Below are 57671 nucleotides of genomic sequence, written 5' to 3'. Positions count from 1 at the left end.
GGAATAAAACGCATTGCGGCTGAATTCATGCAATAGCGTTTGCCCGTTGGCGCTGGACCATCATCAAATACGTGACCCACGTGCGAATCAGCGTAGCGGCTGCGGATTTCGGTACGGGTTGAAAAAATACCACGATCTTCTTTTTCGACGACCACGTCGGCACTCAACGGACGGATGAAGCTAGGCCAGCCTGTACCAGACTTGAATTGGTCACGAGAAGAATATAGCGGCTCGCCCGATATCACATCGACGTAAAGCCCCGGCGCTTTATTGTCCCAATAAGCATTATCAAAGGCGCGCTCGGTACCTTCTTTTTGAGTAACTTTATATTGAATGTCACTCAGCGACTTTTTCAGTGTTTCCTGTGTTGGCTTCACGAATGTTTTTGGGTTGAAGCCTGCGCTTGCTTTGGTAGTTGCTGCTTCATTTAAAGCTGCCTGTTTAGAGCTGGCCGCAGTCGGTTTAAACTGGTTAAAATCTAGCTCATAGTCTTTGCCATAGACGCTTTCGATAAATTGATAGCGACCAGAGTTGAAGGTATAAGCCTTATAGCGTAGCGGGTTTTTTTTATAATAATCCTGATGATACTCTTCTGCTGGATAAAAAGTGCTCGCAGGTACAATTTCGATCACCACTGGTTTGTCATATACCCCAGAGTCCTGCAATGATTGCTTGGCAGTTTCTGCTATCTGTTTTTCTTGCGCATTATTATAAAAAATAGCGGGGCGATACTGCGTACCTCGATCCACATACTGACCTTTATTATCAGTGGGATCAGCAATGCGCCATAACGCCTGTACGATACCGTTATAGGTAATCTGTGTAGGGTCATAATATACTTGCGCCGCTTCCGTATGACCCGTACCACCTGCTGATACTTGTTTATAAGTTGGGTTTTCGACATTACCACCTGTATAGCCAGACACCACTTCTATGACCCCAGGGATTTTCTCATAGCCTGCTTCCACGCACCAAAAACACCCACCAGCGACCGTTGCTACTGCCAGTCCTGGAGTCGTCGGCGCATAAGGATTGGCAGCATTTACATCCTTCACAGCGGTGTTGGTTTCGGTAGAAGCACAACCTGCGTACAACGCACTGCTTGCCACGATCACTAATCCGATAATTCTAGACGGCAATATACGATTCATAACTATTTCCTAAAAGAATTTTCGTGTAACTATAGTGACCCCTTGGTGTCACCACAATATTCCTATATTGTTATATATATAAAACGAGTTCAATTGTTTCTAATAAAAAAAGCTTATTATCCTATGATAATAAGCTTTTTTAGTTTATCAGCGACATGATTAAATAGATAAAATAATCTATGCTGCTATGCTGCATTGTCACTATTTTTATCTTTACCAGCAAGAGCTTCACTTTCTTGCATAATCTTGGTCAAGATTTCCTTGATACCAGACGCTGGCATATAAGTCGGCACTGCATAGGTATCACTGACTTCTTTAGCAGCGGCTTTAGCGATACTGTCAAAGTCACTGCTTTTCATACCTTTGACGGTTGGATCAATATTTAAGCTTTTGATCAGCTCTCGTACTTGGGCGATTAAGTCATCTGCTATCTGACCATTGCTACTACTCGCTTGATCGTGCTTGACCATGCCCGTTTTTCTTGCCAATGTTGCCAGTCGTTTTTCACTTGCTTTACGATTTAAGTCCAATACATAAGGCAAGACGATGGCATTCGCACGACCATGAGGAATACTATAATACGCGCCTAATTGATGAGCGATAGCATGAACATAACCTAGACCAGCTTTATTAAAGGCAATACCACCGTAGTGAGCCGCAATACCCATCGCTTCACGGGCTTTTAAATCGCCACCATCTTTATAAACCATCGGTAGATATTTCATGACAGACTTAACAGCCGAAGCTGCATAGTAGTCAGTCTCTACGCTTGCGTTCACGCTCATCCACGCCTCTAGTGCATGGGTCAATACATCAATACCGGTATCGGCTGTGATATGCGCAGGCATACCTTTCATAATGACCGGATCGATGGCCGCTGCTAATGGCACCATTCTTGGATCAATAGATAAGGCCTTTTGATGGGTTTCATCGTCTGACACTACCGCACCAAGCGTTGCCTCTGAGCCCGTACCAGCAGTAGTAGGAATACAATATAGCGGCGTAGAAGGTTTTCTGGCTTTTAGAATTCCAATAAGTTGTCTAGGTTTACAATTATTGCCCTGCGACATTGCAATCATCTTAGCCGCGTCGATGACTGAACCGCCGCCGATAGCCAGTATAGAGTCGCACTTAGCATCGATAGATTTGCGCAGGCCTTCTTCTATGATCTTAAAAGTAGGATCTGGTGTCACACCATCATAGAGCTGATAGCGGATGTTTTTACTATCTAGATAGTCGGTCACTTTGGCAGGTATACCAAGCTTATTCAATACGGCATCAGTGACGATAAATACATTGCTACTGCCTTCATTGATGAGCATATCACATAACTCATCACAGGCAGTCTCACCAACGAATAGCATCGGTCTTCTGATAGGCACTACGTAAGAAAAGGCTTTTAGCACTTTGGCACGCGTTTTGGCAACTGCCAAATAACCAGCATGCTGCAATGGATTGTTATTTACTAACTTAGAAAGACTGCTTTGTTTTTTACTGGGCATAAAAAATCCTTTTTTAATAATGCTTTTAATAGCAACAATAACTGTGTTAATTCCGCTAACTAGGGCGTGTCTCAATTCAAGCAATAGTCATCTAAATGGACTAAAAGTGGTTAAATTTCGCTAAACAGCGTTAAATAACCCGTTAATATATCGATATTATCTGCTCTATTTTCCTTGTTTAACTACGATTTATCTCATTTTTAGCACCATTTTTAAAATGAGGACATGCCTTGGGAGCGAAGCCAAAACAGGTAAATACATAAGTAAAATATATATCGATAGAGTAGACTCATGTCCAAATTTATTGTACCACTGCATTTTTTAGGATGTCGTGATTATTATGAACTGCTATGTTCTGATTTTTTAGAAGGTTTTATCGAATCGTCCAATAGCAGCAGTATTCATAAATAAGGCAACCTTAATTCTCTTCTTTGACCAGCCACTGGTTATTGTCTTGCCCAAAATACCAAATCATCACCACAGGTGCCAAGATACTCAGCCAAATGCCATAGGTGATTGGCAATCCCTGCGTGACCGCTATATAGCTCAGTCCAATGATGGTCAGTGCAAGGAGCATCGCAATAACATTATGGCTCGATCTACGGCACATCAATTCTCGTAAGATGGTCAGCGTCAATAAAAATACCACCAACATACTCATTAGCATGCCCATTGCATAAGGTTCTGAGATGATTTTTTGGGCGCTATCACCCGTTTCACCGGCGACGGATTCGGTAACCAGATTCAGCATACTACCCAAACCTGCTAAGGCAGCAAAGATAAAAAAGTGCCCATAACCAAATAAAAACAAGTCATGACGTCGGCGCTCTTTATTTAAAATGGTATCAAATGGCACGATAAAATACAGCCACCATAAAGAAAACACGAGAGCGACTAAGCTTGAGCCGAGTAACAGGATGCTACTCGCAGCCGAGGTAGAGTTAACCAAAAAATATTGAATACTGTTACTAACCCCTACCACACCCTCGCCCAATACGATAATGGTCAAGAGTCCATAACGCTCAGCAATGTGTCCAGGGTGCCAGTTATCAAACTGCTCTGAACGCGCCCATACTGGCATGAGTAGTTCTGCTGCTATGAACAGAAACAAGGCGGGCGTTTGTAACGCGGATGGTAAAAATAACCAGATAATCCACAACGCCTGTAAAGTTAACAGACCGACCATACTGCGCCCAGCGACTTTTTTATGACCTGGAACTTGTCGATAGACACGCCACCATTGACTACAGCTTGCTAGCCGCATAATGGCATAACCCGTCACCCCAATCCAAGTCAGCCCTTGCTCATAAAACTGATGAATGTTGGCGGCTATCATGAGAGAGCCAAACATCTGAAACATGACTGAGATGCGATAAAACCAGTCGTCAGGGTCATAGCCTGACGCAAACCACGTAAAGCTGGTCCACGCATTCCACAAGATAAAAAATGCCACAGTAAAGGTCAAAAAACCTGAAAAATCGTGCTCACTCAAGCGATTATAAAAACCATTGGCAGCGGCGGCGACAGCAATGACATAAACCAAGTCAAATAGCAGCTCAAGCGTGGTTGACGGTCGATTTGGCTCGTTAGGGTTTCGGGCTTGGATAGGTTTTATTTTGAGCCTGCCGATCATGTAGAGTGTTCCACTTATTTCAAAATTAGTGCAGCCACATGATTATGTAATTACGTAGCTATTCATTTCTGACGGTTGATCTTTTAATAGGGTCTGTTGAACATTCAAATATTAGGACTGCTGATCGCTAAAATCGTCCCAAACCTTTTATCAAATCAGGCGTAAACCGATGATAATGTCGAGACCTTAGCTAGGTTTACAACAACGTTTGGGGTGGTTTTAGCATCAGCCTTTTAGGGCAGTAGCTATTTTTTGCCAATACATGGCGAAATTGTCTAACCTAGAATGACTAGGCATCAAAAATTTCACTGCGCATTGTCTAAAAAATAGCTACTGCCAGTGCCACATTTGAATGTTCAACAGACCCTAGGCTATAGCACACTTGCCTGCAATAACTGCTGAGCATATGAATGCTCTGGGTTATTGAAAACCTCTTCAGTACGACCATACTCAATACACCTACCTTCTTTTAGCACCATAATATGCTGACATAAGGCGCGGACTACTTTTAAATCATGACTGATAAATACATAACTGATTTGCAGTTTTTCCTGAATTTCACGTAGCAAGCTGACCACAGTGACTTGTGTAGTGCTATCAAGTGCAGAAGTTGGCTCATCCAGTATCAATAAACTTGGCTGCATAATGAGTGCGCGCGCCAGCGCCACGCGTTGACGCTGACCACCTGATAGCTCATGTGGATAACGCTGCGCAAACGCTAACGGTAAGTGCACAGTAGCAAGACTATCCATTACTGCTTGCTGGCGGGATGTTTTATCAACGCCTTGTACTAATAGCCCTTCTTCTACTATCTGCATGACCGTCATACGCGGGTTAATACTGGCAAAGGGGTCTTGAAATACCATTTGAATCTGCGAGCGAAAGGTACGCAGATCGCGTTTTGATAATGCCGAGATATCTTGTCCATTGACCATTATCTGGCCACCAACACGCGCTTGATTGCTGAGTAATTGACTTAGCGCAAGGGCAATCGTGGTTTTCCCAGAGCCTGACTCACCAATGATACCCAGTGCCTGCCCTTTGTGTAGGATCATATCGACATTTTTTACCGCATCAAACCAGCGTTTGGTACCGCCAAATAGACTTTTCTCTACAGGAAACTGCACTTGTAGGTTACTGACTTGCAATACGGTTGGTTGCTCACTGCTATCAGCGAATAAACTTAGCGCCTGCCCAAAGTCTTGCTTAATAAGTGTGCGAGTATAGTCGGCTTTAGGCTGACTAAACACATCTGCAGTTTTCCCCTGCTCAATAGTGTGCCCTTGACGCATAACGATGACTTCATCACTGTAGCGTCTAACCAAATTGAGATCATGGCTGATTAATACCATCGCCATATTGTGCTGACGCTTAAGGTCATCTAACAGGGCGAGAATTTCATGTTGCAAGGTCACATCAAGCGCGGTGGTTGGCTCATCAGCGATTAAAATATCAGGCTGCTGCGCCAATGCCATGGCAATCATTACCCGCTGACGTTGACCACCCGATAGCTCATGCGGATAGCGATTCAGTTTATCAGCAGGGTCAGTAATATTGACATCGTCTAGCAAAGCGATGCTTCTTTCGCGCCATTGCTTTTTGGGTACACCGCTGAGACGCAGAGACTCTGCGATTTGCTTAGCAACCGTATGTAATGGATTGAGCGCCGTCATCGGCTCTTGAAACACCATACCGATGCGTTGACCACGGATAGAGCGTAGCGCAGCATCACCTGTTTTGTGATTGCTTATCGGCAATGTAGCCATTCCTGTCGCATCTGCTAACTGCACTTCACCAGTAACGGTCAAACTATCGGGTAACAAGCCCAACAGCGCGAGACTGGCAATCGATTTGCCAGAGCCCGACTCACCAACGATGGCTAGCGTTTGCCCTTGCCTAAGCTCATACGTTAGTTTATCGACTAAAGCATTACCTGCATTGGTGGCGATGCTAAGCTTATCCACTGTCAGCATGAGCTTATTCTGTGCTTTGCTATGACTGTTATTTAAACGATTATTTTGCTCAGTAGCAGTTATCATATTAGCGTTTATCATCTTATCAGTTGTCATATCAGGAACGCCTCGGATCAAAGGCATCACGCAGCGCTTCGCCAACGAAAATGAGCAATGATAAAATAAAGGTTAAGCTGAAAAATCCAGATAAGGCCAGCCAAGGGGCATCGAGGTTGTTTTTCCCTTGCACCATCAACTCACCAAGCGATGGTGACCCAGGCGGTAAACCATACCCTAAGAAGTCTAGCGCTGTTAAAGCAATGATATTAGCGGTTAGGATAAACGGCAGTTGTGACAAGCTTGAGGCCAACGCATTAGGCAAGATATGTCTGAGCATGATTTGACTGTCCGATACCCCAAGGTTGCGAGCGGCACGGACATAATCAAAATTACGCGCTCGTAAAAACTCTGCCCGTACCAAACCGACCAGCCCCATCCAACCAAATAACAGCATCATCGCAAACAGCATAAAGATACTAGGGCTAAACAAGCTGACCAAAATAATAATCATAAATAGCTGCGGCATACCGCCCCATACCTCCATGAAGCGCTGCCCTGCCAAATCTACCCAGCCACCGTAATACCCTTGTATCGCACCAACGATAATACCAATAAGCGCGCCTGCTAGCGTCAGTGCCAGACCGAACAGCAACGATACCCGCATGCCGTAAAGTATCCGCGCCAGCACATCACGACCCAAATCATCTGTCCCAAGCCAGTTTTGGCTATTGGGTGCGGCTGGATATGGAATCCCTAGCTCAACGTTCGGTGTCTGGTCTGCAAAGGGAATGAGCGGCATCACATAGTAACCCTGCTCATCAATCAACGCTTGCACTGCAGGGTCCTTATAGTTGGTTTCGGTCTCAAACACCCCACCAAAAGTCGTTTCGGGATAGGCTTTTAGGACGGGGAAATGATAATCACCTTGATACTGCACCAGTAGCGGCTTGTCATTGGCAATGACATTGGCTGCCATACAAATGACAAATATCAGGGCAAAAATAAATAGCGATATTACTCCAAGGCGATTGTGGCGAAAACGGTTTAGGCGTGCCTGCCAAATAGGATTTAGGCGGCGTTTTTTTTCTGGGACAATGGAAGATGTGTTTGAGGGTACAGAAGATAATGGATGACTTGACATTAGCGCCCCTCAAAATCAATACGCGGATCAATTAAGTGATAACTTAAATCACTGATTAACTGTAATAACAGCCCGAGCAAAGTAAAGATAAACAGCGTACCAAATATCACCGGATAATCACGCTGCTGAATGGCTTCGAAACCCAACAACCCCAAACCATCAAGTTTAAAGATAATCTCAATCAAAAAATTACCGGCAAAGAAAATCCCAACGATAGCCGCTGGAATACCGGCGATAATAATCAACATCGCATTACGAAACACATGGCCGTATAACACTTGCCGTTCGCCCAAGCCTTTGGCTCGCGCGGTAAGCACATATTGCTTACCGAGCTCTTCTAAAAAGCTAAACTTGGTCAAGTAAGTCAAGCCAGCAAAGCCGCCAACGGTACTTGCTAGGAGCGGCAATGCCAGATGCCAAAAGTAATCTTTCACTTTACCAAGCGTGCTTAATTGGTCAAAATTTTCGGAAGTTAATCCTTGCAGTGGAAAAATGTTCCAGTAGCTGCCACCAGCAAAAAATACTAGTAATATGACGGCAAATACAAAAACGGGTATTGCATGGCCGATAGCAAGCAGCATGGCTGTTGCTTTATCAATCCCTGAACCATGATGCATCGCTTTATAAACCCCGAGTGGAATGGCGATCATATAAATCAGCAGCGTACTCCAAAGCCCTAGCGAGATCGATACGGGTAGTTTCTCTATAATCAGGTCGGTCACCGTCTGACCTTTAAAAAACGACTCACCAAAATCCAACTGGGCATAATTTTTTAGCATCAGCCAAAAACGCTCTGGTGCCGATTTATCAAAGCCATATTGAGCATTAATCGCCGCCACCATCTCCTCTGATAAACCGCGTGTCCCTTGATAAGTGCTGTTGTTGCCTGCACTGCCCGCGCCAATATTACCACCAAGCACATTGTCTTTTGCGCCTTGTTCGATAAGCGCCAGCTGCTGCTCGACAGGACCACCAGGCGCTGCTTGTACAATCACAAAGTTTGCGAGTAATATCAAAAAAAGCGTCGGTAATATCAGCAGTAACCTTTTCAAGATATAACGACCCATAACGACGGCTTCCTAAAATAAAGAGAGATGACAACTTAGTATTTAGAAGTTATTTTTAAGCTCACGTAACTCAGCAAATACGGTCAAAGACTTATCGTCATCGATATTTACCTTAGACTTAACACCAGCGATCACACTCGATTCTTGCGTACGCAAAAACACATTGATTGCGCGTTCATGCTCTAAAGTGACTGGCAGCGTCGGGATACCTTGAGCGGTTTTTTCTTCTGCTTGAGCCAGCGCTTGCTGCATCGCCGCATTGTCAGGCTCGATAGACAAACCAAAGCGTAAGTTGCTGGCAGTATATTCGTGGGCTGGATACAGCAGCGTATCAGCAGGCAGCTCATTTAAGCGCTTAAAGCTCTCATACAACTGCTCAATCGTGCCAGTGAATACACGCCCACAACCGCCACTAAACAAGGTGTCACCGCAAAAGCAATGCTTCTGTCCATCGATATCCAAGATATATGCTACATGACTGGCAGTATGACCTGAGATATCCCATACTTGGGCAGAGCAGCCCCAAGCACTGACCGTACTGCCGTCTTTAATAGTTTGATCTTCATCGACATTGTGCTCGGTATGCGCAACCAAATGAGTCATTGGATAAGATTCTTGTAGCTCGGCGACGCCTCCGATATGATCATGGTGATGATGTGTGGTCCAGATGGACGTCAGCTCTAAGCCGTTTTCTTCTAAATAGGCGATAACTGGCTCGGCTTGACCCGGATCAATGACAATCGCCTGCTTATTATTTTCATTAATGAGTGTCCAAATATAGTTGTCATTGAACGCTTTAATGGGGTGAATACGAATACTCATATAAAATCCTTAGCAGTGATTGTCTTTATTACTGATGTTTTTTATTAAATTTTAAAAACCAAATGAAACACGATTTTATTTACTGGTTTAAATGATAATTTTTAAATAACTGTTTTAAGCCATTATTTTAAACTATTGCTTTAAGTATAGATTAACGCGAGCTTCTGCTTCTTTATCTGTCCACCAATAATCGATACCGATAGCATTGGTCGGGAGTTTTGCAGTATGACGATATTGATTCCAGTAGGCAACATTGGTGCTAGGTTTGCCGTATAAAGGGACTAAATAATGTCCTGCCCGTAGCAGGCGATCAAGTACGTGCGTATATAAGACGATCTCATCGCGATTTTTAGCGTCGCCCAGTTTTTTAATAACACTGTCAATCGCAGGATTTTTAATACCGATAGTATTATGATTACCTGCTTCATCAGCAGCGGCACTGCCCCAAAAACCCACTTGCTCAGCACCAGGTGATAGACTTTGGGCGAAGACATCGACGACCATATCATAGTCAAAACGGCGTATGCGCTCGTAATATTGCGGCCCATCGACTTGACGTAAGCTCGCATCAAAGCCCAAACGCTTTAGATTACGGATATAAGGCAATAATACACGCCCCATGGTTTCGCCTGTCATCAAAATCTCAATCTGAGCAAGCTTGCCGTTTGGTTGATACAACTTCATATCATCATAATAAAAACCCGCATCTAGTAACAGCTGCCGCGCCTTTAACAATCCTTCACGATTAAATCCGCTACCATCGCTGGTTGGCAATTGCCATTCGTCTAGTACTGCTTGCCGCTGACTCGGTTCAAGTTTGGCGAGCAATGGGCTTAATACCTGCATCTCAGCCGCAGATGGCGTACCAGTTGCAGCAAGCTCTGAGCCATGAAAAAAACTTTGCAAGCGCTCATACTGCCCATGGAATAAAGTTCTGTTCATCCATTCAAAGTCATAAGCCTTGCTCAATGCTTGACGGACGCGAATATCTTGAAAAAGTGGCCGGCGCATATTCATCACCAGACCCTGCATCGGCACTGGGTTTTGACTGCTTATGGCTTCTTTATTAATCAGACCTGCTTTGACGGCTGGGAAATTGTAACCGGTGGCCCAATTCGACGCTTTATTCTCCGGACGGAAACGATATTGCCCAGATTTAAAACCCTCAAAAGCAATCTCATCACTTTGATAATAGACGAATTTAATCATATCAAAGTTATAACGACCGCGATTGACCATCAAATCACGGCCCCAATAATTGGGATCACGCACGTAGCTGACCGCACGTCCGGCATCGACACGGCCGAGTTTATAAGGCCCACTACCCATCAATGGCGTCAGGGTAATTTTCTCAAAATCAGTATCAATAGAGGACTTGGCAAAGACAGGAAACTGGCCGACCGTCAATAAAATCTCTTTATTTTCATCAGACTTAAAAACAAACTTTACCCGCTGCTTATCGATAATCTCAACGTCTTTAATATCGCCTAAATAACTGCGGATATACATCGGGCCTTTATTCAATATCGCATCATAAGTGGCTTTGACGTCACTGCTGGTCACCGGCGAGCCATCCCAAAAGCGTGCGGCAGGATTAATATGGTAAATAATCCAACTGGTATCATCAGGATCATACGTGACTTTATCAGCCAGCTGCGGATACATGGTAAAGGCTTCATTGAGTGAGCCTGTCATCAAGGTATCATACAGATAGTCCGTACCAACCATCGCCACACCTGTGGTCATCCATTTATTGGCCGCATTAAAGGTGCCGCGTGCATCCAATGACAGCGTACCACCTTTGGGCGCCTTTGGATTGGCATAGGGCATGTATGGTACGTCAATATACTCAGTGGTACTATTGTGCCCAAGCGCAGTCGTGGTGATTGGCGCTGCGATACTGACAGGTATCCAGCTGCTAGTCATGACAAGCAAGACGGCTTTTAGCATGGTGTTTTTTAGCATCATGACTATGTAATACCCCTCATAACGACCTTCTACTCTAAACCGACTTGGATAAAAAATGCGCGACTGACGGCAAAATAGGCAATTGAAGAAATTTTATCATAACAAACTTAGGTTTTTTAACCTAATGCTTTGCGGTGTTAAGGGTGCTACATAACGCATTATGCTACTTAAAAAAACGCTAATAGACATAAAAAAAGACGCAGCTCTTAAAGTTGCGCCTTTTGTTTCAAAGCCTGTACTAACTTAAGCGTGCTTTTTTTCAAAGTCAATCATAAAGTCAACCAACTGCTGTACCCACTCTAATGACACTGCATTGTAAATACTGGCGCGCATACCGCCGACATCGCGGTGACCTTTTAGATTCATGAGGCCCGCCGCCTCTGACTCTTCTAAAAACACTTTATCAAGGCTGCTGTCGGCTAACGTAAACGGCACGTTCATGATAGAGCGATATTTGGGGTCAACGGGATTACTATAGAAGCTGCTGTCATCAATCGTTTTATAGAGTAAATCGGCTTTTTGCTGGTTGATTTTACCAATAGCAGCAACGCCGCCCTGCTCTTCTAACCAATCAAATACTAGTCCTGCTAAATACCAAGAATAGGTCGCTGGCGTGTTTGACATCGACTCTTTTTCAGCTTGGTGTTCATAGTTCATCAGTAGTGGGCACCACTCACTCGCTTTGCCCAATAAATCTTCACGAATAATGACGATAATTAGTCCTGCTGGCCCGATATTTTTTTGCGCACCCGCATAAATCATGCCAAATTTAGAGACATCGATTGGCTGTGACAAAATGCAAGAAGACATATCGGCGATAATTGGTGCATCGACTTGTGGCGGCTCAAAAATCTGCAAACCATGAATGGTCTCATTAGCGCAGTAATGGAAATACGCCGCATCTTCGCTTAGGTTCCAATCGCTTTGGGCTGGCACGTCAGTAAAATTACTGTCTTTACCCGTTGCCACCACATTAACCTCGCCCAAACCCAGTTTGGCATAGCGCTGTGCTTCTTTAACCGCTTTACCAGACCAAGTACCTGTCGTTAAATAATCTGCGCGGCTACCATTTAATAAGTTTAATGGAATCGCTGAAAACTGTAAGCTGGCACCGCCTTGTAAAAACAGCACTTTATAGTTATCTGGAATGTCCATGAGCGAGCGCAATTTGGCTTCCGCTTTTTCAGTAATCGCGATGTACTCTTTACTACGGTGACTCACTTCCATGACCGACATACCGCGTCCCTGCCAATCAAGCAACTCTTCTTGAGCGCGTGATAAGACGGCGGTAGGTATGGTGGCAGGTCCCGCTGAAAAGTTGGGTACACGGTTAGAAGCGGCTTTAGTGGTCATAATCATTATCCTAAATATGATGAAATCATCGTGGTTATTAAAGATTAAATGTTAAAGGTGAATGTTATCGTTATTTTTTAATCTCTGCCGTAGTAGTCGTAATAATAGTAAGTGGTAAGCCTTTAATACTACTTTGATAACTGCTCCCACAGCTGACGTTTAAGGCTACTATCAGCCAGCATCTCATCGAGTGTCGGCACAGTGGTAAAGTTCGGATGCTCAAGACCGTCAGGTAACACTGTCAATGCGGCAACTTTTATCTCTTCGCGACGACCAATTTTAAAGACATATCCTGCAAGGCTGGCATTGGCAAGCTCAGCGGTATCCATACCTTCACAAATAGGAAATGAGGTTGTCTCACAACTGATGGATAGCGCCTGGGTGATATTTTGCCACAGCTTTTGGCTGTCATTATTAAGGGCTTGGATATCAACCAAAATTACCCAATCGCCATAGCGACCACCTTGTAAATCAAATGGTGCTACCTTTTTAAAGCTTTCCTCTTTAAAGCCCTCTTCCTTAAAACCAACGTCTTCAAAGCTCGGAGCGTCGTTTATATTATCAATCGTAGTGTGCTGAACGACCGTATTTACAAGTGAGGTAACGGCCGGCTTGGAGATATCAGGGGCAGTCGAGTCAAAACTATAGATGACGGGGCTTTGTTGGTCAGAAGGACTTAAGCCTGTTTCATTAGCGTCATCATAAGAATGATTAGACTCATCATCTACCATATCTGCTATGGCGACGTTTATAGTATCGATATTTGGGGGTTCAATATTAGAAGATTCAATGCTTGGCTGTTCGGTGCTCGTTGTAGAAGTAGTAGCATTAGAATGAGATGCAATGCTAGCGTTAGCTGTAACCGCATCAGGCAAGGCAGGCGCAGAAATATCGGCGATATTCATGGTTTCAGAGCTCGGCTGCACCCACTGATTGATACCCATCATCGCTAAAATCTGGCGCTGCTGCATACGATGTTGCATGACAACTAGCGGGTCTTGGATATCACTCATGCTTATTTACTATCCTACTTATCTAAAATGGATTTACAGGCTTTTAATGTCAAAAATAATATTAAAGAACGATGTTGAAAAAAAGGATTAAAAATATAGTCGATTCGATTTAAAAAAGAATACTCAAATGCCGTCAATGACATTGCTCAAAAAAGCTGCCGAACGCCTAGCCAATGATTGGCAAGCTCGGTCAAGCAATCATACTCATCTTGACTGACTATCGTATCGTGTAACATCACTGTATGCAACGTGCTTAGCCATTGCCGGTAATCATTATAACCATAAGGTTTATTAGTAGTCGCATTATAATCTATTTGAGCGCCGCCCTGTTGCCTCTGTCGATAATTATCATCACCTTTGGCTTTAGAACCAAACGATTGACTGGCAGGCGCTATAAAAATAGGTGCGGCTGCTATTAATGCTAATAATTGAACGCTATTTAGATTTTGCGCAGTCAATAATAGCCATTGCAAATTTGCCTCACTAGCGGCAGCTAAATCAATATCAATCAAACGTGCATGACGGCGTAAATCTACAAGATAATGAGCAACGCTAGCACTATTATAGCTGAGCACTGAAATAGGTGTTGAGATAGGTACTGAGCTATCTAGTGCGGATATTATTTGCCCTTTAGCATCCTTTGCTAAGCGATACGCCAATAAAGTAAGCATGGTTTTTGCGGCAACATCAAGACCATCAAACACCTGCCCTGATGGGTCAAGCTGAGCATAGATATCATCCGTGCCGGCGTGCAATACTTGCTGCCATTGATAGTATGGATATTGAGGGGGAAGATGCGACTGAACCTGTGTATCGTTTAATACGGCAGACAATACGGGCAACAATTGCTGTAGCTGTAGCGCCTGCCATAACGCTAAAATCGAAGGCGAGCGAGACAATCGAGAGCGCGTATTCTCTAAAGGATTTAATACGGATGTAGATTTATCAATAGAAGCATCATTATTTATATTATCAGCGATATTTTGGCTTAGATCAGCCGTAAGGGAGTTTTCAAACAGCTCAATGATACCTTGCTGATAGCGCACTAGCATCGTCCGACACTTTTTTTTCTGCACATAATATTGATGATCTTGATTACTATGACTGGCTTCATATTTTAAGCGCCATTCATCAATAGCACTTTCTGATAAATCATGCTGGCGTAGTTGCTTTAACGCCAACGCAATCAAAGCGCTGTCTAGACGCCGATCAAGATTTGCTACTGCCGCTAATAATTTATGATCGAGTGTATGCGGTAAAATTTGTGTGTTATTTATATCGACCTTAGTTTTAGTAGCAAAAGCTCTATCGCTATCGAGCCCGAGCCAGATATCAGTTAAGTCATAAGTTGCTGTTGTTGACAGCACATAACCCTGATGACAAAGCAGCACAGCTTCAATCAAAGCTTGCGCCCCTAGCGGGTGATAACTGTGATTGAGCATATACTGCGGTAGCGATACTTTTTGTATATCTTCGATACCAATCAAGGTATCTGATGGCAAATCACTATCAGGTTTGGCTTGCCATGGCTTAAGCAACTGATGCGTACCGACATCTTCTGCTTGCACCTGCAAACGCTCGTCAATAACGACATCTTGCTCTACAAAAAATTCAAGCCCGTTATCGTCCTGCAATTCATTATTTATCTCACTAGTCGAAAAAGTTGCAATTTCTTTTTCGATAGCAGCTTTTTGAATAATATCTTTTTGAATAGCAACTTTTTGAATAGCAACTTTTTGAATAGTACCTTCGTCAATAACATCATTGAAGTTACTATTAAGTCTTTTATCAGCCGAATAGCGGTTTTTATCGGTCGCGCTTTTATAAATATCTGACGCTGATTGAACTGCAGATACTCGCGATTGATGTGCATTTTTCTCTTGCTTATTATTGCTTAGGCTATTTACTACTATTACACCCCAATCACCCAAGCGGCGCTGCTCATAAATTTCTTTTATCTTTTGCTGATTGAGACGTTTTTCTTTAGCCACTTGCACGGCGAAATCATGATAAGCATTGGCATTGATGGCACTCATGCGCTCAGCCAAACTTGGATGCGTGGCAAACCACGATACGTCACCCAAATCGGCACCACTACTAGCAAAAAAGAAATGACTTAATCCATTAATATCGGTGATGCCAGTTAAGCGCGAACCAAGCGAGTCTTGATGAATGGCTTTTAGCGTTGCCATAATCGCCGGTGAGCGGGTCAACTGTACGCTGGTCGCATCGGCGAGCAACTCGCGCTCACGGTTAAAGCTGTGTTTAATCAGTTGCGCACTGGCCATACTGGAAAAGCTCAATCCATGGATTAATAATGTCCAAATATTGCGCGGTGCTTGGCTATCGAACTTATTATTATTTTGCAGCCACATCGACTGAGTTTGTGTTGATGATTGCTGGCTTTGTGACTGTTTATTCGACTGAGCTTGCCAATAGCTTACCCATTCACTATGAGTGTTAAAGTTTGCTGTTAACGCTTCAGTGCGACGCGCATGGCTATCAATTGCTCTTTGCGGCAAGGGGTTGTTTTGCTTAACCGCACTATTAATAAAAGAGCCATCAAAATAGTTTTGCTGACTGTTTTTATGACTGCTTTTATAACCAGCACCAAAATTATTAATAGAATCACTCCAATCATAGAGTAATTGCAAACCTGCCAGTATCACCATTAACTGCAAATTAAACGTCGCATCACCATGTAAGATATGACCATACTCATGCCCTATTAGCCCGTATAGCGCTTCATCAGATAGCTTATCAAGCGCGCCTTGGGTGACGACGAGCACCATATCTTGGCTATGGCGACCCGCTACAAAACCATTAATGCCTTGTTCTTCAGGCAGCACATATAGAATAGGCATTCGCAAACCTGAAGCAATAGCTAGCTGCTGGGCAATCTCATAATAACGCCGATAGACAGGCGGGAAATCGCGCTCATCACGCACCGCAATATGGCGGGCACTAAAGCGAACTTTAGATACAGGCTGATGCTGATGGGCAACTCCTTGGCTATGCTCCCAAGCATCTTGGCTGTGGTCGATAAACAATCGCACCGCGCCCACGCGCTTAGCAATCGCTCGACCACCTGCTTTTAGGCGACCATATTCCAAAAAACTACCAATGACAAAGCTACCTAGCGTCCAAACAGCAACCAGTATTAATACCCACTTATAAACGCCACCAGTAAATATCGTCAGCAGTAGCGCCATGATAGCCAGCGCTACTGCCAAATGGGCAAAGACAATGAGAAAAAACAGCCCATAGAGCAATAAGCTGCGCTGAGTACGGCTACGCTGTGCACCAAAAAAATCCATCTATTACTCTTACCTAACCATAACTAAGTGCATTTGACAGTATGTAAATATCAGCCCATATCGACGACAGGTGCTTGAGCAATGAGTTTTCTATCTTCAAATACCAATGGACTAAGTGGACGAAAGCCAAAAGTTGTGCTGACAAGATTATTAGGAAACACTTCGCGATCATTGTTATAAAACATCACGCTATCGTTATAATGCTGACGGGCAAAGCCAATCCGGTTTTCGGTATTGGTCAGCTCATCCATCAACTCCTTAATCAAGCTATCTGCTTTTAGCTCAGGATAAGCCTCCACAACCGCAGAAAATTGCCCCAAGGCTTTCGACAACATACCCTCTGCTTTGGCAAATAGCGCCATATGCTCAAGCGAGTCTGGCTGATGTTTATTAGAGTCTTGCAAGCTTTGGGCGTGATTACGTGCACTAATCACACGAGTCAGCGTCTCTTCTTCATGCGTCAGATAACGTTTGGCGGTTTCGACCAAATTTGGAATCAGATCGTGACGGCGCTTGAGCTGCACATCTATCTGTGCAAAGCCATTCTTTGCTTGGTTGCGGGCGCGTACCAATTTGTTAAATATCGAGACGCCAAATACCACCACTAGCACCACGAATGCAATGAACAGCCAAACGAACCATTTCATAAAAGAATCCCAAAGTATCTAGAATGTTAATAAAAGTTATTACATTGTATTTTAACCTATCTTAATCAATGAGAAGTTAAAATTTAACGAAATGCGAGCCAAAAAAAAGCCCTTTACAATGAAGGGCTTAATATAGCAAATGAGCGTTGTTTATATTTTATTAAGATCGCACTCAAATTTTGGGCAAAAAAAAGCGACTCCAAAAGCACATCCTCGGCACACATCATAACTATTACCGTTGCTACCTTCCGGTCCTGGCGGGATTCATAGAACAATGTTGCGAGGCTACCAATGGAGCCACCAGTTGCAGATTATACAAGAATTTTTTGTGATTACAACCCCAATCGTAAAACTCTTCGTTTAAGAGGCTAAATAATGGCAAAAATTAAGGTAATAAAGGAGATAACCACGTCATTCTTATAACTTAGCCTGTAACTTAAGTGACAAAATTCTCACAGCAACCTCTTTAATTTTTGCTATTTTAGTTGAGGTATGTTGAATAAGAAACGATACAAACAACATACCGTATAAGAATAAGCGTAATCAATACACGACTCATATAAATGTCACTACTATCAATTACTAGGAGATAATGATGAAAACCACTCTACTGAATAAAGTGGCTCTAGCCACCAGTACCGCGGCTTTAATGACAGTAATGATGGGAAGCGCCCATGCTGAACCAACAGGCTATGATCAGCTTAGCTTTCAGGCAGAAGTTAAAGAAGAGATTCAAAACGATGAAGTACGAGCCAGCTTGTATAAAAAAGCACAAGCCACCGATGCTAAGACGTTGGCCACCACGCTCAATACCTCTATTAATAATGCGATGAAAATCGCTAAGCGCTATCCTAACGTGACAGTGACTACGGGACAGCAGCGTACCTACCCACGCTATGACAAAAACGATAAAATTATCGGCTGGACTGGACAAGCAAACATCGATCTAAAAAGCACAGATTTCGCCGCGACTAGCCAGCTTATTGCTGACCTGCAAGAAACCTTGGTCATGGACAATCTCAACTTTGGTGTCTCAGACGTCAAAAAAGATGCATTAGAACAGAAGTTAATGACTGAAGCCTCTCGCGCGTTTCAACAACAAGCTAAAAATCTCACCCGCGCTTGGGATGCTCGCGGTTATCGTGTCGTCACTGTCAACCTAAACACTGGTAGCAACTACCCTCGTCCCATGTATAGCGCAATGAGTATGAAAGCGGCCTCTGCTGATGAATCGGTACCAAGCCAAAGCTTTGAGTCTGGTGAAAGCACCATCTCAGTCACTGCCAATGGCACGATTGAGCTGACCAAATAAGTTAAAAAGATAGATGTAATTAATAGTTTTTAAAAAAAGGGCAGTCACTAAATGTAGCGACTGCCCTTTTTTAACGTCTAAAAACTAAATAGCCTAAAATCAATCCTGCAACTAGCGGCTTTAATAAATCAACTACTTCCACACTTAGTTAGTAAAAGCATTGCTAGTAATAGGTTTACTGCTCTGAGAGTTGGCCTGCTTCCCGTTTTTTTGACGTAATTTTAGCATCACTTTTTGATGAAATGGTAAATTCTGATACGCCAAAAGCTGCTGGGCAATTTTTTTATTGTTTTGCAAGGTGGTATTATTTTGAATCACATAGACAGTCCTTGTGACTTGCTGCAGCGTTTGACCTTTTTCACTTTGAATGACGGCCGTTATCGTATGCGCGCCTGGCAAAGTGTCTATTGTCGCAATCGTTGCATTTAGACCTTGAGCAACTTCGTTACCATCAAAGTAAATACGGACACTAGCGCCTGCTTGCAGCGCGGGCTGAACTTGTAGCGCTACGTTGATACTCTGCGCTGGACGCCGATAAGCGCGTTCTTCGCTCGGTTCAGTGATGGTGAGCTGATAGTTGACCGCTGCCTTAGCTGTTGAGTCATTGGCGGGCGCGGCATTGCTAGCAGTTTGACTACTTTCAGTGCTATTGCTGTTTGAACTATTCGTTTCATTACCGGTTGTCAACGTCGTCTGGCTAATCTCTTTGCCCGCTTGCTGCTCGTAATTTTGTGGACGATCGGTAAAGGTGACTTGACCGGTCTTCTCATCAACAACTTTATAAATAGCGGCGGCATTTGCCATCGGTGCGTAAAAACTGGCTGCACCCATTAATAAACCAGCCAATACCATTTTATTTTTAATTTGTGCATGGCTGCGTATGGTCATTGCGGTCTGAATAAGTTGTAAACGGTTCAAGAGTGAGTGCATAGTCAGTTAACCTAATAAGTGCGCGTGTTTAATAAATATAATGATACCATTATGGGGTATTTTTGAAGTAATAACAGTAGCGTCTGTTATATTAGATAAATGGAAAGCAAACTCTAATCTAGAATAGTAAATCTACGACAGCAGCACTTTTATGTAGGCATTTATGAGGATATGACTTCTTGAGTTAATCCATGTTTACTCTATTGGCGATATATTCCAAGTGTCTAATAGTCGCCAAATGGCATCATCAATCGCTTGGGCTTGAGCAAGGTTCTTGCGGTCAGCATACCAGTTAACTTTTACGCCGTTATAAATGGACTCTCTATATTCAACAAACATTGGAACTTGCTTAGTTATTGGAATATAAATTTCATAGCCTGAAATGAGTGAGTTTTCAGATTGACCAAAACATTTTTTATGATTATATTCGCCTTTTTCTCCCTTAAACCGATAACAAGTCACTCCATTGTTAGTTTCTGTAGAATCAGCGTCTAACTCTAACATTGAGTAATTATCGAAGGACTGCTTGGTATTTCCCCCTAGAGAATAATTATTTACGATAACTTTCACCTGATCGGGGTGATCTAACGTTTCATCAGACACAACACTCCTATCCGATGCCTGTACCCATGAGCCATTAAGCATCAGATTAAACTCTAGTGCTTGCCCTGGCATAATTGGTGTTACTGGCATGGCAAGTGTTTCTTCCTTGCTAATAGTGTCGAATGCTTTAGGCTGATAATCAATCGGGAACTGACCGAGATAATGCTCTGCATGTGGACGATAGAACTCTGATTCTCCTCGTTTAGAATGATTTTCAAGCGAATGAGTTCGCCTCTCCCCTATTTCTGCTTTGATAATCATCTCACCCCATAGTAACCAAGTGACGATGTCGCCCTCTTTATAAGGATCTTGCTTTTTTTCTTGTTGCATACAGCCTATTTGAAATAGTGACAAGGTGATTACTAAGAAAAGGCTTAAGGTTGAGCGTTTCATGGCATTGCCTGCTGTTATCATTATTATGGCTGGCTATGAAAAACTGAGCATTGCAACTCACTGTCCGCACCGTCCTGTAGAAACTGAAACCGTGGGCTTAAATCCTAAAAAAATTCATCAGTAAGAAACGGTATCGCGAGTAAAAATGTAACGAGCACTTATTATCAAGCATTCATCATCAGCCTCTCATTCTAGAACAATTGTTGGTTTGAATGCCATAAAAAAAACCAGCCAAGATTTACTTGACTGATTTTTTAATTAGAAACTCAAACTTTTAACGATGGATTAGCAGCTATAGTACAAGTCAAACTCTACTGGATGTACCGTCACATTGACACGCTGCACTTCTTCTTCTTTCAGGGCAATAAATGCTTCTAGCATGTCTTGGGTGAACACATCGCCTTTTAACAAGAATTCATGGTCATCACGTAATGCTTGCAGCGCTACTTCTAAGCTCTCAGCAACCGTTGGAATTTGTGCTTCTTCTTCTGGTGGTAAGTCATATAAGTTTTTGTCAGCGGCTTCGCCTGGATGCATCTTGTTCTGAATACCATCAAGGCCTGCCATCAATAGCGCAGCAAACGCTAAGTATGGGTTGGCGGCTGGATCAGGGAAGCGCGCTTCGACACGGACGGCTTTCGGGCTACTAACATGCGGAATACGAATAGACGCTGAGCGGTTAGACGCTGAGTACGCAAGCTTGATAGGTGCTTCGTAATGCGGTACTAGACGCTTATAGCTGTTGGTCGATGGGTTGGTAATCGCATTCAAAGCGCGGGCATGTTTGATGACGCCGCCGATGAAATATAGTGCCGTTTCAGACAGACCAGCATACTCATCGCCTGAGAAGGTATTGACACCATCCTTTGAGATTGACATATGCACGTGCATGCCCGAACCATTGTCGCCAACGATTGGTTTTGGCATAAAGGTCGCGGTTTTGCCAAACTGATGCGCAACGTTATGAACCACGTATTTTAACTGTTGTACTTCATCTGCTTTTTTGACGAGCGTATTGAAAGCGACACCAATCTCTGACTGACAAGGGGCTACTTCATGATGATGTACTTCGATACAGCCTTCGCCGATGATTTCTTCGATACGTTCACACATCACCGCACGCATATCGTGCGAGCTATCGATTGGTGGTACTGGGAAATACGCCCCTTTAACACGTGGACGATGGCCCATGTTGCCCCACTCATAGTCATTATTGGTTGACCATGCAGCTTCTTCTGCAACGATTTTATGGCTAACCCCTGACATCTCAATTGACCATTTTACTTCATCGAATACAAAGAATTCTGGCTCAGGACCAAAATAAGCCGTATCACCGATACCAGTAGACTTTAAGTACTCTTCTGCACGGCGGGCGATAGAGCGTGGGTCACGGTCATAGCCTTGTAGCGTAGAGGGTTCGATGATGTCACAAGTCACCACAACGGTCACGGCATCAAAAAACGGATCCAAAAAAGCGGTCTCAGGATCAGGACGCAAGATCATATCTGACGCTTCAATGCCTTTCCAGCCAGCGATAGATGAACCATCGAACATTTTACCGTCTTCCATGACTTCTTCGTCTACGCTATGCGCTGGAAAACTGATGTGCTGCTCTTTACCACGGGTATCAGTAAAGCGAAAATCGACCCATTTGGCATTGGAGGATTTGATAAGATCTAGTAGTTTGTTCGACATGAATAATCTCCGTTATGGTTATGACGTTATTACGATTTAAAGTAATAAATTAAAAAATTACGATTTAAAGTAATGAATGAAAACTTTTTAAAATATGGGACTGGCTTTTGGATCTATATAGCGGCTTTGTAGCGCCTGCAAGGTCATGTTTATCAACACTCGTGACACTATCCGTCAGTGTGCGCAGCTATCATTGGGCTAAAATTACTGGTCTAAAATCATTGGCCCAAAATAGTCATCAGCCAAATGCAGACTGACCCCATTTTAGCAACATCTGACTCATAATGCTGAACTCTTCAATTGCTTATTAACAATTATTTTTAGAGTAACCAATATCCAATATCTAATAATATTGATAACACTAATGGTGCAACTGCTGTGCCAAGTTACCTTGCTAAATATAATATTTAGTACTAACAACCCAATTATTGGCAATAATTTCAGTAATTTATAATAGTAATTTAACTATATTAAGAGGTAACTGAGCCATTATTTTTATGGACAACATTTAAGAGTAGTAGATATAAGCGCATATTCGCACTGTATTAGTGCAGTAGCAAGTGCACCAATGATTAACATTGCGTTTTTATGGTGCATTTTAATTTTTTAGCTCTTTGAAACGCTAGGCCATGTCCTACATTTTATAGACCACAAAATAGTGGTAAGATGATGACCTTTGAAACAACTAGCCAGTAAAGCAAGCCCCTCTTATGTTGAGTTCAATGCATAATAATAAGAGCAAATTTACCTTTTGAAAAATAAAATCAATGAGTTGACTACACAATGATTCTAATGATCGATAATTACGACAGCTTTACGTACAATATCGTACAGTATTTCGGTGAGTTGCAGCAGGACATCACGGTATGGCGTAACGATCAGGTGAGCATTAAGCAGATTGAAACCTTGGCTCCCAAGGCCATTGTGATTGGCCCAGGACCTTGCGATCCAGACCGTGCCGGCATTTCTTTAGACGTTATCGAAACTTTTAAGGGTATTATCCCTATATTGGGCATCTGTCTCGGGCATCAGGCGATTGGACAAGCATTCGGTGGACAGGTAGTCAAAGCTGGCGAAGTGATGCACGGGCGCTTATCTGCCGTTTACCATAGTGGTAAAGGCGTGTTTGCCAACTTACCTAGCCCCTCAAAATTCACGCGTTACCATTCGCTGGTCGTTGACAAAACCAGTCTACCCGACTGTCTAGAGTTGACCGCATGGACGCAGCACGCCGATGGTAGTATTGAGGAAATCATGGGCATACGTCATCGCACATTGGCCATTGAAGGCGTACAGTTCCATCCTGAGTCCATCTTGAGCGAAGCCGGTTATCAGCTACTCAATAACTTTTTGCAAACTCATAATCTGGCAGTATCAGCCTCAAAGGCATTGCCGCAAGTCGGTTAATGTTACTAAAAATGCATGATTGATAATAAAAATTCTGACCACCCTATACACCAATATAAATAATATAAAGCGAGAACCTAATGAATAATGTAAAGATAGAGGACACCCACACCGCAGCTAATATTGCACAACTGTCTGACGAAGGCATCCATAAGCTACTAACGACGGCTTTGGGTCGAATTTTTCAGCATATTGATTTGACCTTTGATGAGATGTATCAAGTCATGCTGGTTATCATGCAAGGCAGATGTAGCGACGCTATGATGGGTGCTATCTTGACGGGTCTACGTATGAAGGGTGAATCCATCGACGAGATTACGGCATCAGCCAGTGCCATGCGCGCTTTGGCTGCGAATATCGAACCTAAGAACTGTGCTCATTTAGTCGATATCGTCGGTACGGGCGGTGATGGTGCGAATTTATTCAACGTCTCTACAGCGTCGGCGTTTGTGGTGGCAGCGGCAGGCGCTCAAGTTGCTAAGCATGGTAATCGCGGCGTCTCTACCAGATCCGGTAGCTCAGATTTGTTGGAGCAAGCGGGTATTAGTCTGTCGCTCACACCTGAGCAAGCAAAAGACTGCATCGAAAATCAAGGCGTTGGCTTTTTGTTTGCGCCCAATCATCACAGCGCGATGCGTTATGCCAATCCAGTCCGTCGTGAGCTCAAATCGCGCACTATCTTTAATATCTTAGGGCCATTAACCAACCCTGCTGGCACACCCAATTTGGTCATTGGCGTCTTTACTGCTCAGCTGTGTGAGCCAATCGCCAAAGTTATGAAAAATCTAGGCGCACGTCATGTCATGGTCGTCGGTGCAAAGGATGGCTTAGATGAAATCAGCCTCGCCACTTCGACCACAGTAGCTGAATTAAAAGAGGGTGAAATCTCTGTCTATGAGATGATGCCAGAGGATGCGGGTATCGAATCACAAACGCTGATTGGGCTTGATGTAGATTCTCCAGAACAAAGCCTTGAGCTAATACGCGCCGCTTTATCAGGTGAAGAGACTCATGATCGCGCGGTCCTAAAAGCTCGTGATATGATTGCCCTAAATGCAGGTGCGGCGATATATACCGCAGGACTTGCCAGCAATTATCCTAATGGTGTCAGCCGTGCTCAACAAGTCATCCAAAATGGCGATGCGTTAATCAAGCTTGAGTCTTTAGCCAAATATACTCAGCAGCTAGCGGCTAGCTCTTAACGGATACATCCGTGTTAACGAGATGCAAAAATAGCCATTGTTGCTTATTTATTTACCTTTAACAATATTCGGATACCAGTATGAACACAACCAATACAGATATTCCTTCGGTATTACAGCGCATCGTCGCCACCAAAGTAGAAGAAGTAAAAGCCGCTCGCGATGTGCTATCTCTTGAAGCGTTAAAAGCGCAAGTAGCGACTGATAAAAAATCACGTCGAGGTTTTGCCGCTGCTCTAAGAGCTGTGGGAGCTGTAGGAGTTACCGCTGCTAAAGACAATGGTATCGGTATCATCGCTGAGATTAAAAAAGCCTCTCCCTCTAAAGGCGTTATCAATCATAACTTCGCGCCTGCGTTGTTTGCCAAACAATACGAGCAAGCTGGCGCGAGCTGTTTGTCTGTATTGACGGATCGCGATTATTTCCAAGGCGATGACAGCTACCTGATTCAAGCTGCCAATGCCGCAAGCCTACCGATACTGCGCAAAGACTTTATGATTGATGAGTATCAAATTTACCAATCCTATCTAATGGGTGCCGACTGTATATTATTAATCATGGCTTGTCTGGATGATACTCAAGTACAAAAACTACATGCGCTCAGTATCGAGCTGGGCATGGATGTATTGATTGAGGTCCATACCAAAGCTGAGCTTGAACGCGCATTAAAACTGCCACGCTCCGAGCATAATATCTATGGTATCAATAACCGTGATTTGAATACTTTTGATGTCGATCTACAAACCACGCTTGATCTAAAAAATATTTTAATCGAAGCATTGGCGGATGACGCTAATAGCGCAGCCACAGCACAGAAACCGCTTATCGTCACCGAAAGCGGTATCCATAGCAGCGATGATATTCGTTTGATGCTCAATAACGATATTCAGCACTTTTTGATCGGTGAGCAATTTATGAAAACGGATCACCCCGGACAAGCGTTACAATCCTTACTTGCGGGCGTCGCAGCAGACGGGTAAAGTGGCTTCAGTCTTCTGAACAGTTTAAATCAATCAATCATTCCTTCATTAACCAACGATACGTTAACTTTTATGTCAAACTCTCTATTTTCAAAAGAAATGCAAGACCAGCTCAAAGAGCTCAAAGGACAACTGAGCAAAGGTCGCGATACCAATTCGCCTGATGGTGACAATGGCAAGCCCACAGAACCTGTCTCGCTACTTACCCAAAAGCAGGTCAAAAAAACGGTCAAACAATTAGACAGTGAGCATATCGATGATGATAAAGTTCTCTTTATGCAAGCGATGCATGGTGTAGATCAGCTAGAGGACAAAAATGTCCGCTCCCCTGCCAATGCCGCAAAAGTGCGCAAACCTGACGCCGCGACTCTGTCAAAACGTGCCGCTGCGCAAGGCAGTGAAGCGAGTGATCTGGGTGCAGGCTTATCAGATATGCAAGCGCTACTCAATCCTGTCGCTGGCGAAGCGTATTTGTCTTATAAGCAGCCAACGCTGCAAAATAAGGTTTTTACCCAGCTAAAACAGGGCAAGCTGCGTTGGTATGACGCAGTAGACATCCATGGCTGTACCATTGACGAAGCGCGCGCGGCTATGACTCAACTATTGAGCCAAGCGAAACAGAACAACGAAACCATGGTAAAAATCGTTCATGGTAAAGGTTCTGAGGCTATTTTAAAAACCTGCGTCAACGGTTGGCTACGTCAATTGCCAGAAGTATTGGCATTTTGCTCTGCGCCGCCGAAAGATGGTGGCAATGGCGCTGTATTGGTACTGCTTAAAAAGCCTAAAACTGATAGCGAATAAGCTGCTCGGTTAAAGAAAAAAAAGGACTGCATCTATGCAGTCCTTTTTGTTATGCTCATCATCGAAGCAACTGTTTGCATCTATAGTCCAAACATCCTAAAAACGCGATGCTGTTGCTGATATCAATTTTTTGTCGCCTCTATCAGCAGTGCGTCATCTATCGATATTACTTTTCACTCACTATAGCTTTAGCGGTATCTAAATCAATGAGGATAAGATATTTATGAGTCTACAAACTATTGAAAATGCTAAAGCATTAGAAGAGCATATCATCGCCTTGATTGCCATCGAACCGAGATTTGCACCTGTTTATGAGCAAGTTGGCGTGCCCAGTCTCAGGCACAATGCCGGTGGCTTTGAACAATTAATGAGAGCGATGGTTGGGCAACAGCTATCGGTAGCCGCGGCGGCCAGCATTTGGCAACGGATTGTTGCGGCAGGTTTGACCACTCCTAAAGCCATTAGCGAAGCGACGGATGAAACATTGCGCGCTCAAGGACTATCTAAGCAAAAGATACGTTATGTCCGCTCACTAGTAGACCATAACATAGACTTTGCGGCGCTAGTAAGGATGGCAAATGCAGAGGTTATAAACACACTGACAGCAGTCACTGGTATTGGGCGCTGGACGGCTGAGATGTACCTACTATTTTCTTTAAAACGCGCAGATGTATTGGCAGTCGACGATTTGGCGATTAAAGTCGCAGCAATGGAGTTACTAGGTTTAGCAGAGCGTCCGACTCCAAAACAGCTAAACCACTTGACCGAAAGTTGGTCGCCACATCGTAGCGCCGCCAGTCTGCTGCTATGGTCGTACTATGGCTTGTTACGGGATAAAACTGCCGTACCATTATAACTGGATAACTGGCAGCCCCTTTATCGCTATAAACCAAAAAAATAAAGGGATGGCCAACGACCGTCGCCCTCATTTCACCCGCTACCGCCTGCTTAAAAGTCAGTTCTGCAAAGCCATTTCTACAAAGTCGATTCACCATAAATACTATGGCTGGTTCCAAATAGAGAAACCAAATTTTCTTTTGGAATGCTTAAACTTACGTTTTGCAAACGCATAAGTATGAATTTTACGGGCTTTTTTTGACTGAGCTTTTTTAGCCTTTTCTTTCTGTTTGTCAGCGACTTTGTCGTTGTTCGCACTGCTGGCATCTTTGCTGCTATTTTTACTGACGTTGATAGATTTATGCTCGCTATCACTAGCAGTACTATTATCCGCATTGTTATCAATATTAGCGTCGTCATCATCACTAAGATTATCATTGCTATTGTGATAAGCATTGTCATCATTCGGCGTATTTGCAACAGAGTCGAGCGCAGTATTATTATCACGACCATTATCCATATGATGCTCAAGCTCCGCTTGATTGACAATCAACTGTTGGGTTGGTAGCGCATGCTCGACCTTATATTTTGCCACTTGATTGAGCACATCAACGAATACCACATTTTGCTTGTCATAAAACTCCATGACGTCGTTAGCATTAATATAAGCTTGTAACTGAATCACATAACAGTCTTGACGCAGCTCTAAAATATTGACTTGATTCCATTCATTATTGGTCAAATAATGCTCATTTAAAAACTCGTCTAAGTCTTTGACCATTTTGAAGACCACGTCAATATCGGCAGTACGCTTGAGATATAACTGATGAAAGAAGCGAAACATATCACGCGAGGTAAAGTTCTCGATTTGCATGGACGAGAAGTCACCATTGGGGACAGTGACAATCGTGCGAGTCAAGGTGCGTACACGTGATGAGCGAATACCGATATCGATGACCGTACCTTCATAAGTGCCAAACTTACAGTAGTCGCCGATACGTACGGGCGAATCCGCCACGACGACCACGCTTCCCACGAGGTTCTCGATGGTTTTTTGCGCACCAAGTGCTAAAGCCAAACCACCGACACCTAAGGCTGCGATACCTGTTGTCAAATCAAAGCCTAAATTACCAAAAATGACGATCACAGCAAATATCAGTAGTAAGGCCTTAACAACTTTTCGCATCAACCCTAATATCGAAACCCGTTCAGTATGGTTTTTCTTATAGCTTAAGTTAACAGCACGCGTGAAAATCGCATCGATGACACGCAATAATAACCACGTTATAGCGAGCCACGATGCAATCTCGGTAAAGCGATTGACCGGCTCACGCAGCGTCACTGACACCCCAGAATAGACCATCACCTCAGACAATATCAGCGCCATAATCACTACCGCAAGGGGCAAGATAACCTTGTCCGGCACTGGTAATGCCACACCGCGCACGCGTGGATAAACGAGCTTTAACAAATGATACAGCAGCCATACCATGACGTAGGTCAATAAAAAACTGCTCACAGTCATGGCCAAGGCGGCGAACAGATCCACCAATTGATAGCCGAAAAGCTTTTTACCTTCTAGCGAGTCGATCGTATAACGAGATACCAAGGTAGGATCGGTGTTTTCTAGAACTTCTGGTATTGAGCTGAGCGTTTCGGTAGAAAACTGCCAGTATTGCTCACCTTGCTTTGAGACGACGCGCTCAAGCAATAACGGCACGCTTTTATCACCGATACTGATGTTACCCACATTTTCTTGGCTGGGCGGTAGTTGGTCGGCTAAATTGCCTTCGAGCGTATTATTAATCTGCAAATCAGCTGAAAAGCGTCCACCCGCGTCAAGCGCTTGCTTAAATTGACGCACAGCAGTCGTTGGATTGTCTGATTTTGACAAATTAAGATAATTGCTCGCCAGCAAATAATCATTTTCGCCAAGCGCACTAATGAATCCTTGCACCGTATGCCGCGGGGTATCTCGTCCGAACGAATCAGGTAGCGGCTCGCTGGTACTAGCAGCCTCACTAGTTCCGCCAATTCCCAATACACTGGCCTCAGCAGCAAGGGCAGCATTTGGCAGTATCAGGCTAAATAATAAAGTCAGCAATAAGCTCAGCACAATCAGTGTTCTTGATAATGATGCCGTTAAAGACAAAGGTAAGCTAGCAGGACTCATACGACGCTTAGTAGACAAAACAAACCTCTTAATTTATAGATAAAATATTTATAAATATCAACAGTGATACATAAAAAATAGCTGAAACAGCCAATAATGAATATGACCTGCTGCCATGATAGCAATTATAACTAACGGTCGTGTTTTTGATTACATATTTTTATGCCGACTGATGTGTCTAATGATAGGTCAGTACTGAGTATGAACACAGTAATCAGAGAACAAATGCCTTGTATAGTGCACGAGGATGACTTAATAATCTACTATCATGAAACTGGCTCAGCTTAGCGTGAATAAATATTGGCTAAAAGTGGTTTATAAAGCAGGCATATTTATAGATAATGAGCGTTGTTTAACTTGTCTACTGTTTTTTGTAAACTTTACCTTCTTAACCTTTGCTCATGTAACCTTGGAAATCATTATGTTGTTAACACGTTCTTCTTCGTCTACTTATTTACGCTGCTGTATTTTAAGTGCGCTTGGTGTATTTGCCGTAAATACAGCCATGGCTGTCACACCAGCTGACACTGACTTAGAAACAGTCAATGATAGTGAATTACCACAAGTTGAGCTTGATAAAATTGTGGTGACCGCCACACGTACGCCTACTAAAACGAGTAACGTCATTGCTCAAACTCGGATCATTGATAGTGAAGAGCTACAACGTTATCAAGGTCAGACAGTTACTGATGTATTAAAGAATCAGCCTGGTATTAATATTACGCAAAGTGGCGGTATGGGCACAGCCAGTAATTTTTATATGCGCGGGTTTGATAGCAAGCAAGTCTTGGTGATTATCGATGGGATACGCTATGGTTCTATCTCTTTAGGTAGCCCTTCTCTAAATTTATTATCAGCAGATCAAATTGATCGCATTGAAATTTTATACGGCGCCTCAGGTTCTAGTATTTATGGTTCTGACGCCATGGGCGGTGTCATTCAGATCTTTACCAAGGGCAACAATGTAGAACAGTCTAATATTTCGACTAGCGTGGGTTACGGCAGTAATAATCACTACCAAGTAGGCGTCACAGGTCAGCTTAAAAACGATACTTCGTCGTTAAGCTTAGGCGTCAGTCGCAATGAAACAGACGGATTTAGCGCGATTGCTAATAGTGATTCTTTTGATTATAACGCCGATGATGATGGCTTTGAGTCTACCAATGCCAGTTTGGCGTTACAGCATAAGCTCTCGGACTCTCTAAGCGCAGGACTCAGTGCTTTATATTCTGACTCTACCACTGATATTGACTCAGCAGGAAACGCGTTTCCGAATGCTTATTCAGATCAAAAAAACGGCAGTGCCAATGCTTATCTTCAATATCAAACGCCTTTGACAGTCAGTAAACTTAGTTACGGTCAAAGTATCGATAAATCTACTTCTCATGATGCCAACTCTATTAATTATCAAGAAGGCAGTCAATTTGATACTACCCAAGAGCAGGCGCGCTTAGAGACCAGTATCAACGCGCAACCTGGTACCGTTATCATCGGGGCAGAATGGTTGTCACAAAAATTAGACGCATCAGATGTTTTAGATTTTTCAGGTTATCCTAATCCTGCTGTGCAAACTCCTTATGACCCTGACGACAGAACGGTCAAAAGTGCCTTTGTTGGTTATCAGCTTGCAGACACTTATTACGACCTGCAAGCCAACTACCGTGTAGATGATAACTCCCAGTATGGTAACGAGAGCACTTACAATTTAGGAGCGGCTATACGTCCGTTGGCTGGCATGCGAATTGGTGCAAACTATGCGACTGGATTTCGCGCACCGACCTTCAATGATTTGTATTTCCCAGGCTATGAAAACCCTGACTTAAAGCCTGAAAGAACTGAAAATACTGAGGTATTCGTTGAATATGCTAATGATGCTCAGACGTCGCGCTTGACCGGTTATTACACCGATGCAGAAGACCTGATTGCAAATGGTAACAACATCAATGAAGCAAAAATCAAAGGAGTAAGTTTAACCTCGGATTGGAATATGAACGCCTTTATATTTGGCTTAGGTTATGACTACTTAGATGCGAAGAACAAAACCGCAAACAGTACTAACTATGATCAACAACTTGCCTACCGTCCTAAAAATAGCGGTTTGATTTATATCGGTTATCAACAGCCTATGTTTGATGTTCGCCTCGAAGCCAAACATACGGATGATAGAATCACGGCCGAAAACAATAAACTTGATAGTTACACGCTGCTTAATTTGAGTGGCGCTGTTTATATTAATCCTAATCTTCGCGCCAACTTGCGGGTAGATAATATCACTGATGAAGACTATACGCTTTCAAGCCAATTTGGTAACGTCTATGCCACTGAAGGTACCAGTTATTTCGGCTCACTTACCTATAACTGGTTTTAAGCTTACTTAGTCCAAAATAAAAACTATATTAATAATAAAAAAGGTCATCCATTAGATGGCCTTTTTTATGGCTGTTATTTGCGAAACATACTTCTATATATCATGGACACTTACTATTTATATCAGCCAATGGGTGACAAATTAACCGCCATCTATTACAATAATCACCCTCCGAGAGGTGTTGCACCATATGAATTGATGCTTGCGTTTGCGCTCTATAAACAAACTAAGCTGATGAATTCGTTATGTTAGGCTCGGTAAACTGTCTGATACTGGTTATTCCAGTCTTTGACAGCATAACAACGGCACCTGCGCTATTATTCTTTTTATCATACCTTAACCACTGATAGGAGCATATTATGGACGCAGTGTCTAACACCCCATCTGCCCATACGATCGACCCCTCTTTCACTGACTATAAAGTCGCCGACATTAGCCTTGCTGATTACGGTCGCCGTGAAATCACCCTAGCTGAAGCCGAAATGCCTGCCCTGATGGGTTTGCGTCGTCGCTACGAAGCCGACCAACCGCTTAAAGGCGCAAAAATCGCTGGCTGTATCCACATGACCATTCAGACGGCTGTCCTTATTGAGACGCTTGTCGCGCTAGGTGCGGAAGTACGCTGGACCTCATGTAACATCTTCTCAACTCAAGACCATGCTGCTGCGGCGATTGCTGCTGCTGGTATCTCTGTTTATGCTTGGAAAGGCGAAACCGAAGAAGAGTACGAGTGGTGCTTACGTCAACAAATCCATGTTGGCGGCGAAGCCTCAGGTCAACTTTGGGATGCTAACTTAATCTTGGACGACGGCGGTGATTTGACTGCTTTGATTCATAACGATTATGCCCAAATGCTTGATAACATCCATGGTATCTCTGAAGAAACTACTACAGGTGTCCATCGTTTGGTTGAAATGCTAAATAAGGGTACGCTAAAAGTACCGGCTATCAACGTTAACGACGCGGTTACCAAGTCTAAAAATGACAACAAATACGGCTGCCGTCATAGCTTAAATGATGCCATCAAACGTGCTACCGATATGTTCCTTGCCGGTCGCCGTGCGCTAGTCATCGGTTATGGTGATGTGGGTAAAGGCTCAACGCAAAGCTTACGTCAAGAAGGCATGATCGTACGTGTCTCAGAAGTTGATCCTATCTGTGCTATGCAGGCCTGTATGGACGGCTATGAAGTATTGTCACCTTACATCAACGGCGATAACACCGGCGGCGCAGAGAATATCAACAAGCGCTTGCTTGAAGACACTGACATGATTGTCACTACTACTGGCAACTATCATGTTTGTGATAGACACATGCTTGCGGCACTTAAGCCTGGTGCGGTCGTTTGTAACATCGGTCATTTTGACACTGAAATCGATACCCAATTTATGCGTGACAACTGGCGCTGGGTTGAGATTAAGCCACAAGTGCATCAAATCTTCCGCTCAGACGATGAAAACGATTATTTGATTTTGCTTGCTGAAGGTCGTTTAGTAAACCTAGGTAATGCCACTGGTCACCCATCACGCGTGATGGACGGCTCATTTGCCAACCAAGTATTGGCACAAATGTATTTGTTTGAAGAAAAGTTTGCTGACTTGCCAGTTGATGAGCGCACTGACAACTTATACGTCAGAGTATTGCCTAAAAAGCTAGACGAAGAAGTCGCTGCTGCCATGGTTGCTGGTTTTAACGGTACATTAACTAAGCTGACGGAAAAACAAGCAGAGTATTTGGGTGTGCCTGTCGAAGGTCCGTTCAAGCCTGACGCTTATAAATACTAAAAGGAGCTAGCCTGTGAGTAAGCCTGCTTTCTCCTTCGAGTTTTTTCCGGCCAAAACCGAGCAAGGACATGAAAAGCTCCTCAGCACTTATGATGAGTTAAATAAGCTATCACCTGCTTACTTTTCAGTGACCTACGGTGCGGGCGGTTCAACCCGTAGCCGCACTTTGGATATTGTCCAAGCTTTGTGCGCGCGCGGTGAGACGGATATTGCGCCGCATATGTCTTGTATCGGTGATGATAAAAGTCAAATCGCCGAACTGCTCGATCTTTATAAAGGCTTAGGCATCCAGCGTTTGGTCGCCCTGCGTGGTGACTTACCCTCAGGTCAGGTTGGTATGGGTGAGCTACCGTTTGCGTTAGACTTGGTGAAGTTTATCCGTGAATATTCAGGTGATCACTTTCGTATCGAGGTCGCAGCCTACCCTGAGATGCATCCACAAGCGCGTAGCTTTGAGTTTGATGTTGACAACTTAGTCAATAAATATCAGGCTGGTGCCGATGCATCAATTACCCAGTTTTTCTATAACGCGGATAGTTATTTATATCTGCGTGATACGTTAGAGAAGCGCGGTATCGATACAGTAGCGCAGCCGTTAGTCGCAGGCATTATGCCGATTACCAACTCTAGCAATCTCGTACGCTTTGCCGATAGCTGTGGTGCTGATATTCCTCGCTATGTGCGTAAGCGCTTGGCAGATTTTGGCGATGACCGCACCGCTATTCGCGAGTTCGGCTTTGATGTGGTCTATCGTTTATGTGAGCGCTTGATTGCCGAGGGCGTACCTGCCATGCATTTTTATAGCATGAATAAGGTTGAGCCAAACAAGCGTTTGGTTGAAGCGTTAGGTTTGATTGCTTAAATATTGACCGAATGTATTGCTTAATGACTGGCGTTCTTAGGAGCGCCAGTTTTTTTGTTTTGCTGATGACTCATCTTATGCTAAGGACAGCCTTATTTGAGCTGTTTTTATTCCCCAAACACCTGTAACAATACCCCTCTCTTCTCAGCTCATATTCTGCTAATATATTGGGATGGATTATTGTTCAATTAAAGGATTAAGCGACTGTGCGACGTTTTTTTTATGCCTCCAGTAACGATACGAACACCCCCTTCCCCAAACTTAGCACCTTGCCTATGGGTGCTAGTGTCGAATTAACAGACAGTATTGTCCATCATTGGTGCCGGGTACTACGCGCAAATATCGGTGACCAAGGCATTTTGTTCGATGGCTTTGGCGGCGAATATCAGGTACAGCTACAAGCAATTAGTAAAAAAAATGCCACAGCGACTTTACTGACCCAGATCGAGAATGACCGCAGCGCTTCTATATTAACTAAAATCGGGCTGGTGATGAGTCGTGGCGAACGCATGGACTATGCGATTCAAAAATCTACCGAGCTTGGCGTTACTGCGATCCAACTCCTCAGCAGTCATCATGGCGAGGTCAACCTCAAACCCGCACAAGTTGAAAAAAAGTTGGCGCATTGGCAACAAGTCGCTATCGCCGCCTGTGAGCAATGCGGCCTCAATCGCCCACCACTTATTCTTGCGCCATTATCGATTGATGACTGGCTATTAAATATAGCCGCTAGCGAAAAATTAAACGAAAAAGAAATGGTGGTCAGCCCTATAGTAGCTGAGCTGAGCCAAGATTCTTATTATCAAGTATTACAGCAACCGGCAGATTTACGTTTGCAACTGAGCGTGCCAGCAGCAGGACAACCTTTGCGGCCAGAGACGCTATCAATTGCACTAAAAAGAGATAAACCCTACGTAGAGTTGCTCATCGGCCCCGAGGGTGGTCTGAGTAATGATGAGCGCGCACAAGCACAAGCAAGGGGCTTTGCGCCTTGGCAAATTGGCCATCGCGTATTGCGCACTGAGACTGCGCCGGTCGTTGCCTTGGCGACATTGCACGCGCTTCGTTGTTAACGACAAAATGTTATTGCCAATATCATGCTGATAGCTAGGGTAAACGAAGCGTGCTGATACGACCCTTTTCATTGCCTTGCACGCTGGGGGTATAACTTGTACCGCTAAGCTTACGATATTATTTACCAAGGTTATGTCTAGCAAAGACTGGCTAACTTTTTTGGCTTGATGTTGATTTAATGAGTCCAACTATGACTACTTTTACCACGCTTCCACTCTCGGACAAGCAGCAACTGTTGACCCAGTTATGCGAGCAATCTGAAGACGCCATCTTTATCCTAGATGCAGACTTTCGTTATCTATCAGTCAATGCCATTTATGAGATTATGATTGGTTACAGCGAATCTTTTTTGCTGGGCCGACCGCTTGGTATATATGCGGCTGAATTCTTATCAAAAGAAGAGCAAGCAATTTTACATGATCTCACCAAAGCCTTAGACAGCGAAGGATTTCATGAAATCGATTTTTCGATGGCGAATCGCTATGGACAAGTCCTAAACTGTCACATTACTTATCGCAGAATCTATGTGGGGCAAACGGCTTATTATGTCGGGGTGGTTCGTGATATGTCGTCTGTTGTCGAGGACAGAAAACAAGTGGCTCATCTGCTTAATTACGATCAACTGACCGGCTTGCCCAATCGCAAGGTGTTTTTGAGTCAGACCAGTGAGCTGTTGTTAGAGAGTTATCAAGAGGTGGTGATTGTACGTCTTAATATTGATCGTTATCGCAATCTTGCCAGCCTACTCGGCCCTGACGGTATCAATACACTCATAGAGAACTTTGTACTGCGGGTCAAAACCTTAAAGCTTGACAACTTACGCTGTTTTTCTCATTTTGGTGGTGATGATTTTGCTTTATTGTTCGAATGTAATGACGCCAATACCGTACGTAATCAGCTAGATAGCTTGATGCAAATGTGTGAGCATCCGTTCTCTATCAATGATGAGCCAGCCGAAGATGCGGACATTTATTGTCATATCTCCGTTGGCGTCAGTTACTTCCCTGAAAATGATCACGAAATGGCGGGGCTATTGACCAAAGCCGAGAAGGCCTTACATTATGTGAAGCAACAAGGTGGCGACGACATCTGTTGGTACAATAAAGCAATCAGCGAAGCGACTGCCAATAGTTTACAGCTAGAGGCCGAGCTTAGAGCAGCCAGCAATGAAGTTCAGTTTATACCCTACTATCAACCCAAGTTTGCCTTAGATACCGGAGCCATCACTGGCTTTGAGGCGCTGGTACGTTGGCAGCACCCCACTCGCGGACTGCTAAAACCTGTCCACTTTATGAACGCCATCATTACTCACAAACTGTCGTTTGAGCTATTCTCACAAATGGCAGTCCAAATTGCACAACAGCTATCAATTTGGCAAAAACTTGGCTTCGATCAGCATATCTGTATCAATGCGGATGCTGCTGAATTTAGCCATCCTGATTTTTATAAAATGGTCAGCAACTTGTTTTTGCAGTACGACATCAGCGCTCAACAATTGCATATTGAAGTAACAGAATCCTCATTGATACAACGCCATGCCAATGTCAAGAAACAGCTCGATTTACTAAAAGAGTTGGGGATTTGTTTGGCGCTAGATGACTTCGGCACAGGTTATGCATCTTTAAGCTATTTACAAGAATACCCTTTTGACTTTATCAAAATCGATAAAAGTTTTATATCAAAGATTGAAACCAACCGTACTCAATACGCCATCGTCAAGGCAATTTTAGATTTGGCAGTGGCACTTGACATGCAAGTTATCGCTGAAGGTATCGAAACCGAGCAGCAGCGTGATTTACTATTAGACATGGGTTGCCAGTACGGGCAAGGCTATTGGTTCGGCAAACCAGTGACTGCTGATATCGCAACCGAACTGCTAAGGCAGCAGTACTCATCCAAATAAGACATCTTAAGATATATATTGACTTTGGTAATGATAGTAAAGGGCAAGAGAAATATCAGCAAACTAAAGTCAGTAAGGCAGTTAACATAATGATATTAACAACTTATTTAATACCATTTTTCGTCGATTTTGCCCTTTTTAGCTTATTAACCCCTTTTTTGTCCAGATTGAAGACAAATTCAAATCTTTTTGTAAAAATGACTCGCTAGTTTTTTAGTCGATTATTATCATTCATTTTTTTCGCCTAACGTTGATTGCATAACGGATGCAAGGTAGGTTCATGACTTATCAGTGCTGTCACCAAACTTGTATAATCGCCTATGAAAGCCTATCTTTTATGGTGCATTTGTTAGAGCCAATTAAACATTAAACTGACTTTAACAATCACCATTCGTTTCAATACTATTTTATACAATCGACACCTTAGATGAGCCGTATCCGTCTCTACCATTCCAGTAGACACTTCGGATACAGTCAGTTCTGTCTCATGCGCGAAACTTTAGCGCATGAGACAGGATAACCAGCTATTGTTCTCGATTGCATTCCAAAAAGGACAGGAAGTTATGCAATACAAAGCGCCCTTACGTGACATTCAATTCGTGATGCATGAGTTACTCGACAGCGAAAGTCACTACAAAACTTTGCCTGCGTTCCAAGAAGCAGATCGCGAGTTGATGGACAGCCTGTTTGAGATGGCAGCGAGCTTTGCTGAAAATGAGCTATCACCACTGAATCAAAGCGGTGATGCTGAAGGTTGTCAGTTTAACAATGGCGCTGTTACCACGCCAAAAGGTTTTAAAGAAGCATACAAAGCGTATTGTGAGCTTGGCTTCCCAGCGTTGTCTGCTGAAGAAGCATTCGGTGGTCAAAACATGCCGTTTTCATTATCGACGGTCATTAATGAGATGGTTGGTACAGCTAACTGGTCATTCTCTATGTACCCTGGCCTATCACATGGTGCCATCCAGACCATTGAACATCATGGTACTGATGCCCAAAAACAAACTTACTTAGAAAAAATGGTCACTGGCGAATGGTCAGGTACTATGTGCTTGACTGAAGCGCATGCAGGTTCTGACTTGGGTATCATTCGTACCAAAGCTGAGCCAAAAGAAGATGGTAGCTATAGCATCACTGGTCAAAAAATCTTTATCTCAGCTGGTGAGCATGACTTAACCGATAACATTATTCACATCGTTTTGGCTCGTCTACCAGGCGCTCCTGCTGGCACCAAAGGCATCTCGTTGTTTATCGTTCCTAAAGTCATGGTCAACGAAGACAGCAGCTTGGGTGAAAACAATAAAGTCGTTTGTGGTTCTATCGAGCACAAAATGGGTATCAAAGCCTCAGCGACTTGTGTCATGAACTTTGATGGCGCAACTGGTTACTTGATTGGCCCTGAGAACCGTGGTTTACAGTGCATGTTTACCTTTATGAACGTCGCTCGTATCGGTACGGCAGTTCAAGGTTTAACGGCAGCAGAGTATGCGTTCCAAGGCTCACTGACTTATGCCAAAGACCGCTTAGCGATGCGTTCACTATCAGGTGCTAAAGCGCCAGAAAAAGTGGCCGACCCTATCATCGTCCATCCAGCGGTTCGTAACATGTTGTTGACCGAAAAAGCCTTTGCAGAAGGCGGTCGTGCCCTAGTTTATTACCTCTCGCATTTTGCGGATACCGTTGCCAAAGGCGAAGGCGACAACCTGAAATTTGCTGACCAAATGCTGTCATTATTGACACCAATTGCTAAAGCATTCTTGACTGAGACTGGTCTAGAAGCGGCTAACCATGGCGTACAAGTCTATGGCGGTCATGGTTTTATCAGCGAATGGGGCATGGAACAAAACGTCCGTGATACACGTATTGCTTGTCTTTATGAAGGTACTACTGAAATACAAGCACTCGACCTCTTAGGTCGTAAAGTGTTGGGTTCACAAGGTAAATTGCTTGCCAACTTCGTACAAATCATCCAAACGTTCTGTGAAGAAAACAGTGACAATGACGAGATGGGTCAGTTTATCCGTCCACTTGCCAAGCATCTAAAAGAATGGGGCGATTTGACGTCACGTATCGGTATGCAAGCGACTGAAAACGCAGATGCAGTCGGCGGCGCGGCAGTTGATTACTTATACTTCAGTGGTTACGTCACTCTAGCCTACTTATGGGCTCGTATGGCATTGGTCGCGCAAACTGAAATCGCTAACGGTAGCAGCGAGCAAGCATTCTATGATGCCAAGATTAAAACCGCACAATTCTACTTTGCAAAACTATTACCACGTACCACTACTCACGTACAGCGTATCGCTACTGGCGTTGAACCGTACATGACGATGGATGTTGATCAATTTGCTTTTTAATAAGCCCTAAGTAGATCCAATATTTGCTTAATGAACATCACTATTGTAATTAAAATCGGCAACATACCAAGGTGTGTTGCCGATTTGCTTATTGCGATATAGTTGCGCTTATAAAAACGATTATTTGCCAAAAAAACATTTTTGGTGTACGCGCAATTCACGAAGAAATACACAAGCTAAGCCTCTAATTTGCTAAACTTTAGCTATTGACCATTAAGGTTAACTCAAAAAGAACAACCGATAACCTTAACGTATTTAATTTTTATTCAATTGAACCAAAGGAATGTTTATGGCTGTTTATAATGCCCCTCTTAATGACATGCGCTTCATCTTAAATGATGTTTTTAAAGCGAATGAATTTTGGCAAAACAACGACAATCTGGCTCATGTTGACATGGACACTGTCGATATGATTTTAGAAGAAATGGCAAAACTGACCAAAAACGTTCTGCTACCTATTAACCGTAGTGGCGATGAAGAAGGTGCTACTTTTCAGGGTGATGGCGTTGTCACTACGCCAACAGGTTTCAAAGACGCTTATAAACAATATGCCGAATCTGGCTGGGTTGGTTTAAGCGGTAACGCTGAATACGGTGGTCAAGGCTTCCCAAAAATGGTCACTATGCTGACCGAAGAGATGGTTTTCACTGCCAACCAATCGTTTGCCCTCTACCCTAACTTGACTGTTGGCGCCACATTGTGTCTTAATGCTGCCGGTTCAGAAGAACAGAAACAAACCTATCTAGAAAAAATGTATAACGGCGAATGGGCTGGTACCATGTGCCTAACAGAGCCACATGCTGGTACTGACTTAGGTATTATCAAGACCAAAGCGGTGCCAAATGATGATGGTAGCTATCAGATTTCTGGTACTAAGATTTTCATCACAGGTGGTGAACACGACCTAACTGATAATATTATTCACTTAGTATTGGCAAAAACGCCTAACGCCCCAGAAGGCTCAAAAGGCATTTCTTTATTCGTCGTACCAAAATTCTTGGTCAACGAAGATGGCAGCTTGGGCGAGCGTAATACCTTGGCTGTTGGTTCTATCGAACATAAGATGGGTATCAAAGCGTCGGCCACTTGCGTCATGAACTTTGACAATGCAAAAGGCTGGATGGTTGGTGCTGAAAACACGGGTCTGTCTTCTATGTTCATCATGATGAACTATGAGCGTGTCACCATGGGTCTGCAAGGACTTGGTGGTTCTGAGCTTGCTTACCAAAACGCGGCACTGTATGCCAATGACCGTGGTCAAGGCCGTAGCGACACCCAACTACAAAGCCCAGAAAAACCAGCTGACGCGATTATTCATCACGCCGATGTCCGCCGCATGCTGTTAAATGCTAAGACCAATACTGAAGCATCACGCTGTTTTGCAATGTATGTCGCCAAAAACCTTGATGAAGAAAAATTTAGTACCGATCCAGAAGCAGCTGCTGCTGCTGCCGCTCGCGTTGCCCTACTGACGCCAGTTGCCAAGGCATTTTTGACCGACAAAGCCTTAGAAGCCACGGTTGATTGTCAGCAAGTCTTCGGCGGTCATGGCTATATTCGCGAATGGGGTATGGAGCAGATCGTTCGTGATACGCGTATTGCCCAGATTTATGAAGGCACCAACGGTATTCAAGCACTTGACCTACTAGGTCGTAAAGTGGCGAAAAATAATGGCAAATACGTCACCCACTTCTTAGGTGAGATTCGTGATTTCGTCAATAATATGCAAGCGGATCATGCGATCAAACAAGCAACCCTAGAGGCTGCGGATACGATAGAAACTCTTACCCAAACGGTACTGGCTAATATTAGCGAGCGTAAAAACGAAATCAATGGCTGTGCTGTTGACTATATGCATGCCTTTGGCTATCTGTGCTACTCGTACATGTTTGCATTGATGGTGGAAGCCGCTAACGGTCAAGAGGGCGAGTTCTACACCAACAAGGCCAAACTGGCTGATTACTTTGTCGGTCGTGTCTTGCCACGTATCGATGCGCATGCGCAAATGGTAAAAGCAGGTAGCGATCCGATGATGAACTTTGATCTTGACTACTTTGATGTACCTGCTAGCTAAATAGCAGTCATCACCATTCTATAAGATTTTAAATAAGGGGACAGTTACGCTACTGTCCCTTTTTTTGCCAAAAATATTTTCAGCATAACTGCTAACAAAATAACTCACTATCAATGCATGGTTCCGATTAGAATAACGCAAGACAAACTATAGTCAAAGCATTTTTAAACCGCTACGATGTTACCCGCCCTAGATGTACTCAGTGTACTATCTGCGGTCGGTCGCCTTGCAGCGATTCTAAAATTCCTTGACTATAGCGTTCGAGTGACTTCATAAGATGACCAAGTTTTTAGCATAGCCTATACGGTACACCAAATAACACTGTTTGGAACCTAACAATAAAAATATTCGAAACCTAACAATAAAAACGGCTAAAACCACCATAATAGAGGATGCGACGTGCCAGAATTAAAACGCATTTTACAGCAGATTACGGCGCTAAGTGATGTACCCGATCCTGCGGTACTAAAACGCTTAATAGATGAGCTACGGGTGAGCGATAAAGAGCCTGCGCTCGCCAATGAAAACATTCAGGATTTGATTGATATCTTACGCCAGCATCCAGAATATGGAGACGGGCTGGCAAGCTTTGTACTAAAACTCATTATCCAATACCGGCAAATTGCGCTCTATACCGACACGGGCATCATGTCGGATCAAGGATTTTTTAACAGTTTGCGGCGTTTAGTCGGTCATCGCTTTTTGCCATTACTGCCGCAAGAGGACTCCGTTGTTGAGCTGGTTGGTTATTTATTTGATAAGCGCTCTGACGAGCGCTGGTTGGCCAATATCGACAAAGAAAAGTGGGATGAGCTGGTTGAATTAATCAGAGTCGAAGAAGCGCATTTAGATCTGGTCGCTACGGCGAAAAATAGTATTTTAAACGCGATTATCATTTTGTCTTATCGCATCAGTGGTATCGGTCTGCACCCTGATTTGATGGAATCTTACCCCCAAATATTAAACTACTCAGCGTCTTTTGTAGCACAAAATCAAGAAGCAGTACTGTTCGTCAATCAATATAGACAGGCGCATGAGCTTGATACCTTGACTGATATTACCCCCGAAAAAGCGGTCGATCCAGCGCCGTTGCTCGTCATGATTGAGCAGTGCGAAGACATCGTTGCCACGGTGCGTAAACGTATTTATAAGACGGGTATTTCTATTCGTCTGACCAATATGATGCTACGTCTAGACCAAAGCTTGCAGCGTATGCGTATCTTGACTGAGCTGGTGACTGACGATTATAACAAGCGTGATCTTGCCGTCATTGAACTCATCCAAACGCTGATTACCACCGCCAATCGTCGCTATAGTATCGGTTATTTGATCGATAATAATACCAAGTTACTCTCGCGAAAAGTGACAGAAAATGCAAGCCGCGTCGGTGAGCATTACATTAGTACTGATAAGGCCGGTTATCAGGAAATGTTCAAAAAAGCCTCAATTGGGGGCTTTATCATTGCTTTTATGGCGACCACCAAGATACTGGCTTATCATTTGGCCCTCGCACCGATGGGTCGGGCATTTATTAATAGTATGATTTATGGTTTGGGCTTTGTTTTTATTCATGTCATTCGCGGTACGGTCGCCACCAAGCAGCCTGCCATGACAGCGGCGGCTATTGCCTCCACCATATCAGATGGCTCTGGTAAAAAATCTCGACAGCTGACCAAGCTGTCAGAATTGGTCGTTGATATTTTGCGTACCCAATTTATCGCTATTATGGGTAATGTGATGGTGGCGATACCCGTTGCCCTTATCATCTCTTTTGCTTGGCTGCAATATACGGGCACACCGATGATTGATACCGAGAAGGCGGGCCATCTCCTCCATGATCTCGACCCTTTTCGCTCGCTCGCCCTGCCCCATGCTGCTATCGCTGGTGTGTATTTATTTTTATCGGGTTTGATCGCTGGCTATTACGATAATTTAGCGGTTTATAATCATGTTGGCGCCCGTATACAGCGCCATAAGTTGCTAAAGTTCCTGCTTCCCAAATCATGGTTACAGCGTTTAGGCGGCTTTGTAGAAGCCAATTTAGGTGCCATCATGGGCAACTTCTTATTCGGCGTATTTTTAGGTAGCACCGCCACTATTGGTTTTATCTTTGGCTTACCCATTGATATTCGCCATATTGCCTTTGCCTCAGCCAACTTGGCACATGGGTTATTCAACATGCCTGCCGATCAAATCAGCTGGAACGTCATCTTACTGTCCATTCTTGGTGTCGCCCTTATCGGTATCGTCAACTTAATGGTCAGCTTCTCCCTCGCCTTGTTCGTGGCGCTACGCTCAAAAGAAGTGCGCTTCTTTGAATGGGGTCGCCTGACCAAACTGGTGTTTGGTCACATTATCAGTCATCCATCTGACTTCTTTTGGCCACGTGATAAACCCATGAAATATGCGCGTATCGATAGCCAAGGTCGCATGATTTTTGACGATACCTCAGCGCAAAAAGGCGGCAAGCCCTTACCCAGTAATTATGTGGTACGACGTTTATCGGACGTAAAAATACTGCCCAAATCAATGCAAGGCAATATGCAAAATGATCCAGCAGTGACCGACATACAATACGACAATCAGACAGCTGACAATAACTTTGATCCTACGACGGGTAATCGTGAAGCGCACAACACCGCGAATCAAACCATGGCCAAAAAAAAAGTAGATCTCGATGATGGTCTGCTGGATGACGATCTCAATAGTGTGCCATACACCGATGATATTCAATATGATAAAACTACGAAAACCCTTGATAGCCTGGCGGCTAACAGCGATGAAGTGAGTAGTGATGAGACAGGGAATGCTGACTCTGATAGCAAAAACGCAGGCGATGCCAAAACCCCACTGCCAAAACCGAAAAAGCCACCTAAGTTGCCCAGTTAAATCGGCAGTTTTGGTGGCTTATATAATCGCTTCTTTTATTGTCTAGCAGATGATTTTTTTATAGAAACAGTTACAGCCAACTGTTTCTACAGCTATGGCTAGCAAATCCAGCCGTTATGGCGGATGACAATGGGCACTTGAGGTAATGACATCTTCATCGCCCAATCGATAAGCCAATAAGTAATTACCCCAGACGCAGCCACCGTCCAAGGCGCGGGCATGTGGTAAATCGACCTCACCTTTTAATGCCGCCCAATGACCAAATAATATCTTACGCGTGCGCGGTACTTGCCACTCAAACCATGGCAAAAAGTCTTTTGGCATCGAGTCATCTAAACTTGCTGTAAAGCTAAACTCGAGCAAACCATCCTGCTTGCACAAACGCATACGCGTAAAGTAATTTGCAATCGCCCGCATCTTGGTAAAGCCATCAATGTCTGAATGCCACTCATCAGCGGTCTTGCTATATAAGTTCGGCAACAATCGATCAAGCTGTTTTAAGCTGCCTCGCAGTTGCGCCTCTAACTGCTGGGCATAGTCTGCGGCTGCTTCAATAGTCCAATGCGGCGGGATACCAGCATGTACCAATACCGTCTGCTCATCAGGATAAGCCAATACTGGCTGATGGCGTAGCCAGTTTAACAACTCATCACAATCATCGGCGGCAAAAATAGGAGCTGTTTTGTCTTTTTTCTTGAGCTTTGCAGCGCCGCGCCAAACAGCGATCAAATTAATATCGTGATTACCTAGTACTGTCGCTGCTGCGCCTTGCTCACAAAGCGCCTTTACATGACGCAAGGTATTCAACGAGTCTTCGCCGCGTGCCACCAAGTCACCTGCAAACCACAACTTATCCTGCGCAGAGTCAAAATCTAATGTGTCGAGTAGATTAAGGTACGCCCCATAACAACCTTGCAGATCACCGATGACGTACTGGTGGCGAAAACTCATAAACCCTCATATCTCTATCTAATGACTTTTTTTATTTCTAAATAAATATTTTTGAATGATGAATTAAACCTCTATTTTGCGCGCCTGATTGCTCAAATTGACAAAGTCTTTTACGCTCAAGGTCTCGGGACGCGCTTGTGGATCAATAGCGCAAGTAGCAAAGTCTTCTTCGCTCAATGTCGGCAACAAGGTAGACTTCTTAAAAATAGCACGTAGTGTCTTACGACGATGATTAAAGGTTTCGCGCACGACAACGGCGAAATACTCTTCGTCTTCTGCCACGATTGGCTTATTGATATGCGGGGTCAGGCGAAAGACTGCGCTGGTGACCTTTGGTGGTGGATTAAATGCGCCACGTGGCACAGTCAATAGATAGTCGGTATCACAGTGATATTGCATGATGACCGACAAGCGACCATAGGTTTTGCTGCCGACATCAGCGGTGATACGTTCGACCACTTCTTTTTGCAACATAAAGTGCATGTCTTGAATCACATCAGCATAACTGAGCAGATGAAAAAGTATCGGTGTAGAGATGTTATACGGTAAATTACCCACCACACGTAGTTTGCCACGCTCAGGGCTATAGAGCTCACGATAATCAACGTGCATGGCATTGTCTTTGATGATCGTAAAATTTGGATGGCTATTAGCCCCAATACGAATGCGCAAACTATCGGCCAAATCACGATCCAGCTCTACCACGGTCATCGCATCGACTTCTGCCAATAGCGGCTCTGTTAGCGCGCCCATGCCCGGTCCAATCTCGATTAAATTATCATTACGCTCTAAACGAATGCTCTCAACAATCTCACGGATAACACTACGGTCATGTAAGAAGTTTTGACCAAAGCGTTTACGCGGTTGGTGTTTGGCAGCCCGTAGGCTGTTAGAAATAGTTTGAGCATCAAACGTAGTCTTGGACATAAAAAAGTCTTAATAGGTAAAAAAAAGGGTCGATAAGTCGATGCCAGTGATATATTGGCTTTATAATGACAAATTATAGCACAGCTCATAAATTTGCTGTATTTTTGAGAAATTTTATCGGTAAACTGCTCATACCTTAGCGCAATCGACACATTGTTTTTTTGCCCTCAAGCCATTTACCATAACGTCCGTTATGGGAATAATGGGGCATTATCGTTAAGCCACCTGATCAAAATAACCCAAGTTTGTTTGTACGGATTTGACGGCAGGGGCCAGACTGTGTTTGATGATTCATAAATGACCATTATTCACACTAAGGTATATCCAATACTGCGCGATAAATCTCGCTAAGGCACCGACTTATGCCAGAGGTCTATTAATAAGCGATTTGTCTGCCATTTCATTAGCCATATTCAACGCTTGATATAAGCTGGTCGCACTCGCACCGCCGCAGCCTGCTAAATCAAGCGCCGTACCATGATCGACAGAAGTACGGATATAAGGCAAACCCAAGGTTAGATTGACCGTATCGCCAAAGCCGTGCGATTTGAGCACCGGCAAACCTTGGTCATGATACATCGCAATCACCGCATCGCAATTTGCCAAATGTCTTGGTGTAAACAAGGTATCCGCTGGCATTGCCTCTGATATATCGACGCCCGCATCGATAAACTCATGCAATACGGGATTGATAATCTCAATCTCCTCGACGCCCAAATGCCCGCCCTCGCCTGCATGCGGATTGAGACCGCAGACCAAAATACGCGGCTGCGTTAAGCCGAATTTCTCGCGCATATCATCAATGACAATTTGTACCGTTTGCCGCACATTCTCAGCGGTAATGGCGGCAGGAATATCCTTTAATGCTAAATGTGTGGTGACGAGCGCCACTTTCATCGCTTGATTAGCGAGCATCATCACGACTTTCTCACAGCCACTTTGCTGCATAAAAAATTCAGTATGACCACTAAACATCGTGCCATCGAGCAACTTTATACCAGCATCTATCAACGCTGATTTTTGCAATGGCCCTGTGACGATAGCAGCGACTGTTTGGTTGGTTGCCATCTGATGGGCAATTGCTAATTGCTTGGCAACCATCGCTGAATTGTTAATGTCGATTTTTCCACGAACGACTGGCGCAGCACAAGGCGTATTCAGCAGGATAAAAGCACTATCGCTATCCATAGTTTGCTGTGATAGTTGACTTAAAAAATCATCAGCTTCTATATTTACATCCAGTATTTGCCAAGCAGGACAGCTTTCGAGCACACCAGCCACCACAAGCTCGTTTGCCCGCGTTTGTATAGCGGTGCTATCTGCCGTGACCCATATTGGACGTTCAAAATCTTGCAACTTGCCCGCAGCCGCTAATAGCAGTACCACATCCATACCAATGCCTGCCGGTTCACCGGTTGTGATTAATAATGGCAGTTTTTTTTGTGTATCTTGCATAATAGCAACCCCTTTATATTCAAAATAAGTATTTGATTTAATTATTATTTTTATTGTTAGAAAAAATATTTATATTCACATTGTATAAACGATTTCTTTACGTATTACAACCCTGATTTAGGTTAGATAGTTGTTTATAGCGTCTGAAAAAAGTGCATTATGTGTTAAACTTTCGTTTCTCATTTTAACATTTTTAAGCAAACGCTGAGACCACCTTTTGGTACTACTGTCGTAGAAGTGCAGCGCGCTTGCTTTGCTGTATCATTGCTAAAATAAGCATTTATATTAAACACTTTTCACACCCTTTTTTATACGACTTTTGACATATTAGGCACTCATGGCAGATAAAGAAAAAACCGACGACTTACTCAATCAGACACCGCCGCACAATATTGATATTGAAAAGGCCTTGCTCGCGTCTTTGATGAGTATCGAAGAGGCGTATGACAAGATTGCAGATATCGTCACCAAAGACGATTTTTATGCGGGGCGGCACCAGTATATTTTTGATGCCATTGCTCATCTAGCGGCGGTCAACGAGCCTTACGATACGGTCATGGTTCATGATTGGCTAGAAGCACAGAAACTGCTAAAAAGTGCGGGCGGTGACAGTTATTTGGCCGACATCTTGAGCCAAAGCCCTGCCACCTTATTCAACCTGACCGCCTACGCCCAGCGCGTACGTGAGCTGTCTACCCTACGCCAATTGATCACGACTGGCAACGAGATGCTAACGCTGGCCTATAATCCCAAAGACCAAACCGTCAGTGATATTTTGGACAGCGTCGAGGGCAAGATATTCAGTATCAATGAGCAGCATAACAAACGCGCTGAGCAGCGTGGACCCGTCGGCATTACCGCGGTTTTGACCAACGTTATTGATAAAATTCAAGAGCTAAAGTCCAATCCAGACGGCATGATTGGTCTACAAACGCCATTTGCGGAGTTGAATAACAAAACGCAAGGCTTGCAAGCAGGTGACTTAATCATCGTAGCGGCGCGTCCTTCTATGGGTAAAACCACCTTTGCCATGAACTTGGCAGAAGGGATTTTATTTAATGAAGATTTGCCCGTGGTGGTATTTTCGATGGAAATGCCCGCAGAGTCTATCGTCATGCGTTTGCTGTCCTCATGGGGCGCGATTAATCAGACGCATCTCCGTTCTGGGCAAATGAATGAAGATGAATGGGCAAAAATGATGAATGCCATTCAACACTTGCAATCTAAGCACCTTTATATTGATGATAGTACTGCTTTGCCACCATCTGAGATGCGTTCACGCTGCCGCCGTATTGCAAAAAACCATGATGGCAAACTTGGCGCTATCGTCGTCGATTACTTACAGTTGATGAAAGTCCCTAATCTTGATGGCAACCGTGTTGGGGAAATCTCTGAGATTTCACGGAGTCTCAAGGCGCTAGCACGTGAGCTTGAATGCCCCGTCATCGCCTTATCACAGCTTAACCGCAGTCTAGAAAACCGCCCCAATAAGCGCCCTATCATGTCGGATTTGCGCGAATCGGGCGCGATTGAGCAGGATGCCGATTTGATTATGTTTATCTATCGCGATGAGGTTTATAATGAAAACTCAGATCACAAAGGCGTGGCTGAAATCATCATTGGTAAACAGCGTAACGGCCCTATCGGTACCCTACGTTTGGGCTTTGAAGGGCAATTTACCCGCTTTATTAACCTGACGCCAGAATACTATCAAAACGCGAGTTTCGAAAATGATGAATAAGTATCCATCAATAAATAACGATTAATAAAAAGGCCAGTGATTCATCAGTTGATCGATGTTTCACTGGCTTTATAACTTTGCTGATAAAGAAGCCGATTATGCGCACCATTACTATTAAACCAAAAGCCATCACTCATAATCTTAACCAAGTTAAAAAACTGGCACCCCAGTCTAAAGTCCTCGCTATGGTCAAGTCCAATGCTTATGGGCACGGAATCGCAGCGGTACTGCCCGCATTATCACAAGCTGATGGTATCGGCGTTGCAACCTTAACTGAGGCGCTGGAAGCCAGACAATTGGGCTGGGATAAAACCATTGGTTTAATCGAAGGTGCCTTTACCGCTGATGAGTGGCAACAAGCGATTGAGCATGATATTAGCTGCGTGATTCATCATAACCAGCAGTTGCAGTGGGCGTTGGACAATATGCCAGCCGCTGATAGCGCAACCAGAGTAGTTTGGATTAAATACAACACTGGTATGAACCGCTTGGGCTTCAATGCAGAAGGTGTGATTGCAGCGGCTATACAGTTACATAAAGCAGGTTATCAGCTTATTTTAACGACTCACTTTGCCAATGCCGATGACCGCACTCATCCATTAAACGTGCTACAGATTCAGCGGTTTTCGGAGGTGTTAAGTACGTTGCAAGCAACCATTAGCGCCGATATTAAAGGTTCCTTATGCAATTCAGCCGGTATCGTCAATTTCTCAGAGCACCATTACGACTGGGTACGTCCCGGCATCATCTTATATGGTAGTGCCCCCGTCATTGATAAAAATGCGCAAGAATTGGGTTTGCAGCCAGCGATGGAGTTTAGCGCCCAGATTATGGCACTGCAGACGGTCGATCTAGGAGATGCCATTGGTTATGGTAGCCGCTGGACCGCACAACAGGACACCAAAACGGCACTGGTCAGTATCGGCTACGGTGATGGCTATCCGCGTGTGGTCAGCGACGACGCTTACGTCTCTGTCATAGATAGCATAAATCATCAAAGCTACCGATGTGCGGTACTTGGAAGAGTAGCCATGGATATGATCGTCATTGATGTCAGTAGCGTACCAGAAGATACCGCGTTGAATAGTAAGGTCATACTCTGGGGCGATGCGCCACACGTTGACGAAGTCGCTGCCCACGCTGGCACCATTAGCTACGAGCTATTATGCCGTCTCAGCTTAAGGCCAAACCGTATACAAGCTTAATATCGCAAGGTAACCATAAACTTAACACTCGAATGATGGGTATATTAGGCGCAGAAAAATTGGACATTTACATTAAGACTAATTGCGCTATACTAAAAGTTTGTTGTCACCCCAGCATACGCACTGACGCAATGCTATTACAGACTGATGACGTTTCATTGACCGCGATCGACTGCTAGGATTACTATGAGTTTGCGCCATTTTTTGACCTTATCTGATTTAACCCAACAAGAACTAGAAAACCTAATCAAACGCGCCAGCGAGTTGCGCAAGATGCAACACGCCGGTGAGATATATCAACCGTTTGTGGGTCGTACGCTCGGCATGATCTTTGAGAAGTCGTCCACTCGTACGCGCATCTCATTTGAGACTGGTATGGGGCAATTTGGCGGTAGTGCTATCTTTTTGTCACCCAACGATACCCAGCTAGGACGCGGTGAGCCATTAGAAGATTCAGCTCGCGTTATCTCTAGTATGGTTGATATCATCATGATTCGTACCTTTGGTCATGAGAAAGTTGAAACCTTTGCTGAATACTCAAGCGTGCCTATTATCAATGCCCTTACCGATGACTTTCATCCTTGCCAGCTCTTGGCTGATATGCAGACCTATTATGAGCATCGCGGCAGTATCGAAAATAAAATCGTCACGTGGGTTGGTGACGGCAACAATATGTGTGCTTCTTACATGCAAGCGGCCAATCAATTTGGCTTTGAGTTACGTGTAGCGGCGCCTTATGGCTTCGAGCCTGACCCTGAACTGATGAAACGCTTCTCGCATTGCGTTAGTATTGTGGAAGACGTTCAAGAGGCAGCGAAAGACTCTCATTTGATTGTCACCGATGTCTGGGCCAGTATGGGGCAAGAGTCTGAACAAAACACTCGTGCACGCCGTTTTGCCTCTTATCAAGTGACACCTTCACTACTCGATAAAGCCGATCCTGACGTGGTATTTATGCACTGCTTGCCAGCGCACCGCGGTGAAGAGATTTCTCACGATATGCTTGATGACCCGCGTTCAGTAGTGTGGGACGAAGCAGAAAACCGCTTGCATGCCCAAAAAGCACTGATGGAATTTTTATTAAAAGATAAGATTAAACTATAGTCAAAATATCCTAAAATCGCTACGGTATTGCTGATATCAATTTTTTGTAGCCTCTGTCTGCGCAGGCACAGCAAGCAAAGAAAATTGATATCAGCAGTGCGTCATTTATTGATATTACTTTTCGCTAACTATACCTGCATAAAAAACCTCTGCCCGAAGTAATTATAAAATAAACCATATAAGAAAGGCAGATCACATCTATTGTGGTCTGCCTTTTTATTGTCGCCCAACAATTATTAGTCAGTTAACAAGCCCTTTAACGGGTAAAGGTCGTTACGCCAGTACTGCCCGCTTTTAATAATACATCGGCTTGGTTGGCAGCAAAGATACCATTACAGACGACCCCAACGATATTGTTCAACTCTTTCTCAAGCGCTATCGGATTACTGACATCCAAATCATAAGTATCTAAAATTACATTACCATAATCAGTCACAAAGTCTTCACGGTAAACAGGATCACCGCCTAGACGAGCCAATTGACGTGCCACATACGAGCGCGCTTGTGGTAGTACTTCTATCGGTACGGGGAACTCGCGACCCAATATCTCAACGCTCTTACTCTCATCAACCATACAGATGAACTTATTGGACGCTGCAGCGACGATTTTTTCACGAGTCAGTGCACCACCACCGCCTTTAATCAATTGTAAATGGGCATTAACTTCATCAGCACCATCAATATAGACATCTAGCGTGCCAGCAAAGTTCAAATCAACGATTTCAATACCAAAAGCACGAAGTTTGTCTTCCGTCACCTGCGAGCTTGCAACCGCGCCAGCAAGCTTGATGGTCGGCAACAATTCAATCAAACAGTTCACCGTACTGCCTGTGCCTACTCCAAGTATCATGTCGTCTTCGATATAGCTTAGAGCAGCTTTGGCTGCGGCTTGTTTCTGTACTTGCTGATCACTCATCATAAATCCTTGGCAGAATAAACGTATCATTGTAAAAAAGGTAAAATGCGCCGCTATTATAACCGATGACTTTGATATATGTCAGCGTAATAGCCACACTAATCGCAAGTCATTTACTCAACTTTTAAAATGAAGACAGATAAGGCAACCAAAACACCAAGGCCAACAGCGTGACTAGTAATACTGGCGGCGTAATGAGCAGACCGATTTTCATATACTGCCCCCAGCTTATTTTATAGTCTTTTTCTGCCAATACATGGAGCCACAATAAAGTCGCCAGACTACCGATAGGCGTAAATTTCGGTCCCAAATCATTACCAATCACATTAGCATAAATCATCAGCTCACGAGTGGCTGCGGGTACTTGCGCACTATCAATAGCCAGTGCGCCCACTAAGGTCGATGGCATATTATTCATGATAGAAGCCACGATAGCCGAAAGGAATCCAGTCCCTACTGTAGCGATAACATTGCCCTGCTGCCCTAACCAGTTAAGTATTTGAGCACCATAAGCCGTTAATCCTGCGTTACCCAAGCCATAAACGACTAAGTACATACCGATTGAAAACAACACGATTTGCCAAGGCGCTTTACGTACGACATCAGATACAGAAACAATAGCACCCCGACCACCTTGCCAACAGCGCCCTGCAATAGCTATTAGCAGCAGTGCAGCAGCGCCAGTGACGAGGGAAATAGGAATACCTAGTGATTCAGTCGCGAAATAAGTAACCATTAATAATGCTAATAGCGGAAAAGCTGCCCTAAACACCATCGGATCTTCAATAGCGGATGCAGGTGCACTAAGACTGGCGATGGAATAGTGTTTTGGAATTTGGCGGGCATATACCACCCATAGCACTGCTAATGTCGCGATGACAGAGACAATATTTACCGGCACCATGACTGCTGCATAACGTCCAAAGCCAATATCAAAATAATTGGCGCTAACAATATTAACCAGATTAGAAGTCACTAACGGCAGGCTGGCGGTATCAGCGATAAAGCCAGTGGCTATGATAAAAGCCAACGCAGATGGCGGTGAAAAATTAAGACGTAGCAATATAGCGATGACAATCGGTGTTAGTAGTAACGCGGCACCATCATTAGCAAAAAACGCGGAGATAAATGCGCCCAGTATCACAATCATGGGAAACAACAACCGTCCCTGCCCATTGCCAAGTCTGGCCACATGTAGCGCCGCCCAACCAAAAAATCCCGCTCTATCTAAGATAAGCGAGATGATAATTAGCGCCACAAAAGTAAAGGTTGCATCCCAGACGATGTCCCATACAATACCGACATCGGATAACTGCACCACGCCAAAAGCTAAGGCGATTAAAGCCCCACCCAGCGCGCTCCAACCAATGCCTAATCCTTTAGGCTGCCATATCACCAAAACCAAAGTCACGATAAAGATAATTAATGCGAGCATGGAGCAACCTTATTTGAGCTGGCTTTTTTAACCGTATTGGTTTAACCGATTTTGTTGAGCTATTTGGTTTAGCCGATTGAATCTATAATCAGTTCGAAATAAAATCGATACGCTGATGTTATCGTGCAGTTGGGATAAATTTTCCTTGCGTGCTGTTATCTTTCGATGCTGCACAAAATTCATCCCAACCGTACTGTATCGTTTTTAAAGTGGGTCAACTATATAAAAGACTAAATCGACTTTTGATTGACACGTTGCGACACTGCTTCAGCACTTTCCACCCGCTCAGAGTACCTATCTGTCAAATAGGCTGAACGTCCACGAGTGAGCCAAGTAAACTTTACCAGCTCTTCACAGACATCAACGAGACGCAGATATAAGGGCGACTTGTCCATGCGATTATCGTCATTAAACTCTAAAAAGGCCTTAGGGATAGACGATTGATTCGGGATAGTAATCATGCGCATCCAGCGCCCAAGAATACGCAGCTGATTGACGGTATTAAAGCTTTGGCTGCCACCGCTCACTTGCATCACCGCTAAGGTTTTGCCTTGGGTTGGACGTACGCCGCCCAGTGCGAGTGGTATCCAATCGATTTGTGCTTTCATAATGCTAGTCATACTACCGTGACGCTCTGGACTCGCCCACAGCATACCCTCTGACCACTGCGCCAGCTCGCGCAGCTCTTGTACCTTTGGATGATTGATATCAGCATCATCTGGCAGCGGTAGACCCGATGGATTAAACATCCGTACCTCGCAGCCATACCAACGTAATAGACGGCTTGCCTCTTCAGCCGCCAGCCGCGAAAACGAGCGCTCACGTAATGACCCGTATAGCACTAGTATTTTAGGCGGATGACGCGGATCATTTGGCGCAATCAATGACTCAATATCAATCGGTTGTAATTGACTGGCATCAATATTGGGCAAGTCATCTAGATTGAATAAGCCATCTAGATTGGATAAATCGTGTATGTCAGATTGCCCTGTATTAACCTTTACCATGATGTAGAACCTCTCCATCCTCTTTAGTAAAGCTGCTCACTGGGTTTTCTAACAATTCAAACACTCGCTCTGAAGGTCGGCATAACGCTGCGCCTTTATCCGTGACCACGATAGGACGGTTAATTAAGATAGGATGGGCCATCATCGCATCGATAATGTCGTCATCAGATAACTCAGGATTGTCTAAGCCCAGCTCATCATTGATGGCTTCTTTACTACGTAGCAACTCTCTTGGCGAGAGGTTCATTTTTGCCAATAGCTCAACCAAGTAATCACGGGTTGGCGGGTTTTTCAGATACTCCACTACTTTTGGCTGCTCGCCTGATGCCTTCATGATGGCTAACGTATTGCGAGAAGTACCGCAGTTAGGATTATGAAAAATTAATGGTTTCATAGCAATCTCACCTATTTTATGGGTATGGTTATTAATAATATATTTGTTCAGAAAACGTTTATTAAGAATCTATTAGTTCTACTACTTCTATTAGTTAAGAGATAGTTATTGAGTCAGCTATCGGCTTAGCGCTTACTTTACAGATTGTCTTTATTATTAAGTTTAGCAGTCTCACATCCACTCAAAATTTCCATGAGCGAGGCACACAGCTCTGGATGTCCCGCACAGCAGTCTTGCAATAAAAACTGCACGACCGCCTCCATATGCGACAACGAGGCGCGATAGATTATTTGCCGACTTTGGCGTTTTGACACTACCCACCCTGCTCGTGCCAGCACCGATAAATGCGCCGACATAGTGTTATGCGGCACAGACAGCTGACGGGCTATCTCACCCGCAGGCAAGCCCTCAGGCTCTTGACTGACAAGTAACCTAAAGGCTTTGAGACGAGTATCTTGAGACAGCGCAGCGAAGCTTGCGATAGCATTTGTTATTTCCATATGTCCAATAATACAGACATATGGAAATAATTCAATACTTTTGAATTCACTACCCTATAAGAAGGCTGTTTTTTTACTTAAAAACCATCAGTGCAGTAAAACTGCTATAAAAACTGCAATAGGGCCTTGCATGATAATCAAAATCAGCATAGGCTAATCTATTTCGTTTTTATATTCATTTTTTAGGGATCATTATGCTGTCACATTGGGTACGCGCCATCTTACAAGCCACTGTCTATGACGTTGCTATTCAAACGCCACTTGAAGCGGCACCCAAGCTGACCCAACGTTTTGCTAATGATATTCGATTTAAACGCGAAGACCTGCAACCAGTCAAATCCTTTAAATTGCGCGGTGCTTATAACCGCATCAGCCAATTGAGCGATGAACAAAAAGCGCGCGGCGTGATTTGTGCGTCGGCAGGTAACCATGCGCAAGGCGTGGCTTACTCGGCACGCAAGTTATCGCTTAATAATATCATCGTTATGCCAACCACTACCCCTGATATCAAGGTAGATGCCGTCAGAGCGCTTGGTGGCAACGTTGATCTGCATGGTGATAGCTTCGATCAAGCCAACCGCTATGCGATTGATCGTGCTGAGCGTGAAGGCTTAACCTTCATTCCTCCTTACGATGATGAATTGGTTATCGCTGGACAAGGCACTATTGGACTTGAGCTAACCCAGCAGTGGCGCAACATGGATTATGTTTTCGTTGCCGTTGGTGGTGGTGGTTTGGTCTCAGGTGTCGCAGCCTTCCTAGG

Annotated in this window: 43 protein-coding genes and 1 other RNA gene (2 of these 44 only partly in view); 19 read left to right on the top strand and 25 right to left on the bottom strand. The window is 44.0% G+C overall.

All coding sequences use genetic code 11. The features are described 5' to 3' along the window. The 13 genes from msrB to ffs all read right to left on the bottom strand — a co-directional run. Window positions 1-1151, bottom strand: the 5' portion of a protein-coding gene (msrB, locus tag ACSUPM_RS06630) for a peptide-methionine (R)-S-oxide reductase MsrB (protein ID WP_201576852.1). Its footprint begins 64 nt before the window's first position; only the first 1151 of its 1215 coding nucleotides appear in the window; it begins with the start codon at window positions 1149-1151; its stop codon lies off the left edge, out of view. A gap of 185 nt (window positions 1152-1336) precedes the next feature. After that, complete coding sequence (locus tag ACSUPM_RS06625; protein ID WP_436880289.1) at window positions 1337-2653, bottom strand: iron-containing alcohol dehydrogenase; 1317 nt, start codon at window positions 2651-2653, stop codon at window positions 1337-1339. Between the two features lie 418 nt (window positions 2654-3071). Continuing rightward, entirely contained in the window at window positions 3072-4286 is a 1215-nt protein-coding gene (locus ACSUPM_RS06620; RefSeq protein ID WP_436880288.1) for a low temperature requirement protein A, read from the bottom strand. Window positions 4287-4657: 371 nt separating this feature from the next. Beyond that, complete coding sequence (locus tag ACSUPM_RS06615; protein WP_413786713.1) at window positions 4658-6325, bottom strand: ABC transporter ATP-binding protein; 1668 nt, start codon at window positions 6323-6325, stop codon at window positions 4658-4660. Between the two features lie 31 nt (window positions 6326-6356). After that, the gene (locus ACSUPM_RS06610) at window positions 6357-7439 is read right to left on the bottom strand and encodes an ABC transporter permease (protein ID WP_436880287.1); all 1083 of its coding nucleotides are present in this window, start codon (window positions 7437-7439) and stop codon (window positions 6357-6359) included. Continuing rightward, window positions 7439-8506, bottom strand: a complete 1068-nt coding sequence (gene yejB / locus ACSUPM_RS06605) for a microcin C ABC transporter permease YejB (protein WP_201578028.1) — start codon at window positions 8504-8506, stop codon at window positions 7439-7441. Before yejB ends, ACSUPM_RS06610 begins: the two co-directional genes overlap by 1 nt. 42 nt (window positions 8507-8548) lie before the next feature. Then, a complete protein-coding gene (gloB, locus tag ACSUPM_RS06600) occupies window positions 8549-9328 on the bottom strand; it encodes a hydroxyacylglutathione hydrolase (protein ID WP_201578035.1) in 780 nt (259 codons plus the stop codon). Window positions 9329-9460: 132 nt separating this feature from the next. After that, window positions 9461-11293 (bottom strand): extracellular solute-binding protein, encoded by a 1833-nt coding sequence (locus ACSUPM_RS06595; RefSeq protein WP_436880319.1) that lies wholly within the window; start codon window positions 11291-11293, stop codon window positions 9461-9463. A 246-nt stretch (window positions 11294-11539) separates the two neighbouring features. Further along, a complete protein-coding gene (gene serC / locus ACSUPM_RS06590) occupies window positions 11540-12649 on the bottom strand; it encodes a 3-phosphoserine/phosphohydroxythreonine transaminase (RefSeq protein WP_201616151.1) in 1110 nt (369 codons plus the stop codon). 128 nt (window positions 12650-12777) lie between these two features. Beyond that, the gene (locus ACSUPM_RS06585) at window positions 12778-13662 is read right to left on the bottom strand and encodes a hypothetical protein (RefSeq protein ID WP_201566444.1); all 885 of its coding nucleotides are present in this window, start codon (window positions 13660-13662) and stop codon (window positions 12778-12780) included. Between the two features lie 146 nt (window positions 13663-13808). Further along, window positions 13809-16979, bottom strand: coding sequence for a M48 family metalloprotease (locus ACSUPM_RS06580; protein WP_436880286.1), 3171 nt, complete (start codon window positions 16977-16979; stop codon window positions 13809-13811). A gap of 50 nt (window positions 16980-17029) precedes the next feature. Next, window positions 17030-17626, bottom strand: a complete 597-nt coding sequence (locus ACSUPM_RS06575; RefSeq protein ID WP_436880285.1) for a LemA family protein — start codon at window positions 17624-17626, stop codon at window positions 17030-17032. Between the two features lie 197 nt (window positions 17627-17823). Continuing rightward, window positions 17824-17920: signal recognition particle sRNA small type (ffs, locus tag ACSUPM_RS06570), an RNA gene on the bottom strand. 301 nt (window positions 17921-18221) lie between these two features. On the opposite strand from ffs, the gene ACSUPM_RS06565 reads away from it, so the two are divergent. Next, window positions 18222-18938, top strand: a complete 717-nt coding sequence (locus ACSUPM_RS06565; protein ID WP_436880284.1) for an SIMPL domain-containing protein — start codon at window positions 18222-18224, stop codon at window positions 18936-18938. A gap of 144 nt (window positions 18939-19082) precedes the next feature. On the opposite strand, the gene ACSUPM_RS06560 is transcribed toward ACSUPM_RS06565, so the two are convergent. Together ACSUPM_RS06560 and ACSUPM_RS06555 are read right to left on the bottom strand one after the other, a co-directional pair. Further along, window positions 19083-19868, bottom strand: coding sequence for a DUF4124 domain-containing protein (locus tag ACSUPM_RS06560; protein WP_436880283.1), 786 nt, complete (start codon window positions 19866-19868; stop codon window positions 19083-19085). 195 nt (window positions 19869-20063) lie between these two features. Further along, the gene (locus ACSUPM_RS06555; RefSeq protein ID WP_436880282.1) at window positions 20064-20864 is read right to left on the bottom strand and encodes a hypothetical protein; all 801 of its coding nucleotides are present in this window, start codon (window positions 20862-20864) and stop codon (window positions 20064-20066) included. On the opposite strand from ACSUPM_RS06555, the gene ACSUPM_RS06550 reads away from it, so the two are divergent. Further along, a complete protein-coding gene (locus ACSUPM_RS06550; RefSeq protein WP_265088246.1) occupies window positions 20863-20988 on the top strand; it encodes a hypothetical protein in 126 nt (41 codons plus the stop codon). The two genes, ACSUPM_RS06555 and ACSUPM_RS06550, sit on opposite strands and share 2 nt — an antisense overlap. A 161-nt stretch (window positions 20989-21149) precedes the next feature. On the opposite strand, the gene glnA is transcribed toward ACSUPM_RS06550, so the two are convergent. Next, entirely contained in the window at window positions 21150-22559 is a 1410-nt protein-coding gene (glnA, locus tag ACSUPM_RS06545) for a type I glutamate--ammonia ligase (RefSeq protein WP_025651184.1), read from the bottom strand. A 783-nt stretch (window positions 22560-23342) separates the two neighbouring features. On the opposite strand from glnA, the gene ACSUPM_RS06540 reads away from it, so the two are divergent. From ACSUPM_RS06540 to ACSUPM_RS06520, 5 genes are all read left to right on the top strand, one after another. Continuing rightward, entirely contained in the window at window positions 23343-23966 is a 624-nt protein-coding gene (locus ACSUPM_RS06540) for an anthranilate synthase component II (protein WP_436880281.1), read from the top strand. Window positions 23967-24046: 80 nt separating this feature from the next. Beyond that, window positions 24047-25168, top strand: a complete 1122-nt coding sequence (gene trpD, locus ACSUPM_RS06535) for an anthranilate phosphoribosyltransferase (RefSeq protein ID WP_427646635.1) — start codon at window positions 24047-24049, stop codon at window positions 25166-25168. Window positions 25169-25248: 80 nt separating this feature from the next. Further along, window positions 25249-26148 carry an indole-3-glycerol phosphate synthase TrpC gene (gene trpC, locus ACSUPM_RS06530; protein WP_101212618.1) on the top strand — a complete coding sequence of 300 codons (900 nt, stop codon included), beginning with the start codon at window positions 25249-25251 and terminating at the stop codon, window positions 26146-26148. Window positions 26149-26220: 72 nt separating this feature from the next. Then, window positions 26221-26952: a Smr/MutS family protein gene (locus ACSUPM_RS06525; RefSeq protein WP_201566440.1), complete on the top strand. Its 732-nt coding sequence runs from the start codon at window positions 26221-26223 to the stop codon at window positions 26950-26952. 223 nt (window positions 26953-27175) lie between these two features. After that, complete coding sequence (locus ACSUPM_RS06520; RefSeq protein WP_173239976.1) at window positions 27176-27808, top strand: DNA-3-methyladenine glycosylase family protein; 633 nt, start codon at window positions 27176-27178, stop codon at window positions 27806-27808. A gap of 144 nt (window positions 27809-27952) precedes the next feature. Here ACSUPM_RS06520 and ACSUPM_RS06515 read toward each other — a convergent pair whose 3' ends face one another. Next, on the bottom strand, window positions 27953-29962 hold the full coding sequence (locus ACSUPM_RS06515) for a mechanosensitive ion channel family protein (RefSeq protein ID WP_413786529.1): 2010 nt from the start codon (window positions 29960-29962) through the stop codon (window positions 27953-27955). 421 nt (window positions 29963-30383) lie between these two features. Between ACSUPM_RS06515 and ACSUPM_RS06510 the strand changes: the two genes are divergently transcribed. The 8 genes from ACSUPM_RS06510 to ACSUPM_RS06475 all read left to right on the top strand — a co-directional run bounded on the left by ACSUPM_RS06510 (window position 30384) and on the right by ACSUPM_RS06475 (window position 45273). Then, window positions 30384-32330: a TonB-dependent receptor gene (locus tag ACSUPM_RS06510; protein ID WP_227687633.1), complete on the top strand. Its 1947-nt coding sequence runs from the start codon at window positions 30384-30386 to the stop codon at window positions 32328-32330. 359 nt (window positions 32331-32689) lie between these two features. Beyond that, entirely contained in the window at window positions 32690-34114 is a 1425-nt protein-coding gene (gene ahcY, locus ACSUPM_RS06505) for an adenosylhomocysteinase (RefSeq protein ID WP_201566436.1), read from the top strand. A 13-nt stretch (window positions 34115-34127) separates the two neighbouring features. Further along, window positions 34128-34976: a methylenetetrahydrofolate reductase gene (locus ACSUPM_RS06500; RefSeq protein WP_025651193.1), complete on the top strand. Its 849-nt coding sequence runs from the start codon at window positions 34128-34130 to the stop codon at window positions 34974-34976. 206 nt (window positions 34977-35182) lie between these two features. Beyond that, window positions 35183-36049 (top strand): 16S rRNA (uracil(1498)-N(3))-methyltransferase, encoded by an 867-nt coding sequence (locus ACSUPM_RS06495; protein WP_201566435.1) that lies wholly within the window; start codon window positions 35183-35185, stop codon window positions 36047-36049. A 191-nt stretch (window positions 36050-36240) separates the two neighbouring features. After that, a complete protein-coding gene (locus ACSUPM_RS06490) occupies window positions 36241-37953 on the top strand; it encodes a putative bifunctional diguanylate cyclase/phosphodiesterase (RefSeq protein ID WP_227502339.1) in 1713 nt (570 codons plus the stop codon). Window positions 37954-38516: 563 nt separating this feature from the next. Next, on the top strand, window positions 38517-40310 hold the full coding sequence (locus tag ACSUPM_RS06485; protein WP_025651196.1) for an acyl-CoA dehydrogenase C-terminal domain-containing protein: 1794 nt from the start codon (window positions 38517-38519) through the stop codon (window positions 40308-40310). Between the two features lie 289 nt (window positions 40311-40599). Further along, window positions 40600-42384, top strand: coding sequence for an acyl-CoA dehydrogenase C-terminal domain-containing protein (locus ACSUPM_RS06480; RefSeq protein WP_201607697.1), 1785 nt, complete (start codon window positions 40600-40602; stop codon window positions 42382-42384). Window positions 42385-42783: 399 nt separating this feature from the next. Then, window positions 42784-45273: a site-specific recombinase gene (locus ACSUPM_RS06475; RefSeq protein ID WP_025651198.1), complete on the top strand. Its 2490-nt coding sequence runs from the start codon at window positions 42784-42786 to the stop codon at window positions 45271-45273. Between the two features lie 114 nt (window positions 45274-45387). Here ACSUPM_RS06475 and ACSUPM_RS06470 read toward each other — a convergent pair whose 3' ends face one another. From ACSUPM_RS06470 to pdxA, 3 genes are all read right to left on the bottom strand, one after another. Further along, a complete protein-coding gene (locus ACSUPM_RS06470) occupies window positions 45388-46224 on the bottom strand; it encodes a symmetrical bis(5'-nucleosyl)-tetraphosphatase (protein ID WP_101212628.1) in 837 nt (278 codons plus the stop codon). 63 nt (window positions 46225-46287) lie between these two features. Further along, window positions 46288-47151 (bottom strand): 16S rRNA (adenine(1518)-N(6)/adenine(1519)-N(6))-dimethyltransferase RsmA, encoded by an 864-nt coding sequence (rsmA, locus tag ACSUPM_RS06465; protein ID WP_350587849.1) that lies wholly within the window; start codon window positions 47149-47151, stop codon window positions 46288-46290. A gap of 360 nt (window positions 47152-47511) precedes the next feature. Next, a complete protein-coding gene (pdxA, locus tag ACSUPM_RS06460) occupies window positions 47512-48606 on the bottom strand; it encodes a 4-hydroxythreonine-4-phosphate dehydrogenase PdxA (RefSeq protein ID WP_101212632.1) in 1095 nt (364 codons plus the stop codon). Between the two features lie 337 nt (window positions 48607-48943). Here pdxA and dnaB point away from each other — a divergent pair, with 337 nt between their 5' ends. From dnaB to argF, 3 genes are all read left to right on the top strand, one after another. Continuing rightward, window positions 48944-50347 (top strand): replicative DNA helicase, encoded by a 1404-nt coding sequence (gene dnaB / locus ACSUPM_RS06455; RefSeq protein ID WP_025651208.1) that lies wholly within the window; start codon window positions 48944-48946, stop codon window positions 50345-50347. A 98-nt stretch (window positions 50348-50445) separates the two neighbouring features. Continuing rightward, window positions 50446-51552, top strand: coding sequence for an alanine racemase (gene alr / locus ACSUPM_RS06450; protein ID WP_101212633.1), 1107 nt, complete (start codon window positions 50446-50448; stop codon window positions 51550-51552). Window positions 51553-51738: 186 nt separating this feature from the next. Beyond that, complete coding sequence (gene argF, locus ACSUPM_RS06445) at window positions 51739-52656, top strand: ornithine carbamoyltransferase (protein ID WP_101212634.1); 918 nt, start codon at window positions 51739-51741, stop codon at window positions 52654-52656. Between the two features lie 256 nt (window positions 52657-52912). Here argF and rpiA read toward each other — a convergent pair whose 3' ends face one another. The 5 genes from rpiA to ACSUPM_RS06420 form a co-directional block, all read right to left on the bottom strand. After that, a complete protein-coding gene (gene rpiA, locus ACSUPM_RS06440; protein ID WP_101212635.1) occupies window positions 52913-53572 on the bottom strand; it encodes a ribose-5-phosphate isomerase RpiA in 660 nt (219 codons plus the stop codon). A 124-nt stretch (window positions 53573-53696) separates the two neighbouring features. Then, a complete protein-coding gene (locus tag ACSUPM_RS06435) occupies window positions 53697-55007 on the bottom strand; it encodes an arsenic transporter (RefSeq protein ID WP_436880280.1) in 1311 nt (436 codons plus the stop codon). 230 nt (window positions 55008-55237) lie between these two features. Then, window positions 55238-56014 (bottom strand): arsenical resistance protein ArsH, encoded by a 777-nt coding sequence (gene arsH, locus ACSUPM_RS06430; protein ID WP_101212638.1) that lies wholly within the window; start codon window positions 56012-56014, stop codon window positions 55238-55240. Next, the gene (arsC, locus tag ACSUPM_RS06425) at window positions 56001-56408 is read right to left on the bottom strand and encodes an arsenate reductase (glutaredoxin) (RefSeq protein WP_101212639.1); all 408 of its coding nucleotides are present in this window, start codon (window positions 56406-56408) and stop codon (window positions 56001-56003) included. Before arsC ends, arsH begins: the two co-directional genes overlap by 14 nt. A 137-nt stretch (window positions 56409-56545) precedes the next feature. Further along, entirely contained in the window at window positions 56546-56908 is a 363-nt protein-coding gene (locus ACSUPM_RS06420) for an ArsR/SmtB family transcription factor (protein ID WP_101212640.1), read from the bottom strand. Between the two features lie 194 nt (window positions 56909-57102). On the opposite strand from ACSUPM_RS06420, the gene ilvA reads away from it, so the two are divergent. Further along, a protein-coding gene (gene ilvA / locus ACSUPM_RS06415; protein ID WP_436880279.1) for a threonine ammonia-lyase, biosynthetic crosses the window boundary here: on the top strand, window positions 57103-57671 show its beginning. 985 nt of this gene lie beyond the right edge of the window; the window shows 569 of its 1554 coding nt (coding positions 1-569); the start codon lies at window positions 57103-57105; the stop codon falls past the right edge of the window.

The sequence above is a fragment of the Psychrobacter okhotskensis genome, assembly GCF_965638355.1.
Lineage (GTDB): Bacteria > Pseudomonadota > Gammaproteobacteria > Pseudomonadales > Moraxellaceae > Psychrobacter > Psychrobacter okhotskensis.
Note: the sequence above shows the minus strand (reverse complement) of the source record. Positions and strands in the feature narration are given on the sequence as shown.

Bases quoted from the DNA above. Each gene is read 5' to 3' on its own strand.
- ACSUPM_RS06625 (WP_436880289.1), bottom strand. From the start codon at position 2,653: ATGCCCAGTAAAAAACAAAGCAGTCTTTCTAAGTTAGTAAATAACAAT.
- ACSUPM_RS06620 (WP_436880288.1), bottom strand. From the start codon at position 4,286: ATGATCGGCAGGCTCAAAATAAAACCTATCCAAGCCCGAAACCCTAAC.
- ACSUPM_RS06615 (WP_413786713.1), bottom strand. From the start codon at position 6,325: ATGATAACTGCTACTGAGCAAAATAATCGTTTAAATAACAGTCATAGC.
- ACSUPM_RS06610 (WP_436880287.1), bottom strand. From the start codon at position 7,439: ATGTCAAGTCATCCATTATCTTCTGTACCCTCAAACACATCTTCCATT.
- yejB (WP_201578028.1), bottom strand. From the start codon at position 8,506: ATGGGTCGTTATATCTTGAAAAGGTTACTGCTGATATTACCGACGCTT.
- gloB (WP_201578035.1), bottom strand. From the start codon at position 9,328: ATGAGTATTCGTATTCACCCCATTAAAGCGTTCAATGACAACTATATT.
- ACSUPM_RS06595 (WP_436880319.1), bottom strand. From the start codon at position 11,293: ATGCTAAAAAACACCATGCTAAAAGCCGTCTTGCTTGTCATGACTAGC.
- serC (WP_201616151.1), bottom strand. From the start codon at position 12,649: ATGACCACTAAAGCCGCTTCTAACCGTGTACCCAACTTTTCAGCGGGA.
- ACSUPM_RS06585 (WP_201566444.1), bottom strand. From the start codon at position 13,662: ATGAGTGATATCCAAGACCCGCTAGTTGTCATGCAACATCGTATGCAG.
- ACSUPM_RS06580 (WP_436880286.1), bottom strand. From the start codon at position 16,979: ATGGATTTTTTTGGTGCACAGCGTAGCCGTACTCAGCGCAGCTTATTG.
- ACSUPM_RS06575 (WP_436880285.1), bottom strand. From the start codon at position 17,626: ATGAAATGGTTCGTTTGGCTGTTCATTGCATTCGTGGTGCTAGTGGTG.
- ACSUPM_RS06565 (WP_436880284.1), top strand. From the start codon at position 18,222: ATGAAAACCACTCTACTGAATAAAGTGGCTCTAGCCACCAGTACCGCG.
- ACSUPM_RS06560 (WP_436880283.1), bottom strand. From the start codon at position 19,868: ATGCACTCACTCTTGAACCGTTTACAACTTATTCAGACCGCAATGACC.
- ACSUPM_RS06550 (WP_265088246.1), top strand. From the start codon at position 20,863: ATGGCATTGCCTGCTGTTATCATTATTATGGCTGGCTATGAAAAACTG.
- ACSUPM_RS06555 (WP_436880282.1), bottom strand. From the start codon at position 20,864: ATGAAACGCTCAACCTTAAGCCTTTTCTTAGTAATCACCTTGTCACTA.
- glnA (WP_025651184.1), bottom strand. From the start codon at position 22,559: ATGTCGAACAAACTACTAGATCTTATCAAATCCTCCAATGCCAAATGG.
- ACSUPM_RS06540 (WP_436880281.1), top strand. From the start codon at position 23,343: ATGATTCTAATGATCGATAATTACGACAGCTTTACGTACAATATCGTA.
- trpD (WP_427646635.1), top strand. From the start codon at position 24,047: ATGAATAATGTAAAGATAGAGGACACCCACACCGCAGCTAATATTGCA.
- trpC (WP_101212618.1), top strand. From the start codon at position 25,249: ATGAACACAACCAATACAGATATTCCTTCGGTATTACAGCGCATCGTC.
- ACSUPM_RS06525 (WP_201566440.1), top strand. From the start codon at position 26,221: ATGTCAAACTCTCTATTTTCAAAAGAAATGCAAGACCAGCTCAAAGAG.
- ACSUPM_RS06520 (WP_173239976.1), top strand. From the start codon at position 27,176: ATGAGTCTACAAACTATTGAAAATGCTAAAGCATTAGAAGAGCATATC.
- ACSUPM_RS06515 (WP_413786529.1), bottom strand. From the start codon at position 29,962: ATGAGTCCTGCTAGCTTACCTTTGTCTTTAACGGCATCATTATCAAGA.
- ACSUPM_RS06510 (WP_227687633.1), top strand. From the start codon at position 30,384: ATGTTGTTAACACGTTCTTCTTCGTCTACTTATTTACGCTGCTGTATT.
- ahcY (WP_201566436.1), top strand. From the start codon at position 32,690: ATGGACGCAGTGTCTAACACCCCATCTGCCCATACGATCGACCCCTCT.
- ACSUPM_RS06490 (WP_227502339.1), top strand. From the start codon at position 36,241: ATGACTACTTTTACCACGCTTCCACTCTCGGACAAGCAGCAACTGTTG.
- ACSUPM_RS06485 (WP_025651196.1), top strand. From the start codon at position 38,517: ATGCAATACAAAGCGCCCTTACGTGACATTCAATTCGTGATGCATGAG.
- ACSUPM_RS06480 (WP_201607697.1), top strand. From the start codon at position 40,600: ATGGCTGTTTATAATGCCCCTCTTAATGACATGCGCTTCATCTTAAAT.
- ACSUPM_RS06470 (WP_101212628.1), bottom strand. From the start codon at position 46,224: ATGAGTTTTCGCCACCAGTACGTCATCGGTGATCTGCAAGGTTGTTAT.
- rsmA (WP_350587849.1), bottom strand. From the start codon at position 47,151: ATGTCCAAGACTACGTTTGATGCTCAAACTATTTCTAACAGCCTACGG.
- pdxA (WP_101212632.1), bottom strand. From the start codon at position 48,606: ATGCAAGATACACAAAAAAAACTGCCATTATTAATCACAACCGGTGAA.
- dnaB (WP_025651208.1), top strand. From the start codon at position 48,944: ATGGCAGATAAAGAAAAAACCGACGACTTACTCAATCAGACACCGCCG.
- alr (WP_101212633.1), top strand. From the start codon at position 50,446: ATGCGCACCATTACTATTAAACCAAAAGCCATCACTCATAATCTTAAC.
- argF (WP_101212634.1), top strand. From the start codon at position 51,739: ATGAGTTTGCGCCATTTTTTGACCTTATCTGATTTAACCCAACAAGAA.
- rpiA (WP_101212635.1), bottom strand. From the start codon at position 53,572: ATGAGTGATCAGCAAGTACAGAAACAAGCCGCAGCCAAAGCTGCTCTA.
- ACSUPM_RS06435 (WP_436880280.1), bottom strand. From the start codon at position 55,007: ATGCTCGCATTAATTATCTTTATCGTGACTTTGGTTTTGGTGATATGG.
- arsH (WP_101212638.1), bottom strand. From the start codon at position 56,014: ATGGTAAAGGTTAATACAGGGCAATCTGACATACACGATTTATCCAAT.
- arsC (WP_101212639.1), bottom strand. From the start codon at position 56,408: ATGAAACCATTAATTTTTCATAATCCTAACTGCGGTACTTCTCGCAAT.
- ACSUPM_RS06420 (WP_101212640.1), bottom strand. From the start codon at position 56,908: ATGGAAATAACAAATGCTATCGCAAGCTTCGCTGCGCTGTCTCAAGAT.